The 57,671-nt window shown below is 65.9% G+C and carries 43 protein-coding genes and 1 tRNA gene (1 of these 44 cut by a window edge); 17 read left to right on the top strand and 27 right to left on the bottom strand.

Annotation, left to right across the window (positions count from 1 at the left end; genetic code table 11):
• Positions 1–3,467, bottom strand: partial view of an ATP-dependent RNA helicase HrpA gene (hrpA, locus tag RZV17_RS14915; protein ID WP_355604577.1) — the 5' portion only. Its footprint begins 649 nt before the window's first position; 3,467 of the gene's 4,116 nt are visible here — the first part of the coding sequence; its start codon is at positions 3,465–3,467; its stop codon lies beyond the left edge, outside the window.
• A gap of 103 nt (positions 3,468–3,570) precedes the next feature.
• On the opposite strand from hrpA, the gene RZV17_RS14920 reads away from it, so the two are divergent.
• From RZV17_RS14920 to RZV17_RS14935, 4 genes are all read left to right on the top strand, one after another.
• On the top strand, positions 3,571–4,119 hold the full coding sequence (locus RZV17_RS14920; RefSeq protein ID WP_039410975.1) for a Dps family protein: 549 nt from the start codon (positions 3,571–3,573) through the stop codon (positions 4,117–4,119).
• Positions 4,120–4,639: 520 nt separating this feature from the next.
• A complete protein-coding gene (gene recQ / locus RZV17_RS14925) occupies positions 4,640–6,436 on the top strand; it encodes a DNA helicase RecQ (RefSeq protein WP_355604580.1) in 1,797 nt (598 codons plus the stop codon).
• Positions 6,437–6,588: 152 nt separating this feature from the next.
• Positions 6,589–7,071, top strand: a complete 483-nt coding sequence (locus tag RZV17_RS14930; RefSeq protein ID WP_166744624.1) for a hypothetical protein — start codon at positions 6,589–6,591, stop codon at positions 7,069–7,071.
• Positions 7,072–7,149: 78 nt separating this feature from the next.
• Positions 7,150–7,554 (top strand): response regulator, encoded by a 405-nt coding sequence (locus tag RZV17_RS14935; protein ID WP_039410969.1) that lies wholly within the window; start codon positions 7,150–7,152, stop codon positions 7,552–7,554.
• A 1,277-nt stretch (positions 7,555–8,831) separates the two neighbouring features.
• Here the strand turns inward: RZV17_RS14935 and RZV17_RS14940 are convergent.
• Positions 8,832–9,542 carry an rRNA pseudouridine synthase gene (locus RZV17_RS14940; RefSeq protein ID WP_047695278.1) on the bottom strand — a complete coding sequence of 237 codons (711 nt, stop codon included), beginning with the start codon at positions 9,540–9,542 and terminating at the stop codon, positions 8,832–8,834.
• Between the two features lie 196 nt (positions 9,543–9,738).
• Here RZV17_RS14940 and RZV17_RS14945 point away from each other — a divergent pair, with 196 nt between their 5' ends.
• A complete protein-coding gene (locus RZV17_RS14945; RefSeq protein ID WP_039410964.1) occupies positions 9,739–9,945 on the top strand; it encodes a hypothetical protein in 207 nt (68 codons plus the stop codon).
• A gap of 469 nt (positions 9,946–10,414) precedes the next feature.
• Positions 10,415–12,583: a methyl-accepting chemotaxis protein gene (locus RZV17_RS14950; RefSeq protein ID WP_355604586.1), complete on the top strand. Its 2,169-nt coding sequence runs from the start codon at positions 10,415–10,417 to the stop codon at positions 12,581–12,583.
• A gap of 249 nt (positions 12,584–12,832) precedes the next feature.
• Here the strand turns inward: RZV17_RS14950 and RZV17_RS14955 are convergent, their stop codons facing one another.
• Positions 12,833–13,195 (bottom strand): response regulator, encoded by a 363-nt coding sequence (locus RZV17_RS14955; protein WP_047695280.1) that lies wholly within the window; start codon positions 13,193–13,195, stop codon positions 12,833–12,835.
• Positions 13,192–14,199, bottom strand: coding sequence for a sensor histidine kinase (locus tag RZV17_RS14960; protein ID WP_104579876.1), 1,008 nt, complete (start codon positions 14,197–14,199; stop codon positions 13,192–13,194). The genes RZV17_RS14955 and RZV17_RS14960 overlap by 4 nt, the downstream gene beginning before the upstream one ends.
• Before the next feature lie 799 nt (positions 14,200–14,998).
• Here RZV17_RS14960 and RZV17_RS14965 point away from each other — a divergent pair.
• Positions 14,999–15,268: a hypothetical protein gene (locus tag RZV17_RS14965; RefSeq protein WP_233548929.1), complete on the top strand. Its 270-nt coding sequence runs from the start codon at positions 14,999–15,001 to the stop codon at positions 15,266–15,268.
• Between the two features lie 281 nt (positions 15,269–15,549).
• On the opposite strand, the gene RZV17_RS14970 is transcribed toward RZV17_RS14965, so the two are convergent.
• On the bottom strand, positions 15,550–16,239 hold the full coding sequence (locus RZV17_RS14970; protein WP_199680052.1) for a TetR/AcrR family transcriptional regulator: 690 nt from the start codon (positions 16,237–16,239) through the stop codon (positions 15,550–15,552).
• Between the two features lie 256 nt (positions 16,240–16,495).
• Here RZV17_RS14970 and RZV17_RS14975 point away from each other — a divergent pair, with 256 nt between their 5' ends.
• Positions 16,496–17,389 (top strand): NAD(P)/FAD-dependent oxidoreductase, encoded by an 894-nt coding sequence (locus RZV17_RS14975; protein ID WP_355604591.1) that lies wholly within the window; start codon positions 16,496–16,498, stop codon positions 17,387–17,389.
• 287 nt (positions 17,390–17,676) lie between these two features.
• Here the strand turns inward: RZV17_RS14975 and RZV17_RS14980 are convergent.
• From RZV17_RS14980 to aspS, 18 genes are all read right to left on the bottom strand, one after another.
• Positions 17,677–17,752, bottom strand: a tRNA-Lys gene (locus tag RZV17_RS14980).
• A gap of 46 nt (positions 17,753–17,798) precedes the next feature.
• The gene (gene queC, locus RZV17_RS14985; protein ID WP_104579879.1) at positions 17,799–18,473 is read right to left on the bottom strand and encodes a 7-cyano-7-deazaguanine synthase QueC; all 675 of its coding nucleotides are present in this window, start codon (positions 18,471–18,473) and stop codon (positions 17,799–17,801) included.
• Between the two features lie 426 nt (positions 18,474–18,899).
• On the bottom strand, positions 18,900–19,583 hold the full coding sequence (gene queE / locus RZV17_RS14990; protein ID WP_047695285.1) for a 7-carboxy-7-deazaguanine synthase QueE: 684 nt from the start codon (positions 19,581–19,583) through the stop codon (positions 18,900–18,902).
• Positions 19,584–19,625: 42 nt separating this feature from the next.
• Complete coding sequence (ybgF, locus tag RZV17_RS14995) at positions 19,626–20,444, bottom strand: tol-pal system protein YbgF (RefSeq protein ID WP_039563636.1); 819 nt, start codon at positions 20,442–20,444, stop codon at positions 19,626–19,628.
• A 6-nt stretch (positions 20,445–20,450) separates the two neighbouring features.
• Entirely contained in the window at positions 20,451–20,969 is a 519-nt protein-coding gene (gene pal / locus RZV17_RS15000; RefSeq protein WP_039415542.1) for a peptidoglycan-associated lipoprotein Pal, read from the bottom strand.
• A 57-nt stretch (positions 20,970–21,026) separates the two neighbouring features.
• Positions 21,027–22,346: a Tol-Pal system beta propeller repeat protein TolB gene (gene tolB, locus RZV17_RS15005; RefSeq protein WP_047695287.1), complete on the bottom strand. Its 1,320-nt coding sequence runs from the start codon at positions 22,344–22,346 to the stop codon at positions 21,027–21,029.
• A 268-nt stretch (positions 22,347–22,614) separates the two neighbouring features.
• Positions 22,615–23,655, bottom strand: coding sequence for a cell envelope integrity protein TolA (gene tolA, locus RZV17_RS15010; RefSeq protein ID WP_179454462.1), 1,041 nt, complete (start codon positions 23,653–23,655; stop codon positions 22,615–22,617).
• Positions 23,645–24,094 carry a protein TolR gene (gene tolR, locus RZV17_RS15015; RefSeq protein ID WP_039415386.1) on the bottom strand — a complete coding sequence of 150 codons (450 nt, stop codon included), beginning with the start codon at positions 24,092–24,094 and terminating at the stop codon, positions 23,645–23,647. The genes tolA and tolR overlap by 11 nt, the downstream gene beginning before the upstream one ends.
• Positions 24,095–24,272: 178 nt before the next feature.
• Positions 24,273–25,052, bottom strand: coding sequence for a protein TolQ (gene tolQ, locus RZV17_RS15020; protein ID WP_039415390.1), 780 nt, complete (start codon positions 25,050–25,052; stop codon positions 24,273–24,275).
• Between the two features lie 11 nt (positions 25,053–25,063).
• A complete protein-coding gene (gene ybgC, locus RZV17_RS15025; RefSeq protein ID WP_355604597.1) occupies positions 25,064–25,522 on the bottom strand; it encodes a tol-pal system-associated acyl-CoA thioesterase in 459 nt (152 codons plus the stop codon).
• A gap of 52 nt (positions 25,523–25,574) precedes the next feature.
• Positions 25,575–26,615, bottom strand: coding sequence for a Holliday junction branch migration DNA helicase RuvB (gene ruvB / locus RZV17_RS15030; protein WP_355609409.1), 1,041 nt, complete (start codon positions 26,613–26,615; stop codon positions 25,575–25,577).
• 157 nt (positions 26,616–26,772) lie between these two features.
• Positions 26,773–28,680 carry a potassium transporter Kup gene (locus tag RZV17_RS15035; RefSeq protein WP_039563631.1) on the bottom strand — a complete coding sequence of 636 codons (1,908 nt, stop codon included), beginning with the start codon at positions 28,678–28,680 and terminating at the stop codon, positions 26,773–26,775.
• Positions 28,681–28,733: 53 nt separating this feature from the next.
• Positions 28,734–29,318: a Holliday junction branch migration protein RuvA gene (ruvA, locus tag RZV17_RS15040; protein ID WP_039413813.1), complete on the bottom strand. Its 585-nt coding sequence runs from the start codon at positions 29,316–29,318 to the stop codon at positions 28,734–28,736.
• A 118-nt stretch (positions 29,319–29,436) separates the two neighbouring features.
• A complete protein-coding gene (ruvC, locus tag RZV17_RS15045) occupies positions 29,437–29,961 on the bottom strand; it encodes a crossover junction endodeoxyribonuclease RuvC (protein ID WP_355604600.1) in 525 nt (174 codons plus the stop codon).
• Positions 29,962–30,090: 129 nt separating this feature from the next.
• On the bottom strand, positions 30,091–30,819 hold the full coding sequence (locus RZV17_RS15050; protein ID WP_166749117.1) for a YebC/PmpR family DNA-binding transcriptional regulator: 729 nt from the start codon (positions 30,817–30,819) through the stop codon (positions 30,091–30,093).
• 89 nt (positions 30,820–30,908) lie between these two features.
• On the bottom strand, positions 30,909–31,580 hold the full coding sequence (locus RZV17_RS15055; RefSeq protein ID WP_355604605.1) for an alpha/beta fold hydrolase: 672 nt from the start codon (positions 31,578–31,580) through the stop codon (positions 30,909–30,911).
• A 63-nt stretch (positions 31,581–31,643) separates the two neighbouring features.
• The gene (locus RZV17_RS15060; protein ID WP_355604608.1) at positions 31,644–32,171 is read right to left on the bottom strand and encodes an N-acetyltransferase; all 528 of its coding nucleotides are present in this window, start codon (positions 32,169–32,171) and stop codon (positions 31,644–31,646) included.
• Between the two features lie 195 nt (positions 32,172–32,366).
• On the bottom strand, positions 32,367–34,133 hold the full coding sequence (aspS, locus tag RZV17_RS15065; RefSeq protein WP_355604611.1) for an aspartate--tRNA ligase: 1,767 nt from the start codon (positions 34,131–34,133) through the stop codon (positions 32,367–32,369).
• A 157-nt stretch (positions 34,134–34,290) separates the two neighbouring features.
• On the opposite strand from aspS, the gene RZV17_RS15070 reads away from it, so the two are divergent.
• Positions 34,291–35,055: a DUF3011 domain-containing protein gene (locus RZV17_RS15070; protein ID WP_047695296.1), complete on the top strand. Its 765-nt coding sequence runs from the start codon at positions 34,291–34,293 to the stop codon at positions 35,053–35,055.
• A gap of 114 nt (positions 35,056–35,169) precedes the next feature.
• On the opposite strand, the gene RZV17_RS15075 is transcribed toward RZV17_RS15070, so the two are convergent.
• A complete protein-coding gene (locus tag RZV17_RS15075) occupies positions 35,170–35,481 on the bottom strand; it encodes an FmdB family zinc ribbon protein (protein ID WP_039413797.1) in 312 nt (103 codons plus the stop codon).
• A 421-nt stretch (positions 35,482–35,902) separates the two neighbouring features.
• Between RZV17_RS15075 and RZV17_RS15080 the strand changes: the two genes are divergently transcribed.
• The 3 genes from RZV17_RS15080 to RZV17_RS15090 all read left to right on the top strand — a co-directional run bounded on the left by RZV17_RS15080 (position 35,903) and on the right by RZV17_RS15090 (position 43,165).
• A complete protein-coding gene (locus RZV17_RS15080) occupies positions 35,903–37,147 on the top strand; it encodes an MFS transporter (RefSeq protein ID WP_355604615.1) in 1,245 nt (414 codons plus the stop codon).
• Between the two features lie 1,100 nt (positions 37,148–38,247).
• Positions 38,248–40,662 carry a TonB-dependent receptor domain-containing protein gene (locus RZV17_RS15085; protein ID WP_355604618.1) on the top strand — a complete coding sequence of 805 codons (2,415 nt, stop codon included), beginning with the start codon at positions 38,248–38,250 and terminating at the stop codon, positions 40,660–40,662.
• A 337-nt stretch (positions 40,663–40,999) separates the two neighbouring features.
• Positions 41,000–43,165 (top strand): phosphocholine-specific phospholipase C, encoded by a 2,166-nt coding sequence (locus RZV17_RS15090; RefSeq protein WP_355604621.1) that lies wholly within the window; start codon positions 41,000–41,002, stop codon positions 43,163–43,165.
• Between the two features lie 135 nt (positions 43,166–43,300).
• Here RZV17_RS15090 and bla read toward each other — a convergent pair whose 3' ends face one another.
• Complete coding sequence (gene bla, locus RZV17_RS15095; RefSeq protein WP_355604624.1) at positions 43,301–44,194, bottom strand: class A beta-lactamase; 894 nt, start codon at positions 44,192–44,194, stop codon at positions 43,301–43,303.
• 100 nt (positions 44,195–44,294) lie between these two features.
• Between bla and ampR the strand changes: the two genes are divergently transcribed.
• Positions 44,295–45,167 carry a LysR family transcriptional regulator AmpR gene (gene ampR, locus RZV17_RS15100; protein WP_104579890.1) on the top strand — a complete coding sequence of 291 codons (873 nt, stop codon included), beginning with the start codon at positions 44,295–44,297 and terminating at the stop codon, positions 45,165–45,167.
• 455 nt (positions 45,168–45,622) lie between these two features.
• Here the strand turns inward: ampR and RZV17_RS15105 are convergent, their stop codons facing one another.
• Positions 45,623–47,542: an ABC-F family ATP-binding cassette domain-containing protein gene (locus tag RZV17_RS15105; protein WP_123137306.1), complete on the bottom strand. Its 1,920-nt coding sequence runs from the start codon at positions 47,540–47,542 to the stop codon at positions 45,623–45,625.
• Positions 47,543–47,723: 181 nt separating this feature from the next.
• Here RZV17_RS15105 and RZV17_RS15110 point away from each other — a divergent pair, with 181 nt between their 5' ends.
• The 4 genes from RZV17_RS15110 to RZV17_RS15125 all read left to right on the top strand — a co-directional run bounded on the left by RZV17_RS15110 (position 47,724) and on the right by RZV17_RS15125 (position 56,316).
• On the top strand, positions 47,724–50,105 hold the full coding sequence (locus tag RZV17_RS15110) for a TonB-dependent receptor (protein ID WP_184374847.1): 2,382 nt from the start codon (positions 47,724–47,726) through the stop codon (positions 50,103–50,105).
• A 405-nt stretch (positions 50,106–50,510) separates the two neighbouring features.
• The gene (locus RZV17_RS15115; RefSeq protein ID WP_355604630.1) at positions 50,511–50,936 is read left to right on the top strand and encodes a VOC family protein; all 426 of its coding nucleotides are present in this window, start codon (positions 50,511–50,513) and stop codon (positions 50,934–50,936) included.
• Positions 50,937–51,210: 274 nt separating this feature from the next.
• Positions 51,211–53,598: a TonB-dependent receptor gene (locus RZV17_RS15120; RefSeq protein WP_355604633.1), complete on the top strand. Its 2,388-nt coding sequence runs from the start codon at positions 51,211–51,213 to the stop codon at positions 53,596–53,598.
• A gap of 318 nt (positions 53,599–53,916) precedes the next feature.
• The gene (locus RZV17_RS15125; RefSeq protein ID WP_355604636.1) at positions 53,917–56,316 is read left to right on the top strand and encodes a TonB-dependent receptor; all 2,400 of its coding nucleotides are present in this window, start codon (positions 53,917–53,919) and stop codon (positions 56,314–56,316) included.
• Positions 56,317–56,458: 142 nt separating this feature from the next.
• Here the strand turns inward: RZV17_RS15125 and RZV17_RS15130 are convergent, their stop codons facing one another.
• On the bottom strand, positions 56,459–57,652 hold the full coding sequence (locus RZV17_RS15130; protein ID WP_355604639.1) for a cytochrome P450: 1,194 nt from the start codon (positions 57,650–57,652) through the stop codon (positions 56,459–56,461).
• Positions 57,653–57,671: the final 19 nt, after the last annotated feature.

Raw genomic sequence — 57,671 nt, forward strand, 5'->3', positions numbered from 1 at the left:
ATCTTGTCGGCGAGCGCAATTTCCAGCAGACGCCGCACCCCGCGCGGATGCGCGCGCGCCGCCTCGTTGCGATCGGCGAAGATGCGTAGCGCCGCGTTGTCGCCCTGATCCACCAACGCCGGATAGGCCGGCACACCGGCCTCGCCGGCCACCTGCTCGGGGATCGCGGCGGCCGGGAAATCGCGCAGACCTTCGGCGGCCAGGGCACGCCCGGCCCGCGCGGCAAATGCCTGGCCGGCGCGCTCGCCGAAGCGCGCGCGCAACCCGTCCAGATCGCGCGATTCGGTGAGCACCTTGCCGTCGTCGTCGCGCAGGCGCAGGTTCATCAGCAGATGCGTGTCCAGCGACTCCTCATCGAAATCCAGCGCCGCCACCTGCACACCGGTGGCCTTGGACAGAAACCGCGCCAGCTCGCCGCGGATGTCGTCGGCCGAGGGCAGGCTGTAGGCCTCGTAGAACGCACGCCCGAAGTCCGGTGCCGGCACAAAATTGCGCCGCAACGCCTTGGGCAGGCTGCGGATCAGCGCCGACGCCTTGTCGGCCACGAAGCCCGGTGCCAGCCACGACAGGCGCGCCGGGTCCAGCGCGTTGAGCAGGTGCAGCGGCACCTCCAGGGTGACACCGTCATCGACGGCACCCGGCTCGAAGCGGTAGTGCAACGGCAGCCGCGCATCGCCAAGCGGGAAATACTTCGGAAAGCGGTCCGCCTCGCTGCCTTCGCCCGGCAGCAGGTCGTTCAAGCTCCAATGCAGGCTGCGGCGCTTGTCCGGCGGCAGGGTCTTCCACCACGCATCCAGCCCGCTGGCCGAATGCAGCTCGGCCGGGATGCGATCCAGATACCAGCGCGCCTGCCAGCCTTCGTCGGCCATGATGCCGGCACGCCGCAGCTTTGCTTCTTCTTCGCGTGCCTGCTCCAGCACCTTGAGGTTGTCGGCGACGAAGGCCGCGCGCGTGTTGATCTCGCCGGTCACCAGGCCCTGGCGCACGAACAACTCGTGTGCGCCGGCCGGGTCGATCTTGCCGTAGTGCACCGGCTTCTTCGATGCCAGTACCAGGCCGAACAGGCTGATCTGTTCGGAAGCGACCACCTGCCCCTGGGCGCGCGACCAATGCGCATCGAAGTGCTTGCGCGCCAGCAGGTGCCCCAGTTCGGCGATGGCCCAGTCCGGCTCGATCGCCGCGTTGGTCATGCCCCAGACCTTTTGGGTGTCCAGCAGCGTGGCCGCCAGGATCCACGGTGGCGGCTTGCGCGCCAGGGCCGAGCCGGGGAACGGCACGAACCGCCGCTGCCGGGCCGCCAGAAAGTCGCCCTTTTCGGTGCGGTGGCCGATCTGCGTGGGCAGGCCGGCCAGCAGCGCGCGATGCAGCGATTGATAGGCGGCCGCGCGTTCGCGCTCGCTGGTGCGTGCCGACACCTCGGCCGCGTCGGCCTGCCGGCCTGCCGCCGCGGGCGTGCGCTGCAGCGCCGGCGCGGTGGGATCGGGCTTGCCTTCGCGCGCCAGGCGCGCGGCGCGATGCAGTTGCCCGCGCGTGGGCCGGTTGGCGTTGTGGCCGTCTTCGCGTGCCGGCGCACTGGCACCGGCCAGCAGCGGCGCCAGCACCGCAGTGGCCGGCTCTTCGTTCCAGCCGAGCTCCTCGCACAGCAGCCGCAACTGACGATGCAGCTCGCGCCACTCGCGCATGCGCAGGAAGCCGAGGAAATGCCGGCCGCACCAGTCGCGCAACTTGGATTGGGTGAGATCTTCGTGCACCTGCCGGTACGCTTCCCACAGGCGCAGGATGCCGACGAATTCCGAACGCGCATCGGCAAACAGCGCATGCGCGTTGTCGGCGGCCTCGCGCGCTTCGGGCGGGCGCTCGCGCGGGTCCTGGATGCCCAGGAAGGAGGCGATGATGATCATCTCGCGCAGGCACCCATGCTGCTGCGCGGCCACCAGCATGCGCGCCAGCTTGACGTCCACCGGCAGGCGCGCCATCTGCCGGCCGATGGCGGTCAGACGGCGTTCGGCATCGATCGCACCCAGTTCCAGCAACTGCTGCCAGCCATCGGCCACCGCACGTTCGTCCGGCGCTTCCAGAAACGGAAAGTCTTCGATCCGCCCCAGCCCCAACTGCAACATGCGCAGGATCACGCCCGACAACGAAGAACGCCGGATCTCCGGGTCGGTGAACGCCGGGCGCGCAGCAAAGTCGGCTTCGGCATACAGCCGGTAGCAGATGCCCTCGGCGATGCGTCCGCAGCGGCCCATGCGCTGGTTGGCGCTGGCCTGCGAGATCGGCTCGATGTGCAGGCGGTCCAGCTTCTGGCGCGGGCTGTAGCGTTTGACCCGCGCAAACCCCGGGTCTACCACATAGCGGATGCGCGGTACCGTCAACGAGGTCTCGGCCACGTTGGTGGCCAGCACCAGGCGCCGCCGCGGGCCGGGGTTGAAGACGCGGTCCTGGTCGGCCGCCGACAACCGCGCATACAGCGGCACCACTTCGGTGTCGCGGTATTTGCGCCGCTCCAGCGAATGATGCGCATCGCGGATCTCGCGCTCGCCCGGCAGGAACATCAGCACATCGCCACGCGGGTCGATGCGGGTGATTTCATCGATGGCCGCCACGATCGCATCGTTGACCGTGCGTTCGCCGTCGCGCCCGTTGCCGTCGTCCTCCTCACCGCTCGCCTCGCCCTCCAACGGGCGGTAGCGCACTTCCACCGGAAAGGTGCGCCCTTCCACGCTGATCACCGGCGCATTGTTGAAGTGCTGGGCGAAGCGCTCTGTATCGATGGTGGCCGAGGTGACGATCAGCTTCAGATCGGGGCGCTTGCTCAGCAATTGCTTGAGATAGCCCAGCAGGAAATCGATGTTGAGGCTGCGCTCGTGCGCCTCGTCCACGATGATGGTGTCGTAGGACGACAGCCAACGGTCGCTGGCGATTTCAGCCAGCAGGATGCCGTCGGTCATGAACTTGATGCGCGACTGCTCGCTCACCCGGTCGGTGAAGCGCACCTGGAAACCCACCGTGGTGCCCAATGGGGTCTTCAACTCGTCGGCCACGCGTGCCGCCACCGCACGCGCGGCAATCCGGCGCGGCTGGGTACAGCCGATCATGCCGGCCGCGCCGCGCCCGGCCGCCAGACACAGCTTGGGCAACTGGGTGGTCTTGCCCGAGCCGGTCTCGCCGGCAATGACCACCACCTGGTGGTCGCGGATCAGCGCAATGATGCGTTCGGCCTCGCGCGCAATCGGCAGCTGCTCGTCCAGCGTGATGGCGGGCAGTTGCTCGGCGCGCGCCTGGCGCTGCGCCTGCGATGCCGCCAGGGCTTGCTCGAACGCCTCGCGCACCTGCACATTGCCGGGCTTGCCCTGCCAGCGCGACCATAGGCCCAGCAGACGGCCACGGTCGCGGCTCATCGCGCCATCCACGGCACGGCGGCGCTCGCGCAAGGTATTGGCAAGGTCGGTATCGATAGCGCTCATTGATCGGAAAATGTGAAAGATTGAATGACGTTTGATCCTTTAGCCTGTCTATTGTGACGCCATAACTGTTCTGTCAGACACCAACCCTCAGAGGGACCATCCCATGTCCAAGAAAAAGAACGCCAACAAGCCCGTCATCGTCAACGATGCCCTGCCGGTTGCAGCCGCCTCGGCGCCGCATATCGATATCGGGATCAAGGACACCGATCGCAAGCAGATCTCCGACGGTCTGGCCCGCTACATGGCTGACGCCTTCACCCTGTACCTGAAGACCCACAACTTCCACTGGAATGTCACCGGGTCGATGTTCAACTCGCTGCACACCATGTTCGAGACCCAGTACACCGAGCAGTGGGGCGCGCTGGACGAAGTGGCCGAGCGCATCCGCGCCCTGGGCTACAACGCGCCGGGCTCGTATCGCGAATTCGTCGCGCTGACCTCGATCCCGGAAGAACCGGGCCTGAGCGACAGCGCCGACTGGCGCGAAATGGTGCGCCAGCTGGTCAGCGGCAACGAAGCGGTCTGCCGCACCGCACGCAAGGTGCTGGGCACCGCCGACGACGCCGGCGACGATCCGACCGTGGACCTGCTGACCCAGCGCCTGCAGACCCACGAAAAGTACGCCTGGATGCTGCGCTCGCTGCTGCAGTAAACCCTTGGGGCTTCGCCCCTTCGGGTTTGCCCAAGGTTTCGCTGTTGCGAGACCTTGGGCCCCTGCTCAACTGCCTGCCACACCCCGCGCCTCCGGCGCGCCCCCTGACTCAGGGGGCGCAGCCATCTCCGTTTCGCGGACATGTCCCCCAACATTTGCGTTGCAAACATTGGGCCCCGCTACGCATCTCCACACCCCGCGCCTTCGGCGCGCCCCCCTGACTCAGGGGGCTATTGGTGTTAGGTTCACGACGAGAGCGCATGGTGTACAGGCCCTGCAGGACGCAGCGGTCTTCTGCCACACCCGCTGCATCGATTACCGGAAATTGAGCCGCTGTCCCAGCGGGAGCGGCGTTGGGGTGAGGGTACGGAGCGAAGCCTCATGGCGCTTACTCCGCACAAGACTTCACACACTGCCGGCCATCCCCGTAGCCGCATCACGGCAATCCCTGATGCCGCTTCGCGCAATCCCGCACAGCATCGCACCAACCAGGGCTTGACCCGCACGGTATCCTAAGCGGATGTCTTCCCCCGCTCACGAACTGCTCAGCCGCGTCTTCGGTTACGACGACTTCCGCGGCCCGCAGCAGGCCATTGTCGAACACGTCGCTGCCGGCAACGACGCCCTGGTGCTGATGCCCACCGGCGGCGGCAAGTCGCTGTGCTACCAGGTGCCGGCACTGCTGCGCGATGGCATCGGCATCGTGGTCTCGCCGCTGATCGCGCTGATGCAGGATCAGGTCGAAGCCCTGCGCCAGCTCGGCGTGCGCGCCGAGTTCCTCAACTCCACGCTGGATGCAGAAAACGCGCAGCGGGTAGAGCGCGCCTTGTTGTCTGGCGATCTGGACCTGCTCTACGTCGCACCCGAGCGCCTGCTGACCCAGCGCTTCCTGTCCCTGCTGGAACGCAGCCGCATCGCGCTGTTCGCCATCGACGAAGCGCACTGCGTATCGCAGTGGGGCCACGATTTCCGCCCCGAATACCGCCAGCTCACCGTGCTGCACGAGCGCTGGCCGCACATCCCGCGCATGGCGCTGACCGCCACCGCCGACCCGCCCACCCAGCGCGAAATCGCCGAGCGCCTGGATCTGGTGGACGCTCGCCACTTCGTCAGTTCCTTCGACCGCCCCAACATTCGCTACACGGTGGTGCAGAAGGACAACGCGCGCAAGCAGCTGCAGGAATTCCTGGGCCGGCATCGTGGCGCGGCCGGCATCGTGTATGCGATGTCGCGGCGCAAGGTGGAAGAAACCGCACAGCAACTGTGCGCGCAAGGCTTCAATGCACTGCCCTATCACGCAGGCCTGCCGGCAGAGGTGCGTGCAGAAAACCAGCGCCGCTTCCTGCGCGAGGACGGCATCATCATGGCCGCCACGATCGCGTTCGGCATGGGCATCGACAAGCCGGACGTGCGCTTCGTGGCGCACGTGGACCTACCCAAATCGCTGGAAGGCTACTACCAGGAAACCGGCCGCGCCGGCCGCGATGGCGACCCCGCCGAGGCCTGGCTCTGTTACGGCCTGGGCGATGTGGTGCTGCTCAAGCAGATGATCGAACAGGGCGAAGCGGCCGAGGAGCGCAAGCGCCTGGAGCGCGCCAAGCTCGACCACCTGCTGGGCTATTGCGAATCCATGCAATGCCGCCGCCAGGTGCTGCTGGCCGGCTTCGGCGAGACCTACCCCAAGCCCTGCGGCAACTGCGACAACTGCCTGACGCCCGCCGCCGCCTGGGACGCCACGGTGGCCTCGCAGAAAGCGCTCAGCTGCGTGTATCGCAGCGGCCAGCGCTTCGGCGTGGGCCATCTGATCGACATCCTGCGCGGCAGCGAGAACGAGCGCATCAAGCAGCTCGGCCATGACCAGCTGAGCACGTATGGCATTGGCCGCGATCTGGACGAACGCACCTGGCGCGGCGTGTTCCGCCAACTGGTGGCGGCCAGCCTGCTGGAGGTCGACAGCGAAGGCCATGGCGGCCTGCGCCTGACCGATGCCAGCCGTCAGGTGCTCAAGGGCGAGCGTCAGGTGATGATGCGGCGCGAGAACCCGGCCGCCGGGCGCGAGCGCAGCGCGCAGCGCACCGGCCTGCCGGTGCAACCGCAGGACCTGGTGCTGTTCAATGCCCTGCGCGGCCTGCGCGCAGAACTGGCCAAGGAGCAGAACGTGCCGGCCTTCGTGATCTTCCACGACAGCACCCTGCGCAATATCGCCGAACAACGGCCTACCAGCATCGACGCACTGTCGCGCGTCGGCGGTATCGGCGGCGGCAAACTGGCGCGTTATGGGGCGCAACTGATCGAGATCGTGCGCGAGCAGGGTTGATGCAACAGCGTGCGTCATCGCGGTGGCGGCGCCGGCGCCGGCGCCGGCGCAAAAAATCCACGGAATCGACAGCGCGCATTCAATCGGCCGTTGCTAGTTTCACAAGGCGATCCAGCACGCGCTGTCAGTCCCTCTTGATGAGAGTCCACCCGATGAAACGCAGCCTGCTTCTCCTGGCCATTCTGTTTGCTGCCGGCAGCGCGCTCGCCCAGACTGGCGACGGCAGCGCCGAGCCCGCCAGCGCGCGGTCGCTGGACCTGAGCATTCCGCAGGCCCCGGTGCAGTATCGGTCCGACCCGGAATACAGCACCGACCCGCCGGGCACCTACTACGGCGACAAGAGCGGGCCACGGCCTGCTCTGGCGCGCCCGAGTGCGGCATCGATCGCCGCCGAACGCGCCGAGCAATGCCAGGGCAAGCTGCATGGCGCTGTGGAGACCGGCATGGGCTACTCCAGTCGCGGCGGCAACAGCAACTGGCAGGCCGCCAATCTGAATTCCTGCAAGACCTATTACGACGACGACGGCAAGGCGCACCAGATCGGCGTCAGCATCAGCGTCGGGCGCGGCGAAGGCCCGGTCTTCGGCCCACGTTACGCCCCCGGCGGTTATGGTCCGGGCCCGTTCGGCTGGTAACCATACGGCTCCGTTTGCGTTGACGAGGGGTTCACTGCCGCATCGCTGAGAATGTGGCTTGCCTTACGAGACGCGCTCATGTCACAGAACAAGGAACGGCCGGTTGTATTCGTTGTCGAGGACGGCGACGGCACCCGACAACTCAGCTGCCTTGTCCTGGAAAGCTATGGCTTTACCTGCCGCAGTGCCGGCTCGGTCGAGGAAGCGCTGACCCTGATCGAAAGCGACCCGCGCGTGGACGTGCTGTTTTCGGACATCCATTTTCCCGGTGGCCTAACCGGTGTGGATCTGGCGCTGAAGACGGCGCATGCACCGTACAACCTGCCCGTGCTGCTGACGTCCGGCCTGGCGGTGGAATATGTCGAAGAGATCCTGCCCGACGGCGTGGCCTTCCTCGAAAAGCCCTACACCCCCGAGCAATTGTTGACCGCGATCCGAAGCGTGATGGCCAAGCGCCGCGTGCTGGCGACGCCAAGCGCCTGACGCGTCCGGCCCGGCTGGACCGCGGCCCGCGCTTCCGGCATGACACCTCAACGTCGCGCGATGCGGCGGCGACCGGATTGAGCACGACACGCCGTGCCAGGGCTGCGTGGGCCACTGCAGCTCGCCGATGACAGCTTCACTGCGGCCTGCCATGGCGCCGCACTGTACAGGTCGATTGCTACGGACTCTGCCGCACTTCGATCCTGCAATGACCTGCAACGGTTACGCCCGGAGGCCGACATGGCCAGGGAAATCCATCGTAGGGATCGCCCCGATAGGCTGTCGGCGCCTTCCCGATTTACGTGACGCAGCTCGCATTTAAACTGCAGCGACCGGACGCGAGGCCTGTTGGGCCGCTCAACTCGCGAGGCGCCGAGCACGCCCCTGCCGGGACACTGCCATGGCAGTGCCAGCGCCATGTCGTGTTTCTTGCACCGGCGCCAGGCAACGCATGTCTGTCGCCACGTGAGCGACGCACTGGCAGTCCCCATGCCCCGCCAATGCAGGCAGCGTGCGGACGCGGTCGCTACCGCGCGCTTGATCCGGCGAGCATGCTGCTCCCTCGACTCATCTCTTGATCGTCTGTCGGACAGGCCGATCGCATCGATCCGCCGACCTGTCGCGCCGTGTACAGCGCAGCGACGCCTCACGCAGGCGATCCGAGCGGATCTGCGCAGCTGCTGGACGATCGGCGCCGACGCGCCACGCGCGACGCAGGCAATGGGTCATCCCGCATGCGTGATTGCATGCAGCACTCCGTCGCCTATGGACGGATGGCCTCGATGGAGTGCGTCCAGCCCTGCCACTGCGTCGCGCCAACGCAGCGCGTCGATCTGCACCTGCAGCGTATTTCACGCTATCAAGCAGGCCGCTCGCTAGGCTAACGCCAGTGCAGTGCTTCGCTGCAGACGACTTTCAGGAGATCCTCATGGGCGACAATTCGTTTCTATCACCGGCTTTCGTCATCCTGGTGATCGGCATCATCGCCGTCGTGTTCTGGCTGGTGACCCGCGCCAAGAAAAAGCGCAACAAGAAGTAAGCGTTCGGACACCGGCCCGCAACGCATGCCGCCGTGCATGCAACGCGCGGCCGGTCAGGCGCCGGTCGACAGCAGTCGGCCTTGGTCTGGCCACTTCCAACACGGCAGCAGCGTCGCGGTTAGTGGCGACAACTCGCCTGCCGGCACGGCCGGCCTGTTGAAGCCGGCAACACTGCCGGGGCAGCGGACAGCGTCAACGCCGTCTGCGCACACCAGACGCAACCTACGCCGCGCTTGCTCAAAAGCGCTCGCCTGCCGGCAGATAGCGCCACTGGCCGATGGCCAGCTTGCCCAACGAAACACGACCCACGCGCAGGCGGCGGATGCTCACCACCTCCAGCCCCACCTCGCCGCACATGAAACGCAGCTGGCCGGGCTGCACGTGCTTGATGGCAAAGCGCAGCCGCTCTTCGTTCTGCCAGCTCACCTTGCACGGCGGCAGGGTCCGTTGCTGATAGACCAACCCCTGCGCCAGCCTGGCCATGCCGTAGGGACGCAAGGCGCCACGCACTTCCACCAGGAATTCCTGCTCGATCGCGCTGGCATCGGCACTCAGCCTGCGCAGCACGCGCCCGTCCTGGGTCAGCACCAGCAGGCCGCTTGCCTCGTCTTCCAGCGGCAACGGCGTAGTGAGGCGCAGGAAGTGGCGCCTGAGCACGCGCGTCGTGGAGTGGTCCAGCTCGCTGCGCGACTGCGGGCTCGCCAAGGCCACCGCGGCGTCGGCGGGCATGCCGGCCGGCTTGTGCAGCAACAAGGTGGCAGGCTCCGCCGGTGCCAGCACAGCGTCGGCGGCCAAGGTCACCTGCTCCGCCGTCGCCAACGCCTGCGGCTCTTCGACCACCACGCCATCCACACTGACCCAGCCGCCTTCGATGTACTGCTGCGCCTCGCCACGCGAGCAGCCGTAGCGCGCAGCCACGCATTTGTCGAGACGGATCGGATCGGACATCGGGCGAGCTCAGCATCAGGGCACGGCAGTGTACGTGCTGGCTCTGCGGATGCGTGAGGCACCGGCCTGCAGCGCCCGCCATGGCAATGGCGAAGCCGCTCATGTACCGCCCTTGCCTGCCTGCCGCGTACGCCGGTGCATGCTTCTTCCATGCACGCCAAAATGGGAAACTCGGCGCTCACACAGGAGATCGCAGATGTTCATCCAGTTCGGCACCACCCGGGTCCGCCTCAACCATATTTCCGTCATCAGCGATCCGTTCAACGCAGGCGAGAACTTCGGCTCGTACTGCCACTCGGTGCGGGTCGGCCTGATCTCCGGCGAAGAGGTCTTTGCACGTTTCAACAGCGAAGCCGGTGCACAGCAGCTCCACGCCGACGTGTTGAAGGCGCTGGAAGGCTGACCTGCCGGCACCACACCGCATCGCGCGCGCCGGCGGGCGCTGCAGATCAGCGCCAGCATCGCGCTGCATGGAGCTGAGGTTTTCGTCCTGTCGCAGCAGGGCCGCACGCTGCTCGGTGAAATGCGTTCGCCCGCTGTCCTGACGCGCGTTGTGCAATGCGGTGCCGTCTGATGCTGTTGTCGCCCGTGGGTGCGGCAAAACCGCTGTTCTGGGCCACCAGCAAACTGTCCATCGTTCTGCAGTTGGCACGCTACGGCCCATGCAAACACATCGAACGCGCCTGCCGGATCAGGAGCTGTCAGGGCTAGCTGGACAGCTGTCGGGGAATGTCTTGCGCGGGGTGAATCCGCTCTAACTATTTTCAGAACGGAAGCTTTAGCTCGTCCAGATTCTGCCGCTAGCTGGGCAAGACGCCAGAGCGGACGCACCCCGCATCCGCCAGGCGAAGCTGCACTACCTGGATGTGGAAATGAACGATTATCTGCAACGCCTCAACGTCGGCCGTCGCCTGGGCGCGGCCTTCGGCATCCTGATCCTGCTCTCTGGCCTGCTCGTGGCCGCCGGCCTGATCACCATGTCCAACGCCCGCTATGAGCTGGACACCATCGTCAACAACAACATGGAGCGGATCCGACTTTCTTCCGACATGCTCGATGCCAATACCAATGTGGCGATCGGTCTGCGCGACATCGTGATGGTCTCCGGCGAGGCGGCCAATCGCCGCGCCATGCAGATGATCGAAGACAATCGCACGCGCTACCGCCAGGCCCACGATGCGTTGGCGGCCATGCCCAGCAACGCTCGGGAAAAGGATGCGCTCAAGCTGGTGCAGGACAAGCGCGACGTCTCGGTCAAATTCAACAACCAGATCCTGGACTACGGCATCCACGACCAGAATCAGCAGGCACAGGCGCTGTTGCAGGGCGCTGCCGCCACCGCAATGAACGAACAGCAGGCGGCCATTGGTGCCAATGCCGCACTGGAACGACGCCTCAGCAAGGATGCCTATGCAGTGGCGGTCGCATCGATGCATCGTGGCAAGGTCATCCTGGCAAGCGGCGGCATCGCGGCGCTGGTCATCAGCACCTTGCTGGCATGGCTGATCACCCGCAGCCTCACCAGGCCACTGAGCCAGGCCACCCGCACTGCCGAAGCCATCGCTGCCGGCAACCTGCACAACGACGTCCACACCACCGCCAACGATGAAACCGGCCGTCTGCTGCAGGCGATGGACAAGATGCAGCTGCAGCTGCGCAACCTGATCACCGCCCAGACTGACATGGCCAGGCGCCATGACGCCGGCCAGATTAGCTTCCGCATCGATGCCAGCGCATTTCCAGGCGACTACGGCCGCATGGCCAACGACACCAACCTGCTGGTTGCCTCGCACGTCGCCGTGCAGACCGACCTGGCACGCATTATGGGCCGCTACGCGGTGGGCGAGCTGTCAGAAGACATGCAGCCCTTGCCGGGCGAAAAAGCGCTGTTCAGCGACACCATGTCGCAGGTCAAACTCAACCTGTCGGCCATGAATCACGAGATCAAGCATCTGGCGCAGGCCGCGGCCAATGGCGACTTCAGCGCGCGCGGCGATGTCGAGCGTTTCCAGTTCGACTTCCGCATCATGGTCGAAAGCCTCAACCACCTGATGTCCACCGCAGACGGCAACCTGCAGTCCTTGTCGTCGCTGCTGCAGGCAATCGCCGCCGGCGACCTCACTGCACGCATGAGTGGCGAATTCCGCGGCGTCTTCGCGCAGATGCGTGACGATGCCAATGCCACCGCCAGCCAGCTGGCGCAGATCGTCGGCAACATCCAGCAATCGGCGGTGTCGATCAATGCAGCGGCCAGCGAGATCGCGGCGGGCAACCAGGATCTTTCGCAACGCACCGAGCAGCAGGCCGCCAACCTGGAAGAAACCGCTGCCTCGATGGAAGAGCTGACCTCCACGGTCAGACAGAACGCCGAGAGCGCGCGCCAGGCCAACCAGCTGGCCATCGGCGCCGCACGCGTGGCCTCGCAGGGCGGCGATGTGGTGGGCAAGGTCGTCGAGACCATGAGCGGCATCGAAGCCTCGTCCAAGAAGATTTCCGACATCATTTCCGTCATCGACGGCATCGCGTTCCAGACCAACATCCTGGCGTTGAACGCTGCGGTGGAAGCCGCACGTGCGGGTGAGCAAGGCCGCGGCTTTGCGGTGGTGGCATCGGAAGTCCGCACGCTGGCGCAGCGCTCCTCCGGTGCGGCCAAGCAGATCAAGGATCTGATCGACGATTCGGTGCAGCGCGTGGCCAAAGGCTCGGCGCTGGTGCACAGCGCCGGCAAGACTATGGGCGATGTCGTCGCAAGCGTGCAACGCGTGACCGACATCATGGGCGAAATTTCCGCAGCCTCGCAGGAACAGTCTGCCGGCATCGAGCAGGTCAACCAGACCATCACCCACATGGACGAAACCACGCAGCAAAATGCGGCGCTGGTGGAAGAAGCCACTGCCGCCGCACGCGCCATGGAAGAACAGGCCGTCCAGCTCACCGATGCGGTGGCCATCTTCCGGATCGAAACAGCCGCAATACGGCAGGCCGACCCGCGCGCAGCCACACCGGTCGCGCAGCTGTTGAGCAAGGTCCGCAGCGCCTAGCGCCGCCGCGCTACGTTGGCTTGCAGCGATGTCGGCGCTGGCCGACATCGCTGCAAGCTGCGGGCGTCGACAACACACCTGTGTCCAAGCGCCTTTCCGTCTGCACTCGGCGCGTGATCGGGGGCAAACGCAGCTGCCAGCGGTGATGCGCGCGCTGGGAATGGGCTCACGCGCCCGGCGCCTGAGTCGCTCTGATTCTCTACCGGGTCAGTGCGCGCACGGTCTTGACGTGCGTGCACGGCAACCCGATCACCCGACTTTGATGCCCTGCTCCAGCAGCGACAACGCCTGTTGCAGGTCACGGAACTGGAACGGCTTCTGCAGCCCATGCCGGTGCCGGAACTTCTCCGGGATTCCGCTCTGCGCATAGCCGGTCACGAAGATATACGGCACGCCGCGCGCATCCAGTTCTTCTGCGATGGGAAACGACAGCGTTCCGCCCAGGTTGACGTCCAGCACCGCCAGATCCAGGTGGCCTTGCTGCACGACCGCCAGTGCCGTATCGACGTCACCGACGGTCGCTGCGACTTCGTAGCCCAGCTCGGCCAGACAATCTTCCAGCAGCATCGCAACCAGCGATTCGTCTTCGACCAGCAACACGCGCATGGTCACGGCTGCACCTCGGCAAGCTCGACCGGCAATGGGATCGATACGCGGAAGCACACGCCGGCAGGGTCGAACGACAGATCCACTTCGCCCTTGAGATCATGCTTCAAGCCGCGCTCCAACAGCCGCGAGCCGAAGCCCTTGCGCGTCGGCGGTTGCACACGCGGCCCGCCGGACTCCTGCCAGACCAGCTCAAGCAGCGCCTGTCCATCGCGGACGTGGCGCTCCCACACGATCCGCACCGCACCTTCGGACGAGGACAGCGCACCGTACTTCAGCGCATTGGTGCACAGCTCGTGCAGCGCCATCGACAAGGCCAGTGCGCGCCGCGGATCGAGACGGCAGGACTCGCCCTGCAGGGTGAAGCGCTGGCTGTCGCGCGATTCGTAGAGCGTCGCCGCATCGCGGGTGAGCTCCAGGATATCGGCGCTGACCCAGTTTTCCCGCGTCAGCGTATCGTGCGCACGCGACAGCGCCAGCAGGCGCGCATCGATCTTCTCCTGCGCATCGGCCAGGCTGTCGGCATTGTTGAATGACTGCCGCGCCAGCGACTGCACCATCACCAGCGAATTCTTGACCCGGTGGTTGAGCTCGTTGATCAACAGCTGCAGGTGTTGCTCGTGCTGTTTGTGTTCGGTGATGTCGCGCGTGGCGCCGGCAATGGCCTCCACTTCCCCGTCGGGCCCGAAGACCGGCGTAAAGATGTAATCGTAGATCCGCAATCCCTTGACCGTATGCGGAAATGGCACTTCACCACGCAGCGGCTGGCCGGTTGCGATGACGCGCTCGATTTCTTCGTCGTGCATCGCGGCATGCCAGGGCTCATACCCGATCTCCAGGCAGGTCTTTCCACATGCCTCTTCCCAGCGCATGCCCCACATCGTCAGCAATGCCTGATTGGCGTAGACGAAACGGTGCTGGGTGTCGAACACATATAAAAGGTCCGGCGTTGCCTGCAACAAGGCCTCGTAGATACGAGACTTTGCGGCGTCTTCCTGGTGCTCGGCCATTTACGTCGTGGTCCTGAAGTTGGACGGCACAATAATGCGATTGCCGTGAACGCACGATCATGCCTATATCGGCATCAGAATGGGCCAAAGCGCCAGGCCTTATCCTGACTAATATGCTTTTATAGTTATACCAATGCGGTTCGCTCTGAATGAAGCGGACTCAACAAATTGGTATGGTCCACGCTACGCGGCATCTGTGCACGACTCCTTGTAGCGACATGACGCCTTGTCGCACCGTGCGCGCAACCTCGCTTAGCCATCGACGCCAGATACGCGGCATACACACGTTTGACCCAGCATTGGGAGCCAACGCGGCGCCGGTTCATCGACGTGACCCGATCCACGCCGGGAGGGCTCCGGGCGGTCACTCAACCTGACGACTTACCAACCGCATCCGCCCGCTTCATCGAATGCAATTACCGGGGCTAGCCTGTTTTTTTTCTGCCTCAAACAAATCCTCGCGACAGATAGGGTGTTGCGATATGCGAATCAGCGACGCGCCGTTTTTCGCTACATCGTTGCGCCAGATAATCGCATCGCAGGCATGCAGCCTTCAGCGTGAGATGTCGATTTGGCTTGGCCAGCGACCGGCTAATCCGCAGTTTTATCGCTCTGCCGACGCCAAAGCAGCCGTCCTCTGAATGCCCGAATAACCCATTATCCAAGGCAAAGCCATCGTCATATGAGCGACTTGTCCGCGCCGTAGCCTCGCGCCCGGATTCAGTGTCTCCACCCACTCAGCAGGGTCGCCCAGATGAAAACATGCGCGTGTTCGTCCAGAAACTTCTTCCAGAACGCCATGCTGTTCGGCGCCCTGATGTCCGCTACGTTGGCCACCGCGGCCTCTGCGACGTCGTTGCATGCCGTTTCCCGTACCGATCAGATGAGGTCATTCAAAACCGGCGGGCCGAGCAGATCCGAAGTCTTCGATCAACAATGGGCAGAAGGCGCAGCGCAATGCCGTGAGTCCTTTCCGCAAACCACATCGGTGCAGCTGGGCCGGGTCGACAGCCGCGCGATCAATGCAAGAACGTTCCAGGTCACCGGAAAGTGGATCTGCAGGGGTTGATCGCTCGGCAGTCGGTGGCCCTGCCCGTCGAGCTGATGCATGCCCTGGTGATGCAATCGCCCCCGGCGCTTGTGCTGTGCCTGCAGACGCGGCGCAGCGCAGCCGCCGCCGCGTAGCCGTCCAGTGAGTGTCAGCGCGCGTGGGGCCGCGGTGCATCGAATCACATGACCTGCAAGCACGGCTCCATCCGTAATCGCCGTCGGCGCCACGCGTGCCGCGACCGTGGCCAGCGTTTTCCGTCTCATGATGAAGCGCCATGCATCCATCGGCGGCACGATGCTCTACCCGACAGGATCACTGCGCCCTCGCACGGCGGCAGGCTGGTCGCGCGTATCGCCGTTGCCGCCATGCGCGGCGATAAACATGGCCACGGCCGACCGGCAATAGCTGTGGATTTCGGTAGCGTCCTGCGCCTTTGCCTCATCAAAACGCGCGATCATCAAAAGATCGGATCCTTTGATGAGCGCCGCAAACAAGCGGGCAGACCGGGCAGGATCGGGCACGTGCAGGGCCGCCTTCGCGTGCAGCTGCCGCAACAGCGTCTCGATGCTGGCAATGATATGGCCGGCGCCGGCGGCGTAATGCAGCTTGCTCAATTCCCGTTGATTGGTCTTGTCCGCCATGACCATGGCTTCGACACCGCGCACGTCCGCACGCATCAATGTGCGAAGCAACAATGATCCCGCCGCCACGAGCTGATCCTCGGCTGAGCCGTCGGTGCATTCAAGCAGCCCCTGAGGTACGAGCTGATGGCAGCGCGCGGCGATGGCAGCGCTGAACAGCGCTTCCTTGTTCTCGAAGTGCCGATAGATGCTCAGCTTGGATATCTTCGCGCGCTGGGCCACCTTGTCCAAGGTCGCCGCTTCGAAACCCAATTCCATGAAGAGGTCGAACGCCGCGTCGGCAATCGTCTGGCCGAGCGCCGCATTGGCGGGTCGGCCACGCCGGGGCTGAGCGCTGTTGTTCGCCACAATTGAGTCCTTGACAGTATCCGAATTCCGTAATTAGGATACCACGCAGTTTCTTAAATCTGGACGTCTTACGCTGGATCGATGCTGTCCTCGAAGTCGCTACCGAACCTTCTTGCGGCATCAAAGGCGACCTCGTCAAGGGTATCGGCGGACGTCTCTGCCCGGATCACCAGGTCTTGCCATCGCTGTCTGGGCAAGCAGCAGCCAACGATCATCTGCCAACTCACTTCCCTCCCGCTGCAACTCGGAACTCTCTATGGATGACGTCATCATCATCGGCGGCAGCTTCGCCGGGCTCGCCGCCGCGCTGCAGCTGGGTCGTGCCCGCCGGGCGGTCACGGTGTTGGATACCGGCCTGCAGCGCAACCGCTTCGCCGGCCACTCGCATGGCCTGCTCGGCCACGATCACAAGCCGCCGTCGGACATCCTGGCGGAAGCACGCAAACAGCTGGAGCGCTATCCCACGATCAGGCTGGTCAATGCCCGCGCCGACAGCATCTCCGGCGCCATCGACGATTTCTCCGTGCGTGTTGATGAGGAAGGCCGTCTCACCGCGCGCCGCCTGATCCTGAGCTATGGCGTCGCCGATCAGATGCCGGATATTCCGGGTTTTGCTGAAGGCTGGGGCAAGTCCATCGTGCCCTGCCCCTATTGCGATGGCTATGAAGTCGCCGACAGGCATTGGGGCCTTATCTGGTCCGGCCCGCAGTCGCTGAATCATGTCCGCCTCTACCGCGACTGGACTGACACGCTGACGGTCTTCGCCGATGGTCACGACATTCCAGCCGAGGTCCGGGCGGACCTGGCGCGCCGCAAGCGACCTGTCGTCGATGGCCGGATCACCGAGATCGCTCATCATGGGGGCCACAACGCTATCGTCAACGTCGATACCGGCGCTGTCGTCCCGGTCGACATCCTGTTCGCGCATCCGCGCAACACGCCGTCCGCGAGCCTGCATGAGCCACTCGGGCTGGACACGGTCACGACCCCGCTAGGCGTCGCCATCAAGGTCGACGAGCGCCGCGAAACCAGTACGCCCGGCATCTACGCCGCTGGCGATCTTGCAAATCCCGCGATGGCCTCGGTCACCCTGGCAGTCGCGCATGGCGCGACAGCGGGCATCTCTGCCCAGCAGTCGGTGCTGGTGTAAGCCCGAGCCCTGGCACGTGCGCCATCCACGCAACACGCGTCCTGCAGTCGCGCAGCGCGACGCGGCTTTCAGTTTCTCGAACAAAGACAAGGATCAAACTGAGGCGCAGCTTGATCGGGGACTTCGATGCCGCATCGGCCTTCGCAACGTGTGCCAGTGGCAGAGCCACCCCGGCGCAACGAGTGGCCATGGCGTTGCTCCACTCGCTTCGTCGCGGAGCCCTTGCGGCAAGATTTCGCGGGACACAAAAAAGGCGCCCAAGGCGCCTTTCAAGCTGGTGATCCGATTGGTGGGCCGTGATGGATTCGAACCATCGACCAAAAGATTAAAAGTCTTCTGCTCTACCGACTGAGCTAACGGCCCATTACCCGACTGTGCGTCGGGGTGCGCATTCTACCCTACACCGGCGTCAAGACGAAATCGCGTAGTGCGTGGGATCCTGAACTCCCGCGTCGGCGAAGCCGGCTGCGCGCAGGCGGCAGGCGTCGCAGTGGCCGCAGGCACGTCCGTCGGCATCGGCGCGGTAGCAGGACACGGTCAGCCCGAAATCCACGCCCAGGCGCACGCCTTCGCGCACGATGTCGGCCTTGCTGAGGAACTGCAGCGGGGCGTGGACGCGCAAGCCTGCACCTTCCACACCGGCCTTGGTGGCCAGATTGGCGAGCACTTCGAAGGCGCGGACGAACTCGGGCCGGCAGTCCGGATAGCCGGAGTAGTCCACGGCATTGACGCCGCAGAACAGGTCGTTGGCACCCACCACTTCGGCCCAGCCAAGCGCCAGCGACAGCATGATGGTGTTGCGTGCGGGCACGTAGGTGACCGGAATCCCCTCGCCGCCTGCATCGGGCACCTCGATGTCGTCGGTCAGCGCCGAGCCGCCGATGCTGCGCAGGTCCACATCGACCACCTTGTGCGCCGCCACGCCCTGCGCCGCCGCCACCCGCGCGGCCGCATCCAGCTCGGAGGTATGGCGCTGACCGTAGCGCACGCTCAGCGCGTAGACGGCAAAGCCCTGCTCCTGCGCGAGCGCAATGACGGCGGCAGAATCCATGCCTCCGGACAACAACACGACAGCTTTTTTCATGACCAATCAGACGATGACAACAGAAAGGGAAGGCTAGCAGGCTCGGTCCGCGGTGGGTTAACGCAGCCGATGGCGCCGACGACATTTGACCGTCTGGTCGATGACGCGGCCCCATCCCGTCGCACCATCCAGACGCGTCGAGTCGACGGGTAGCGACAACTTACCGCGCGATCCCGCGCGCAGGCAGCAGTGCAGCGGCATCGAGAGGCAACGCCATGTCCAGCTGCCAGAAGCCTCGGTAGACGACGCGCCGATCCAGCAAGCGCCGCGACGACGCGGTAGATGCTGTCTGCCACCCGCAAAGAACAGACCTGCACACACCCTGATCCATGGAGGTCATGCGGACTCGATCATCCGGACCCAAGAACCATGTGAACGGTGACGGTCAGGAACCGACGCTCCCGACCCTCGCCGCGTGATAGGGCATCAGCGCCCCGGCTCGTCGTTCCAGAGAATCTTGTGCAACTGCATCTGGAAGCGCACCGGCACCCGATCGGCCACGATCCAGTCGGCCAGCTGGCGTGGCGTCACCTCGCTCTTGCTGGGCGAAAACCACACCGTGCAGCGGCGATCCAGCGCATGGGCCGCCACGATCTCGCGCGACCAGTCGTAGTCGGCGCGGCTGCAGATCACGAACTTGATCTGGTCGCGTGCAGTCAGTAAGGCCAGGTTGTCCCAGCGGTTGCGATGCGCCTCACCGGATGCCGGCGTCTTGATGTCGACCACCCGCGAAACGCGCGCATCGACCTCGGACACATCCAGCGCACCGGAGGTTTCCAGCGAGACATCAAAGCCGGCATCGCAAAGCTTCTGCAGCAGCACCAGGCAGCGCTTCTGCGCCAGCGGCTCGCCGCCGGTGACGCAGACGTGGCGAACGCCGTGGCTTGCAACGTCGGCAACGATCGCGTCGATGTCATGCCACTGCCCGCCATGGAAGGCGTAGGCCGTGTCGCAATACTGGCAGCGCAACGGACAGCCGGTCAGGCGTACGAACACGGTCGGCCAGCCGGCCGTCTCGGCTTCGCCCTGCAGGGACAGGAAGATTTCGGTGATCTTCAATCGCGGCAATGGCGATTGGACGATCTCGCTGGGGACGGCGGCGGCGTTCATGGGCAAGGTATGCGCCGCGCCAACCGGCGACGACGCGCGGGCTCAGCGCAGCTGCTGGCCGAGACGGATGGATTGCAGACGTTCCTGCGCGACGCGCGCGGCATCGGAACCGGGATACTGCGCGACGACCTGCTGCAAGGTCTGTTGGGCTTCGTTGTTCTTGCCTTCGCCATATTGCGACAGGCCGAGCTTCAACAGACCGCCGGCGGCCTTGTCATGCGTGGGATAGCGGCTGACGAGATCGCGAAACTGCGCCTCGGCCAGCTGGAAATTGCGGGTGGCGTAGTAACTCTCACCCAGCCAATACAAGGCATTGGGGGTGTAGACGCCATTGGGGTAGAGCTCCAGGAAGCTCAGGAACAGCTGCGACGCATCGTCGTACTTGCCGTTCTTCAGTGCATCGAACGCCACGTTATAGGCCGTGCGCTCGTCATTGCTGACGGCCAGGGTGCCTGGGTCGCCATGCACGCTCGGCGGCTTCTCGGAGGTAGCCGCCGTTGCAGGCCGCGCGGCCGGAGCCGGGGCTGGGGTGACGCTGCCGGTGGCAGGAGGCAGCGGGGGCGTTGCGCCACCTGCACCTTCCAGCCGGTTCAGACGTCCGTCCAGGTCCAGATACTGGTCCTTGGACTGCTGCTTGAGTTGCTCGTTGTCGTGCTGCAGCTGTTCAACGGTCGCGCGCAACGCCTGCAGGTCGGAACGCGCCTGCTGCAGCTGATTGAGCAGATCGTTGTTGGCCTGACTGTTGGCCTGCTGCTGCTCGAGCACCGCCACACGATCAGCGAGACTTGCTCGCTGGGCGTGAGCCGGCGCGGCGACCACAAGGGCCGCCGCGACGAACAGGGATGTCACTCGAAAGCGCATCGCTTCTTACTGAGCCGTGTACACGATTTCGACGCGACGGTTCTGCGACCAGCAGCTTTCGCTGGTTTCGGTGCAGACGGGACGCTCTTCACCGTAGCTGACGACGGTCAGCTGGCTGGCCGAACCACCGGCAGCCTGCAGTGCGGAGGACACGGCATTGCCGCGGCGCTCGCCCAGGCCCATGTTGTACTCGCGCGAACCGCGCTCGTCGGCATTGCCCTGCAGGGTGATGCGCGAGGAAGGACGGTCACGCAGGTACTTGGCGTGGCACGCCATGATGGCCTGGAATTCCGGCTTCAGGGAGTCCTGATCCAGATCGAAGTAGACAACGCGCTGACGCAGGCAGGCATCGGTATCCAGGTCGCCCGGGCCGTACAGGCCAGAGGTGGCCGGGCCGGTCGGAACGGAGGAACCAGCGGTGGTGTCGGTCGGAGCAGGCGGAGTTTCCTTCACCTTCTTCGAGCAACCAGCCAGCACGGCAACGGACAACAGGGAGACAAGCAAGACGCGGGTGGACTTGTTCATGGGATACCTATGGAGGCTCTGGGCCAATGAGTGGTTTAACGCAGCGAAATATTAACATTAATGCGCGGTTCGGTAAGGCCCCCAAGCAGGTTCTCTCACATCACCGTCGGCCAGAACCAGGCGCTGGCGGACCCGAGCGTCGGCGGACACCGCATAAAGGACGCCACGCCCCCCCTCACGTGCCGCATACAACACCATGCTGGCGTTCGGCGCAAAGCTCGGCGACTCGTCCAGCGACCCCGGCGAGAGCGTGCTCCAGCTGGGCGAACCCAGGCTGCGGTCCATCATGGCGATGCGGTAGCTGTTGCCGCTGCCCTGCGCCACGGCGATCTTCTTGCCGTCGAACGACACGCTGGCAGTCGCGTTGTAGTTGCCCTGGAAGGTCACGCGGTTGGCGCTGCCGCCGCTGGCGGCCACCTGGTAGATCTGCGGGCGACCGCCGCGATCGGAGGTGAAATAGATGCTGCCGCCATCCGGCGCCCAGGTCGGCTCGGTGTCGATGCCGAAGTGGTTGGTCAGCTGGGTCAGCTGCTTGCTGCCCAGATCCATCACATAGATCTCAGGGTTGCCACTGCGCGACAGGGCCAGCGCCAGGCGGCGGCCGTCGGGTGAGAACGCCGGCGCGCCGTTGATGCCGCGGAAGCTGGACACCAGCTCACGGGCGCCGGTGGCAATGTCCTGCAGATAGATCGACGAATTGCCGCGCTCGAAGCTCACGTACGCAAGCTTCTTGCCGTCCGGGCTCCAGTTCGGCGACAGCAGCGGTTCGGCCGAACGCACGATGGTCTGCGGGTTGTAGCCGTCCGAATCGGCCACCATCAGCGCATAGCGCATGGCGCCACCCTTGCCGCTGGCGGTGACGTAGGCGATGCGGGTCCAGAACGCGCCGCGCACGCCGGTGATCTTTTCGTAGATCGCATCGGCCATCTGGTGCGAAACATCGCGCATCGCGTTGGCGCGCGCGGTCATCGCCAGGCCGAGCAGGCGCTCGCCCTTGGCCACGTCGAACAGTTCGTATTCGACGCGATACGCGCCCTCGCCTGCGTCCATCACGCGGCCGACGACGATGTAGTTCTGCTTGAGGGTGCGCCAGGTCGGGAACTGCACCTCGGTCCCGCGGGTCGGCTTTTCGACGATCTGCGCGGCCGGCAAGGTGCGGAACTGGCCGGAGCGATCCAGGTCGGCACCGACCACGGCGGACACGTCGGTCTGCGGCGCGGCGCCGGAGCCCTGATACGGCATGGGGATGACCGCGATCGGCGTGGCCGAGGCGCTACCGCCCACGATGTCGATGGTAAGACCCTGCTGCTGCGCGAGCGCGCTCAGCGGCAACAACAGGGCGGTCAGGGCAGCTAGCCAACGCAGCGGTTTTTTCATGGACGGCTCGGATCGGGCAGGAAAAGTGGGCAAGGGATACCAATCAGCGAGTGAACATACTCGCAATCGTGAACGAGACAACGTGAAAATGGAGCGATTGATCGTGTAGCAAATTGGATGGCACTGCCGGCCAATCGCCGGTGCGCAGCGACTGCGCCACTGCCTGGTGGCGGCGGCCGTCACGCGTACACCAGCTCCGACGGCCCTGCCCTCGTCGCCGGGCTGCAGCGCGCGCAGGCAGCCGCGGCCCGGCCAGTACCGACGCCGGTTACTGGTCCTGCGCGGTGAACACGAAGGTCAGATTGCGCTGGAACACCGATTCGAAACCACGGTACGGCAGCGGCTGCGCACTCAATACCGCGGCTTCGATCGAACGCTGGCCGGCCTCGTCATACGGGCAACCCGGCGCGACCTTGGCTTCCATCACGCTGCCACCGGGCAACTGGCGGATGTTGATGGTGCACTTCTGACCCGGCGGCACCGACGGCGGGCGCACCCACTGGGCCAGCACCTTCTGCTGGATCGCGGCGGCGTACTTGGCCGACAGATCGGTACTGGTGCCGCCCTGCCCCGCGGTCGGCTGCGCGCTGGTCGCCGCGGCCGCTGACGCCTGCTGGGCGCGCGCAGCAGCCACCTGCCGCAGCTTCTGTTCTGCCAGTGCCGCTTCCTTGGTGGCCTGCTCGCGCTGCCGGCGGATGTCGGCAATCTTCTTTTCGCGCTCGGCATTGGCGGCCGCCTGCTGCGCGGCGGCCTGCTTCTTCTTGGCGTCGGCCTCTTCCTGCTGCTTGGCCAGGCGCAATTTCTGCTCGGCCTCTTCCTGGCGCTTGCGCTCGGTCAGGTCGATCTGCTCCTGGCGGCGCTTGGCTTCCTGCTCCTGCTTGGCCTTTTCGGCGGAAATGGCCAATGCGTCGACCTTCTCCTGATCCACCTTGTCCGGCTGGGCCACGCGTTCCTGCGCCTGCGCCTGCTGCGGCGTGGGCGCATCCTGCGGGCGCGGCTCGGGGATCGGCTGCGGTGGCGGCACGGTGTCTTCCGGCGCGGGCTCGGGCAATGGGGCCGGCGGAGGCGGTGCTTCCACTGGCGTGGCCTTCAGCGCCTGGCGCGCGACGCGCGCCTCCGCGGCGGAGACATCCAGCGAAGCTTCCATGCTGGGGTCGCCCGCGGCCGGCTCGACCGAGCGTTCGGGCGACCACAGCCAGCCGGCGATGAACACCAGCGCGACCAGGATGTGCACGACCAGGGCCAGCATGACCGGTCGCAGCCAGCCATCCTCGCGCGTGCCTTGGGTCGGGAGTGCGTCAGCGTGCATCGCTGCCTGCAGTGCCGCCGGAGTCGGAGATCAGGCCGACCTTCTCGACCTTGGCCTGCTTGAGCACGTCGATGGCGTCCATGATCTTCTGGTATGGCGCGGCGCGATCGCCGGCCACGACCACGCGCGCGTCCTTGTCCTGCGCCACGATGGCGGCCAGCTGCGCCTGCAGGGCAGCGACGTCCATCGCCTGCGGCTTGCCCTTGGGCAGCTGCAACGCCAGCTGGCCATCGGCGGCGACCACCACCACGATCGGGTCCTGCTTGCTCTCCAGCGCTTTGGCGCGCGAGCTCGGCAGGCTGACGTCGGTACTCAGGGTCAACAGCGGTGCGGTCACCATGAAGATGATCAGCAGCACCAGCATCACGTCGATGTACGGCACGACGTTGATGTCGGATTTGAGCTTGCGCTTCTTACGGCGGGAAATACCGGAGATCATCGCGAAACGTTCCTAATTAATCCCTCGCACATGCATGTGCGATCTGTCGCGAGTGGCTCGCCTGCGCTGGCCGATGCGCACGTCCGTGCGCTGGCTTGCGCGCGGCGGGCTCCACCCACCGCGGCGCGGCGCCCATGGCCCGATGCGCGAACCGTCACAGGCTTGCAAGGAGCACGCATTACTCGTCCGCGCCGGCCTGGCGCTGCAGGATGGAGCTGAACTCGTCGGCGAAGGTCTCGTAGCGCACCGACAGCCGTTCCACGCGCGTGGTGAAGCGGTTATAGGCCCACACGGCTGGGATCGCCACGAACAGGCCGATGGCGGTGGCGAACAGGGCTTCGGAGATGCCCGGTGCCACCGCTGCGATACCGGCCTGCTCGCCACTGCTGACCATGTCGTGCATGGTCACCATGATGCCGAACACGGTGCCGACCAGGCCGACGTAGGGCGCGGTGGAACCGATGTTGGCCAACAGTTCGAGATTGCGCTCGAGCTGGTCGACCTCACGGGTGAAGGCGGTACGCATGGCGCGCTGTGCGCCTTCCAGCTGCACGCGTGCGTCCAGGCGGCGGCGGTCGCGCAACCGCGAGAACTCGCGGAAGCCGCTCTCGAACATCGATTCCAGGCCACCAACAGTGCGGTTGCGATCGGTCGCCGACGCGTACAGCTTGGCCAGATCGGCGCCGGACCAGAAGCGGTTTTCAAATTCGTCGGCCTCGCGGTTGGCCTGCTTGAACGCGCGCGCCTTGCGAAAAATGATGACCCAGCTGATGAACGAGCCGATCAACAGCAACAGCACGATGATCTTCACCGGGATACTGGCCCGCAGGATCAGATCCACGTAGTTGATGCTGCTGTTGTGCGCCGCCGTGGCGGTTTGCGCCGCGGCCGCGGTGACGTCCTGCGGTAGTGCTTCCACTACCGTGTCCTGCAGGGCCAGGAGCAATGCAATCGACATCCGTTCGTTCCTCAGTAATCGGATTCTGTGGTTTCTAGAGCTTTCAACACGTCGTATACCGCATCGTCCATGCCGCGCGGGCGGAAGTCGCTGGCAGCGAGTGCGGCAATCCGCACCTCGGCCGTCAGCAGCACTTCGCCTTCGCGGCGGACCGACTGCGCAAACTGCAGGCTGGCCCGTCTGCATTTCAACAGCACCGCCGACACTGACAGCGCGTCGTCGAGCCGGGCCGGCTTGAGGAAATCCAGTTGCATCGAGCGGACCGCAAACACCAGACCGTGGTCCTGGCGCATCAGGTCCTGCCCGTAACCGGCCGCGCGCATCCACTCGGTGCGCGCACGTTCCAGGAAGGCGACGTAGCGCGCGTGGTAGACCACCCCGCCGGCGTCGGTATCTTCCCAGTAGACGCGTGTCGGCCAACTGAATACAAGCGGGGATTGGGGAGTTGGGAATCGTGATTCGGTGGTCATGGGCACGGAATGTCGGTCGGGACGGCCCGGGCGGGCGACCAATGGAGCACCGTCAAAACAGCTCTCCCGGTTCGCCGATGCTTGCGGCGCGGTCGCGTGGCGGCTTCAGGCCCAGATGCAGGTAAGCCTTGGTGGTGACCATGCGGCCGCGCGCGGTGCGGATCAGGAAGCCCTGCTGGATCAGGTAGGGCTCGATCACGTCTTCCAACGTGCCGCGCTCTTCCGACAGCGAGGCGGCCAGCGATTCCACGCCCACCGGGCCGCCATCGAAATGCTCGACGATGGTGCGCAGCATGCGGCGGTCGAGCTCATCGAAGCCTTCCGGGTCCACTTTCAGCATCTGCATGGCGGCCTGCGCCACTGGCAGATCGATGTGGCCGGCCGCCTTGACCTGGGCGTAGTCGCGCACCCGGCGCAGCAGGCGGTTGGCAATCCGCGGGGTGCCGCGGGCGCGGCGCGCGATTTCGGCAGCGCCCTCGGGTGTGCAGTCGATGCCCAGGATCGCGGCCGAGCGGATCACGATGCGGGTCAGCTCCTGGGGCGAATAAAACTCCAGGCGTTGCACGATGCCGAAGCGGTCGCGCAGCGGCGCGGTCAGCAGGCCGGCACGCGTGGTGGCGCCGATCAGGGTAAACGGCGGCAGGTCGATCTTGATCGAGCGCGCAGCCGGGCCGTCGCCGATCATGATGTCGATCTGGAAATCTTCCATCGCCGGATACAGCACTTCCTCCACCACCGGCGACAGGCGATGGATCTCGTCGATGAACAACACGTCGTGCGGCTGCAGGTTGGTCAGCAGCGCCGCTAGATCGCCGGCCTTCTCGATCACCGGGCCGGATGTCACCCGCAGGCTCACGCCGAGCTCATTGGCGATCACATGGCTGAGCGTGGTCTTGCCGAGCCCGGGCGGGCCGAAGATCAGCACATGGTCCATGGCCTCGCCGCGCGCCTTGGCCGCCTGGATGTAGATCTCCATCTGCTCGCGCACCGGCTGCTGACCGAGATAGTCGGCCAGGCGCTTGGGACGGATGCTCGCATCGGCGGCTTCGTCCTCGCGGGTGGAGCTGCTGGCGATGATGCGCTGGTCCATCAGCAGGACCCGGGACCGGGGACCGGGGACCCGGCAAGCGCATGGCGTGCGATTGCGGGCGGGGCAGCGGAGGACAGGAAAGAAATCATGATCCGGCAATTGTAGAAGACTGCAGCCCGCTTTTACCGGGTCCCCGGCCCCGGGTCCCGGGTCCCGGCATTTAAATCTCCACCTGCGCGCCGAGCTCCACCAGGCGATTGCCCGGAATGCGGAAGAAGCCGGTCGCCGGCGCGGCATTGCGATGCATCAGCGCGAACAGCTTGTCGCGCCAGATCGGCATGCCGCGGTTGGCGCTGGCCACGATGGTCTCGCGGCTGGCGAAGAAGGTGGTGTCCATCGGATCGAAATGGATACCACCCTGGTCGCAGGAGCGCATCAGCGCCAGCGGCACGTCGGGCGTCTCCATGAAGCCGAAGCGCACGTAGACGCGGTAGAACTCGTCGCCGATCGATTCGATCTGCAGGCGCTTGTCCACCGGCGCATACGGAATCGGCAGGGTATCGACGTTGAGGAAGATGTTGCGCTCGTGCAGCACCTTGTTGTGCTTGAGGTTATGCATGAGTGCATGCGGCACCACCATCGGGTCGGCAGTCAGGAACACCGCCATGCCCGGCACGCGCGCCGGCGGGGCCAGCATCAGGCCCGGCAGGAAGCTGTCGATGCGGATACCGTCCTTGCGGATTTCCTCGCGCAGCAGTGCGCGGCCGCGACGCCAGGTACGCATCAGGGTGAACACCACGATGCCCAGCGCGAGCGGGAACCAAGCACCCTGCAGCAGCTTGGCGCCGTTGGCGATCACGAAGGCCAGTTCGATGATGAAGAACACCACGCACAGGGGCAGCACCCAGTTGCGCCAGCGCGGCCACAGCGCGCGGGCGACCAGGGCCAGCAACAGGGTGTCGATCAGCATGGTCATCGACACCGAGATGCCGTAGGCCACCGCCAGGTTGGTGGAGCTGCGGAAGATCAGCACCAGCGCGATCACCATCACCATCAGCAGCCAGTTGATGCCGGGTACGTAGATCTGGCCGATGGTGTCGCGCGAGGTGTGCTTGATCAGCATGCGCGGGATGTAACCCAGCTGCATGGCCTGACGGGCCACCGAATAGGCGCCGGTGATCACCGCCTGCGAGGCGATCACCGCCGCCAGCGTGGCCAGGATGATCATCGGGTACAACGCCCAGCCAGGCACCGCCTCGAAGAACGGGTTCTTCAGCGCGGACGGGTGATTGAGCACCAGCGCACCCTGGCCCAGGTAATTGAGCAGCAGCATCGGCAGCACGAAGAAATACCAGCCGTGGCGGATCGGCTTTGCGCCGAAGTGCCCCATGTCCGCGTACAGCGCCTCGCCGCCGGTCACCGCCAGCACCACCGCGCCCAGGATGAACACCCCGTGCCAGCCGTGCTCGATGAAGAAGCGGATCGCCCACCACGGGTTGAAGGCCTTCATCACCTCCGGTGCATCGACGATGTTCCAGGCGCCGATCGCGCCCAGCGACAAAAACCACAGGCAGGTGATCGGGCCGAACACCTTGCCCACGGTCTCGGTGCCGAAACGCTGCACCATGAACACGATCAGCAGCACCACCACGGTGATCGGCACGATGAAGGGATGCAGGCTGGGCGCGGCGATTTCCAGGCCTTCCACCGCGCCCATCACCGAGATGGCCGGGGTGATCACGCCGTCACCGAAGAACAGCGAGGCGCCGAAGATGCCGAGAATGCCCACCACATACGCCGAACGCGAGCCCTGCTTGAGGGTGCGCTGGGTCAGCGCCATCAACGCCATGATGCCGCCCTCGCCCTCGTTGTCGGCGCGCATGATGATGGTGACGTACTTGAGCGTCACAGTGATCATCAGTGCCCAGAACGCCAGCGACAGCACCCCCAGCACCGTGTCGTGGTCGCTGCTCAGCCCGTAGTGCGGCGAAAACGCCTCCTTCAGGGTGTACAGCGGGCTGGTGCCGATATCGCCGAACACGACGCCAATGGCGCCGATGACCAAGGCCATATGGCTGTTGGCGGGCGCGTGGCCATGGCCCGCTGCAGGAGTGGAGGTCTGTGACATGAGTGGGCAGGGTATCGCCGAAGGGCGTGAAGAATGGGAAAGGTCGAGGCCGCTTAACGCAGCGCGGCCTGCAGGGCCTTGCGGATGACCATGGCGACGTCGTCGCCTTCTGCCCCGGCCTCGCGCGCCATGCGTGTGGCCTCGGCCGGCTTGTAACCCAGCTGCTGCAAGGCCACCGTGGCCTCGGACACCGCATCCGGGCCGAGCTGGCCGGTGATCGGCGCACCGCTGCTGAAGTCGGCGGCGCGGTCGCGCAGCTCCACCACCATGCGCTCGGCGGTCTTCTTACCGATGCCGGGGATGCGCGTGAGCGCGGTGATGTCGCCGCTGGTGATCAGGCGGGCGAACTCGTCTACGCTGACGCCGGACAGCACTGCCAGCGCGATCTTGGCACCGATGCCGGTGACCTTCTGCACGTCGCGGAACAGCCGCCGCTCGCCTTCGCGCAGGAAGCCGTACAGCGCCACGCTGTCTTCCTTCTGCGCGTAATGGGTAAACAGGATGACGTCGCGACCGACGTCGGGCAGGTCGTAGAAGGTGCTCATCGGCGCCTCCAGCTCGTAGCCCACTCCACCCACGTCGATCACCAGCCACGGCGGCTGCTTATAGGCCAGGATCCCGCGCAGACGGCCGATCACGCGGCACCGCCTTGGCGGTGCCGGGAATGGGGAATCGGGAATGGGGAATCGAAACAGCGTGCGCTGCTCTGGACCATGCACTTGCAATTCCCGATTCCCGATTCCCGATTCCCGATTCTCATCTTTTGCGGCTCCAGGCCTGTTGCGTATTGACGCCCAGACGTTGCGCGGAGGCGCGGACGTGGGCGTGAGTGATGGCGACCGCCAGTGCGTCGGCGGCGTCGGGCTGCAGCTTGCCTTTCAGGTTGAGCATGATGCCGACCATGTGCTGCACCTGCACCTTGTCCGCGCCGCCCTTGCCGACCAGCGCCAGCTTGATTTCGGTGGCAGCGTACTCGTGCACCGGCAGGTCGCGCATGACGACCGCGCAGATCGCCGCGCCACGTGCATGGCCGAGCTTGAGCGCCGAATCGGCGCTCTTGCCCATGAACACCTTCTCGATCGCTACCTCGTCCGGCCGGTAGGTCTCGATCAGCTCGCCCAGCCCGTGCAGCAGGCGCTTGAGCCGCTGCGCAAAGTCGCCCTCGCCCAGCAACACCAGCGGCGCGTGGTGCACATGCCGGCTGCGACCGCCTTCGTCGATATCGATGATGCCGATGCCGGTGCGCTGCGAGCCGGGATCGATGCCCAGGATGCGGGTCATCTAGAGGCCGGGATTGGGGAGTCGGGAATCGGGAATGGGTAAAGCGGCCTACTGGCGTGCTCGACATTGCCGAGCGATGCAGGATGCTGCTGTTTCGATTCCCGATTCTCCATTCCCGATTCCCGGCGCTTACGCGCCGAGCGCCGCTTGGTCGACGTTCGAATAGACGTCCTGGACGTCGTCCAGGTCTTCGAGCATGTCGAGCAGCTTGCGGACCTGCAGCGCGGTATCGCCGTCCACGGCGATGTCGTTGTCGGCGCGGAAGGTGATTTCGGCATGCGCCGGTTCCAGCCCGGCAGCGACCAGTGCGTCCTTGACCTGGGCAAAGGCGTCCGGGGCGGTCAGCACGTCGATGGCGCCGTCTTCCGGGTACACCACCACATCGTCGGCGCCGGCCTCGATGGCGGCGTCGGTGAGGGTGTCCTCGTCGGTGCCGGCGGCAAAGCTCAGCACGCCCAGGCGCTTGAACATGAAGGCCACCGAGCCGTCGGTGCCCATGTTGCCGCCGCACTTGCTGAAGGCGTGGCGCACGTCGGCCACGGTGCGCACGCGGTTGTCGGTCAGGCAGTCCACGATCACCGCCACGCCGCCGGGGGCATAGCCCTCGTAGCGCACTTCTTCGTATTCCACCCCTTCCAGCTCGCCGGTGGACTTCTTGATGGCGCGCTCGATCACGTCCTTGGACATGTTCGCCGACAGGCCCTTGTCCATGGCGGTTCGCAGGCGCGGATTGTTGGACGGGTCGCCGCCGCCGGCGCGTGCGGCCACGCTGATCTCGCGGATGATCTTGGTGAACATCTTGCCGCGTTTGGCGTCGGAGGCGTTCTTGCGGCCTTCGATCGAGGGGCCTCTACCCATGGGTGGTTCCAGACTGGCTTGGATGACAGGGCGCGGATTTTACCTGATTGCTCGCCCGCACCGGGGCGCCGACATGCGCCAGCGGATGTTCAAGGCGCAAAGTGGCCGTTGCGCAGGAAGGCCAGGGCTTGCCGGGCCGCCTCGGGCGAGCGCAACAAGCCGCTGTGGCTGGCCTGCACCACGCAATGGTCGCGCAGGCCGGGCAGGCGGGTTTCGGCCAGCGCAACGGTGCCGTCGGAGCCGGCGTCCAGGGGCGCCAGCCAGCGGCCGACGCCGCGTGGCACGCAGCCGGCCACCTGGCCGATCTCGGCCGACCCGTCCCAACGGGTGAACCCGTGCTGCAACAGCGCGGCGCTGCGGCCCATGGCCCATACGCCGCCACGCCGGGCCAGGCTGCGCGCGGCGGCACTGCCGCGCAGCGGCGAGCCAAGACAGACCACTCGACGCACCGGCAGATCGGGCGCGTCCTGCAACGCCTGCAGGGCCACCAGGCCGCCGAGGCTATGGCAGATCAACAGTTGTGCACGGCTGGCGCGCAGCCGCGCGATCAATTGCGGCACTGCCTGCGCCGGACCGCCGAATACGCTGGCATAGCCGAACACTGCAGGCGCCAGTCCCTCGCTCCGCAGCCGCCGGGCCAGCGGCAGCAGCCAGTGCGCGGTGTTCCAGATGCCGTGGACCAGCAGCACGTCGGCGGTGGTCGCCGGCTCGCGCGAGGCGCGCCTGGCTGCACCTGGAAATGCAGCGGCCGCGCCGGGCATCAGCGCGATTGCCTGCAGGTGGCGCGCAATCGCCGGGCAAGTGCGGACGGTGCCGGCATGCCGTCAATCGGCCGCGATCAGCGGCCTGCGACGCAGGATGTGTTCGCGATCGACAACTTTGCCCACCGGGAAGTCGTACTCGCCCACTTTCTCGAAACCGTAGCGCGCATAGAACCGCTGCGCGCCGAAGTTCTCCGACCACACGCCGATCCACAGGGTGCGCGGGCCGTCGCGCTCCAGCCACTCCAGTGCGGTTTCGAACAGCCGGCTGCCCCAACCGCTGTTCTGGTAGTCCTTCAGCAGATACAGCCGCTTGAGCTCTCCATCGGCTGGGCGTACGTCTGCGTGCGGCAGCCCGCAGGGGCCGGCGGCAGCATGACCAACCAACAGGTTGTCCATCTCCAGCAACCAGATCGCGTAGTCCGGATGCCCCAGCACGATGCGCGCGCGCTCGACCGCATACGTTTCTTCGAGAAAACCACGCAGGTCTTCTTCTGGATACAGATGCCCGAAGGTTTCGGTAAAGGTCTGTGCGGCCAACAGCGACAGCGCTTCGGCATCGTCCGGTGTGGCGCGGCGGATGCGGGTCATGCGGGCCTCTCGTACCGGATGGGACGTGGCAGCTTCTCGCATGCGGCGGCGCTGCTGCAAGTGGAGAATCGGGAATCGGCAAATGCGGCGCCTGAGCGCGGCGCACGGATGGGTCGCCACTACTTCGCCAAGGTCGTTGGCGCCTGGCAGGGCAAACACGGCCACGCGCGAGGCGTGGCCGTGCTTGCGCGCAGGTCAGGCCTGCTTGGGGCGCACCTGCACGTGCACCTCGGCCAGCTGTTCGGCGGCGATCGGCGACGGGGCGTCGGTCATCAGGTCCTGTGCGCCCGTGGTCTTGGGGAACGGGATCACGTCGCGGATGGATTCGGTGCCGGCCATCAGCGCAGCGATGCGGTCGATGCCGAAGGCGATGCCGCCGTGCGGCGGGGCGCCGTAGTTCAGGGCATCCAGCAGGAAGCCGAACTTGGCGCGCGCTTCTTCGGCGCCGATGCCGAGCAGCTCGAACACTGCGCTCTGCATGTCCGGGCGATGGATACGGATCGAGCCGCCGCCGATTTCATTGCCGTTGAGCACCATGTCGTAGCCACGCGACACCGCGGTGCGGGCATTGGCGCGCAGGTCGGCGATATCGTCCACCGCCGGCGCGGTGAAGGGGTGATGCAAGGCGACGTAACGCTGCGCCTCGTCGTCCCATTCGAACATCGGGAAATCGGTGACCCACAGCGGCGCCCAGCCATCGGCGACCAGGTTGAACTCCTTGCCGGCCTTCAGGCGCAGCGCGCCCATGAAATCGGACACCTTGTTGTAGCCGCCGGCGCCGAAGAACACGATGTCGCCATTGCCGACGCCGACGTGCTTGAGCAGCGCGGCGAAGGCGTCTTCGGAGAAGAACTTGGCGATCGGCGAGCTGACCTCGCCGGTCTCCGAGAGCTTGATGTAGGCCAGGCCCTTGGCACCGTACTTGGCGGCATGCGCGGCGTATTCGTCGATCTGCTTGCGCGACAGCGCTGCGCCACCGGGGATGCGCAGCGCGGCAACGCGACCGTCGGCATCATTGGCGGCGGCGGTGAACACCGGGAATTCGCTGGACTTGACCAGCTCGGCCACATCGACCAATTCCAGATCGATGCGCAGGTCCGGCTTGTCCGAGCCATAGCGACGCATCGCCTCGGCCCAGGTCATGCGCGGGAACTGCGCGGCCAGCTCGACGTCCACCACTTCCTTGAAGATGGCGCGGATCATGTCCTCGACGAAATCCTGCACGTCGCGTTCGCGCACGAAAGCGAACTCCATGTCGAGCTGGGTGAATTCCAGCTGGCGATCGGCGCGCAGCGCTTCGTCGCGGAAGCAGCGTGCGATCTGGTAGTAGCGGTCGAAGCCGGCCACCATCAGGATCTGCTTGAACAGCTGCGGGCTCTGCGGCAATGCGTAGAACTCGCCCGGATGCATGCGCGCCGGCACCAGGAAGTCGCGCGCGCCTTCCGGAGTGGCCTTGGTCAGGATCGGGGTTTCGATGTCCTGGAAATCGCGCGCATCCAGGTGCCGGCGCAGCGCCTGCACCAGCTTGATGCGGGTGCGCTGCATGCGCTGCATTTCCGGACGGCGCAGGTCCAGATAGCGATACTTCAGGCGGGTGTCTTCGCCGGGGTTCTCGTGCGCGTGGAACGGCAGCGGCGCGGCCTTGTTGAGGATGCTGATGCGCGTGGCGCTCACTTCCACCTTGCCGGTGCGCAGCTTGTCGTTGACCGCATGCCGCGCGCGCACCACACCTTCGACCTGCAGCACGTCCTCGTAGCCGAGGCTGGCGGCCACCTTGAACAGCTCTGCGCTGACGTCGTCGCCAGCCACCGGCTCCACCGTCACCTGCACGATGCCTTCGTGGTCGCGCAGGTCGATGAAGCACACCCCGCCCAGATTGCGGGCCACGTCGGTCCAGCCGGCGAGAGTGACGGTTTGGCCGATCATGGTCTCGTCGACCAGGCCGCAGAAGTGGGTACGCATCGAAAGCTCCGCTGAAAACCCGACGCAGGACAGCGCCGGAAAGCCGGATATTCTGGGGCCGGCGGGCGGCAGGAGCAAATGCGGCGGCGGTCACCGGCGCTTAAGTCGGTGCCCGGCTGAATAGGCGCCACGCCCCTCCCGCACCAAGGACGCCACGATGCTGCGCACCGCCCTGCTGATCTCCGGCTTCAGCCTCCTCGCCTTCGGTGGCGCGCTGGCCAGCCGTCCCGCCGCCGCGCAGGACCGTGGCTGGAACGGCCAGACCGTCACCTGTTCCAGCAACGACAACCGCCGCCGCGAATGCGACACCCCGTTCCGTGGCCGCGCGGCGCTGGTGGAAAACATTTCCGGCACGCGCTGCATCGAAGGGCGCAACTGGGGCAGCGACCGCGGCCGGATCTGGGTGGACAACGGCTGTCGCGGCCGCTTTGCCGAGGCCCGCGGCGGCTGGGGCGGTGGTGGCTGGAATGGTGGCGACGATCGCCCCGGTAACGCCGCAGCCGGCACGGTGCGCTGCGAGAGCCGCGACCAGCGCCAGGCGGTCTGCAATACCGGTTGGCGGCGCGCAATGATCGTGCGCCAGCTCTCCGGCACCCCCTGCGTGGAGGGACGCAACTGGCATCAGGAACAAGGCCGCATCTGGGTGGACGACGGCTGCCGGGCCGATTTTGCGCAGGCCCGTGGCGGCGGCTGGGACCGGGATGACCGCGGCGGCGGCCCTCGCGGCGATTACTCGGTGACCTGCAACAGCGACGACCGCCGCCTGCGCACCTGCAAGTGGGACGCGGACGCCGGCCGCCCGATGCTGACCCGCCAGCTGTCGGACACGCGCTGCGAGGAAGGCCGCACCTGGGGCTACGACTCGCGCCGCTCGACGGTCTGGGTCAACGATGGCTGCCGCGCGCGGTTCGATGCCCGCTGAGGGTTGAACGGGGGCCGTTGCAGGCGGGAATCCACAGGTCGGTCCGGCGTGGACCGGCCTGTGTCGTTTTCGTCGCGCAAGTCGTGCAGGTGTCGCCGCCTGGCAGGGTCGCCGTCACGCCGCGCCGGATGCCGGCTTCGCCGCTGCTGCGGCCGGTGCAGCTGCTGGCTTGCTGTCGCCGGCCGCGGCAGGCTTGGCCTCGCCGCCTGCGCTGCTGTCGGTGAGGTTCTTCTTCTTTTCGCCGGCCGACTTGAAATCGGTCTCGTACCAGCCGCTGCCGGACAACCGGAACGACGGCGCGGTGACCTGGCGCTTGATGGTGGCCGCGGCGCAGGCCGGGCAGCTTTGCGGATCGGGGTCGGCCATCTTCTGCAGGCGGTCGAACGAATGGCCACAGGTGGTGCACTGGAACGCGTAGATGGGCATGGCAGAAGATGAGGAAGACGATGCAGGGGCGCAGATTCTAGACGGATGCGGGTGCGTCGGCGCAATGGCCAACCAGTGCGCGCGAAGATGGGGCCTGATGCGTTGGCACGTCACTGCGTGATGGGCGGAGACGCCGGCGACGCGGTGCGATGCCGCAGTGGCCAGCCGGTTGAGACAGCACGCCGGCAAGTACGACAGCCGCCACGCGATCATCCGGTCCGACTGCTCCGTGGCAACACAGGCATCGCGTGCGCGGGTCGCCCATCCGCACCCACATGCGATGCAGTTCGTGGACATGCGCCGGTGCGGGCGACCGTCGCTGCAGGCTGCGCGCGGCGAGATCCGGACCGAGCCGCACTGCCCGGGCTGCTACACTCGAACACGTGATCGACGCGCCTTTCCCCCCACGAGGGCCGCATCCATGCTGCGGCTGACTGCCTTATTGCTCGGCGTTGCCCTGCTGCTGACCGGCAGTGGGCTGCTTGGCACCTTGCTCGCCGTGCGCGGTGGCCAGGCCGGCTTCGATGCGCGTGCGCTGGGCCTGATCATGTCCGGCTACTTCGCCGGTTTCTTCCTCGGCACCTTCTTCGCGCCGCCGTTGATCCGCCGCATCGGACATATCCGTGCATTCGCGTTCTACGCATCGCTTGCGGCGATTGCGGTGCTGCTGCATCCGATCTGGCTCGATCCCTGGGGCTGGGGCGTGTTGCGCCTGGTCACCGGCGCGGCGCTGGTCGGCCTGTACACCGTGATCGAAAGCTGGCTCAACGCCGAGCCGGATGCGCGTCGGCGCAGCCGGGTATTTTCGGTGTACATGGCGATCAATCTATCGGCGCTGGCGCTGGGCCAGATCCTGCTCAGCATCGGCGATGCGGGCGCACCGGCGATGTTTACGCTGACGGCGATCCTGATCTGCGCGGCGGTGATGCCGGTGATGACCACGCGGCTGATCCCGCCCGAGGTACCGCATGTCTCGCGCCTGCGACTGAAAACACTGTACGCCTTGGCGCCGGTGGCGACGGTTGCTGCCGGCCTTTCCGGACTGGCGATGGGTGCGTTCTGGGGTCTGTTGCCGGTGTACGCCAGCCGCATCGGGCTGGATGCCGACGGCGTGGCGATGTTCATGCTCGCTGCCATCGTGGGCGGTGCGGTGCTGCAGTGGCCGATCGGGCGCATCAGCGACGGGCATGACCGGCGCATCGGCCTGGTCACGGTGAGCGTACTGGCCGCCGGTATCGCCATCGCTGCCGCCATGCCGATGGTGCAGACGCAGACCACCGTGTTGTTCGTGCTGTTTTTCGTTTACGGCGGGTTGGCGTTTTCGCTGTACCCGTTTGCGGTTGCGCACATGCTCGATTACCTGCCACGCGAGGACCTGCTCTCCGGTTGCAGCAGCCTGCTGCTGGTACACGGTGTGGGTGCGGCGATCGGCCCGGCGCTGGCCGGCGGTGCAATGCAGAAGTTCGGCCCGGCGGCCTTGCCGGTGTATTTCGCGGTGATGCTGCTGGCGCTGGCCGGATTCACGCTGTCGCGGCTGCTGCGCTTCACCCGCCGCCGCACCCATCCCATCTCCTTCCGCCCGATGCTGCGTACCACGCCATCGGCGCTGGAGCTGATGCCGGAAACGCAGCAGGCCGAAGCATCGCCGCACATCAAGGGCGGCTGACACAGCTCTTCGCTGTCGTTATCTGCAGTGCGAGTGAGCTGTCCTTTGCTGCATGATCCTTGCCTGGTCACCAGCGCGAGACGTGCCCGCAAGGCAGAGCAGTTGGTAGACGACCTGGTGGTAGATCAGCAGTGGAGCACTCGATCTGCTGCTTGATTGCAGGGCTCTTGCCCCGCCCACCATCGCAGGACACGCCGCAAGTACGTCCATGTAGGCGCTGGCGCGGCATCCATGCCGCTCGAGGTCCAGCGACGGCGGGCGGGCAAGGACCAGTCGAGACGGTCGGTGCGCATGGATATGAACCAGCGACGAGCAGGCTGGTGATGCGGTGACCTTTGCTTTCCAACAAAACCACCAACCAACTATCTGGCGTGGTGCCCTCGCCGATTGCGGGACCGTGTGGCGGCATGGATGCCGCTACCGAGCCTACAAGGACGTACTTGCGGCGTGTCCCGCGAGCGGTGAGGGCACCGCGCCCTCGACCAGACTTGAAGATAACAAAGCGCTCGCAATACGCACGATGCAGTCGTTGCTAACTGATTGCTCAATACTGGTAGATCAGGGGGAAAGCGGATCATCTGCGCCATTGCTGCAGGGCCCTTGCCCGCCCACCATCGCAGGACACGCTGCAAGTACGTCCATGTAGCTCCGCGGCGGCATCCATGCCGCCAAGGGTCCCGCGACGGTGGGCGGGCAAGGACCAGTTGCGATGGTCGGCGCGCAAGGTTTTCAACAAGCGACAGGCAACCAGCAACCTAGTGGCGCGGCGCCCTCAGTTCTTGAACAAAACCACCAACCAACTGCCTGGCATGGTGTCCTCACCGAGCCGGCGCTGACGGATTCATCGCGTGTCCCGCGCGCGGTGAATCCGCCGCGCGCTCGCCCGGCTCGGCTTTGAACAGACCTCCGACGACAGATGACGTCGTCTCGTATCGGAGATCTCACCGGAAGGCTGGAAACACCAGCGTCCACTAGACATCATCCTGTCGCTGCGACTCGACGCATCGCTATGCGTGATCGCAGCCCCATCCGTAGCGCGGTCATCATCACGCAACGCAAGCGCGGCAGTCTTTGAACACCCCCCCGCTTGCTGGATTGCAATGGATTCGACGTCCTCCTCGCGCGTGCGCCACCCGGCCACGCTTGCGTTACTGCTGGTTCCACTCGCCGTGCCCGCTTATGCGCAGCAAGCTCCTGACGGCGCAACGTCAGGCCGGGTTGCGAGCGACGCACCGACCGGCACTGGCGAGCAAGTGTCCACGTTGGATCAGGTGCAGGTGGTCGGCCAGGCGATGACGTATTCCAAGACCTCCGTCAGCAAGGAAATGCTGGACCGCCAGTTCGTGCTGGGCAGCGTCAACGATGCGCTCAACGAACTGCCTGGCGTGGTGGTGACCGAGGCCGATGCATTCGGCTCGTCGGATTGGGGCACCCAGATCAGCATGCGTGGCTTCGTCAGCAATCGCGATACCCAACAGATCGGCACCACCATCGACGGCGTGCCCAATGGCGGCTCGGCCTATGGCGGCGGCTCCAAGGCCAATCGCTTCATCGACATGCCGGATCTGGAAACGGTGGAAGTGAGCCAGGGCACCGCCGACATCGCATCGCGCTCGAACGAAGCGCTGGGCGGCACCTTGAATTACCTCACCGGCGAACCGCTGGACACCCAGCGTGTGCGAGTGATCGGCGGCATCGGCGACAACCAGGCACGCAAGTATTACGCCCGTTACGACACCGGGCTGCTAGGCGGCACTACGCGCGCCTGGATCAGCGGCTCGTCGGCGCGTAACGACGACTGGATCGACGGTAGCGGCCACACCAGCCGCGATCACCTGGCCGGCAAATTCGTCAGCGCATTGAACAAGTGGACGCTCAGCGGCTACGCGTCCTACGACGATGCCGACGAATCCGAATACACCAGCGTGACACCCGAACAGTTCGCACGCGACCCCGAGCACGATCTGTTGACCGGCACGCTCACCGGCATTCCGTATCTGGACCAGAACTACCGCTCCGGCTCGCGCGCGTTACGCAAGAACACCTTCGGTTACCTGCGCGGCGCCTTCGATGGCGGCAACGGCTTCAAGACCACATTGACCGGCTACGCGCACCGCATGCAAGGCCGTGGCGACTGGATTCCGCCGTATCTGGTGGACGTCACCAACGACGGCGCCGGCGCAGTGGAATCCGAGGCGCGCGGTGGCAACACCGTGTATGCCGGCAGCGACCTGGGCAAGCTGTATTACCTCACCCCCGGCGGTGCGGCCGCGACGATGCTGGCCGGTTGCGCCGGCAGCGATGCGGTGCCGGCCGAATCCAATCCGGCCTGCTACCCGGCCGGCTCGGTCCCCGTGCAGTCGTACCGCCATAGCCACTACGACAACCACCGCGCCGGCGCGATGGCCGATGTGGAATGGCGTGCCGATCTCGGCGCCATCGACAACACCGTGCGCGCCGGTGCCTGGCTGGAGCGTTACGACCGAAGCGTCACCCGCGACTGGCATCGCCTGCTCAACGTCGGCACCAACATCAGCTTCGATCATCAGCCGTACTGGGTGCAGTTCAAGGACAACTACCAGACCGACGAACAGATGTACTACGTGGAAGATGTGATGCGCTACGGCGCCTTCGCCTGGCGCGTGGGCGTGAAGCAGTTCTTCCTGGACCAGAGCCGCGACCGCCGCATCGGCGAGGCGCAGCATGTAGAATCGGATGCGCATTCGGACCCGCTGCTGTCGGCCGGCCTGACCTGGACCACGCCGCTGCAGGGCCTGGAAGCCTTTGCCGGTTACTCGCAGAATTTTGCCGCCATCCCCTCCGGGGTGCTGGGCGAAACCGACCCGATCGCACTGAGCCGGGTCAAACCGGAAACCGCCGACAACGTCGAACTTGGCCTGCGCATCAGCCGCTGGCCGCTGACCGGCAGCGTGACCTTGTACGACATCCGTTTCGACAACCGCATCGTGTATGTGCCGGCCAACTTCGTCAGCGGTATCGACTACCTGGGCGAAACCGATGGCGTGTACGAAAACTTCGGCGGCGTGCATGCGCGCGGCGTGGAAGCGGCGCTGGGCTACGGCTGGGACAACGGTTGGCGCATCAATGGTGCCTACACCTACAACAAGGCCGATTATCTGGGCAGCGGCGATGCCGCGCGCGATACCGCACTGGAGATCACCCCCGGTGCGCAGGTGATCGGCCAGCCGCGCAACACCTTGGTGATGTCGGCCGACTGGCGCGGCCAGGCCTGGCGCTTCGGCGTCTCCGGACGCTACCTGGGCAAGCGCTATCTGGACGCTTCCAACCGCGCCGCGCTCGATGGCGTGACGACCTTCAATGCGAACCTGGGGGTGGAGCTGTCGCAGCTATCGTCGCAGCTCACCGGCCTGCAGCTGGCACTCAATGTCAGCAACCTCACCGACAAACGCTACCTGGAAGGCGTGGACGGCAGCGACAGCGCGTTCATCGCGGCGCCGCGCACGGTCGGTTTGACGCTGACGCTGGATCTGTAACGGCGGATCGACCGGTGCGTGGTGCACGGGCGCTGCTGCTGACTTACGCTAGTCCGAGATTTTTAGGTGCGGGTACTGCGCCCCCATCCGCCCTTCGGGCACCTTCCCCCGCAGGCGGTGGAAGGCAGCGTTTCCCTTCTCCCGCTGGCGGGAGAAGGTGGCGCGTAGCGCCGGATGAGGGCGGGGCCGGCGGGGCTTAGACACCGGGGGTCCAGAAAGCCTGTGCCTACGCCTGCAACTAGCTGCTTATGCCGACCGTGCCCCATCCGCCCTTCGGGCACCTTCCCCCGCAGGCGGTGGAAGGGGCTCGTGAGGGTTCAGCCAATCAGGTGACACGATGATCGATCTTCCCCGCCGCCGCGTTCTGCAGACCGGGCTGAGCGCCGGCACGACGGCACTGCTACCCAGCATCGGGCGCGCCGCAGCCATCGCGCCCGATCGCCGCAGCGGCACGCTGAAAGATCTGCAGCACGTGGTGATCCTGATGCAGGAAAACCGCGCGTTCGATCACTACTTCGGTGCCCTGCCCGGCGTGCGCGGGTTCGGCGACCGCTTTCCGATTCCGGCGCCGCCGTTGCCGGGCGCTCCAGCGCGGACGGTGTGGCTACAACCCAGCGAGGACGGCAAGCAATGGCTGACGCCGTTTGCACTGGACACCGCCGCGCAGTTCGGCTTCATGCGCGTCAAGGGCACACCGCACAGCTGGCCGGATGCACACCAGGCCTGGGACCATGGCCGGCTCGGACATTGGGCCGCCGCCAAGCACGACCATGCGCTGGGCTATTACGGGCGCGCGGATATTCCCTTCCAGTACGCGCTTGCCGATGCCTTCACCATTTGCGATGCGTACCACGCTTCGATCCAGACCGGCACCAATTCCAACCGCGTGTTCCTGTGGACCGGCGGCAACGATCCGCAGGCGCGCGCAGGCGGCCCGGTGATCGGGAATTCGCACGACAACTTTCCGGAACTGGGCGGCTTTGCCGAGCCGTATCGCTGGGCCACCTATGTCGAACATTTGCAGCGCGCGGGTGTGTCCTGGCAGATCTACCAGGACATGGCCGACAACTTCACCGACAACCCGTTGGCCGGCTTCGACGCGTTCCGGCAGGCGTACCGCAACAGCCCTGGTCACGACGCGCAGTTGCGTGCGCGTGGCATCAGCACGCGTGGTGTGCAGCAGCTACGCGCAGACGTGTTGGGCGGCCGGCTGCCGTCGGTGAGCTTTGTCATCGCCGATGCGGCCGGCAGCGAGCACCCCGATCCGTCCAGCCCCGCCCAGGGCGCGGCCTACACCGCAGGCGTGCTGGATGCACTCACCGCCGATCCGGCGGTATGGAGCCGCACGGCCTTGCTGCTGATGTTCGATGAGAACGACGGCTTTTTCGACCATATGCCCCCGCCCGCACCGCCGTCGCCGGATCCGCGTGCCGCCGGTGGATTTGCCGGCGCATCCAGCATCGCCACCGACGACGACTACCACCGTCACCCGGCGCCAGGCGAACAGAAGGTGGATCTGCCCGAGCTGCGCGGGCGCCCGTACGGGCTGGGGCCGCGCGTGCCGATGTATGTGATCTCGCCATGGAGCCGTGGTGGCTGGGTGGACTCGCAGGTGTACGACCACACCTCGGTGCTGCGTTTGCTGGAACGCCGCTTCGGCGTGCCCGCAGCGGAGATCACGCCGTGGCGGCGTGCGGTGTGTGGCGATCTGACCAACGCGTTCGATTTCCGCAGCGCCGATGCACGCCCGTTCGCCGCGGCGCTGCCCGATGTGGGCGATGCCGCAACGCGTGCAGCGGCCCTGCGCGAGCACACGCTGCCACCACTCCCGGCCACCTTGCAGCCGCCCGCGCAGCCATTCGGCCTGCGCCGTTCGCGCGCCGTACCGTATCGCCCGAACGTGCAACTGGCACATGCACAAGAGCGCGGCGAGGTGCGGCTACGCATGGGCAACAGCGGTGCAACGGTGGTACTGCAAGTCTACGACCCCTACGACCTGGCGGCGGTGCCGCGCCGCTACACAGTGGGCACCGGCGCCATCCTGGAAGGCGACTGGACCACCTACGATGGTCGCTACGATCTGTGGCTGATCGGCCCGAACGGATTCCATCGTCACTATCGCGGCGACCTGAGCGCCCCGTTGCTGATGACCGAGATCAGCCAAGATCCGGACGACGCCACATCCGTGTTGCTATCGCTGCGCAATGGCGGCAGCACTGCCGTGCAGGTGGAGCTGCAACCAGGCGCGTATGCAGCCGCGCAGCCGCACGAGCGCCTCAGCATTGCACCCGGCGCGACCGAGCAGCGCCGGTGGAAAGCGGCAGCAACCGGCGGCTGGTACGACCTGTGGGTGCACCACGACGGCGCGGCGCAGCGCCTGGCAGGTCGCATCGAAACCGGCGCCGACAGCGTCAGCGATCCCGCCATGGGTGGACCGGCGCGGTTGCAGCAGGAAAGACCTGTCGCGATCGATGCGCTGGGCCGAGTGGCCGTGCCAGGTTGAATGTTGCCGCTGGCCAGCGGCAACCATCGCTCCGCATCACCGCTGCTGCGTGGAGGAACGTCGCAACCTCCCTCGCCGCAATCGTGCCTGCCGAATCGACATGCGCCGCCATCGCCACGTGTCGCTTCGGCAGGCTCACCTTCCAAACCATTCCCGCACCGCGACCGCGACTGCCTTCAGCGCCGCATCGCGTGCAGCAGCGTCGACCTTGGCTCCGTTCAAGTATGTCGTCAGCAGCAGCGGCGGCTGGCCCTTCGGCGGCCAGAGGATGGCGATGTCGTTGCGGGTATCGGTGCCGTTGCTACCGGTCTTGTCGCCGATCTTCCAGTCGGCCGTGAGCCCCGCGCGCAGGCAATCGTCGCCGGTGCGGTTGTCGATCATCCAGTCGGTCAGCTGCTTGCGCGAGGCAGGCTGCAGCGCATCGCCAAGCAGTAGCGTGCGCAGCGTGGACGCCATCGCAGCAGGCGTGGTGGTGTCGCGCGGCTCGCCGGGGGCGAACCCGTTCATCTCCGGTTCGTAGCGGTCGCTGCGGGTCTTGGCATCGCCGATGCTGCGCAGGAAAGCGGTCAATCCGGCCGGGTCGCCGACCAGCGGGAACAACAGGTTGGCGGCCGGGTTGTCGCTGTGGATCATCGTGGCCCGGCACAGTTCGCCGACACTCAGCGTGCCGCCGACATGGCGCTTGGTGACCGGCGCATGCTCAAGCATGTCCGAGGCACGAATCTTGACCGGTTGCGCCAGCGTGAGCTTACCCTCATCCACCCGCTGCAGCACCGCCGCAGCCAATACAAATTTGAAGGTACTGCACATCGGGAAGCGCTCGTTCTCGCGCTGCCCGAGGCGCCAGCCGGGGGCGCTGCCGAGCAGGCTGATGCCCAGGCGACCACCGGTGCCACGTTCGATGTCCGCCCACTGTGCCCGCAGCATGTCGTCCACATTCACCGCCGGACTGAGCGCCAGTGCGGGTCTGGACGCCGCAAACAGCATGCCCGCGCCGGTTGCGTACAAGAACTCTCGCCGATTCAACATGCGTCTACCTCCTTGAGGGAGCCCGCAGTATCGATGCGCATGGCGCAGCCGACCATCGCGATGTTTCGATCCCAGGCATGAATTGAACTAATCTCTCCCGATGCCCCGCCCCCGCCTCCCGCTCAATGCCCTGCGCGCGTTCGAAGCCGCCGCCCGCCATCAAAACCTGACCCGTGCGGCGAACGAGCTGTGCGTGAGCCAGGCCGCGCTCAGCCACCAGATCAAGGCGCTGGAGCAACAGCTGGGCACCAGCCTGTTCCACCGCCTGCCACGCGGGGTGGCGCTGACCGACGAGGGCGCGGCGCTGGCGCCGGTGCTGGGCGAGGCCTTCGACCGCATCGCCGCCACCCTGGAGCGCTTCGCCGATGGGCGCTATCGCGAGGTGCTCAGCGTGGGCGTGGTAGGCACCTTCGCCACCGGCTGGCTGCTGCCGCGATTGCCGACCTTTCATGCCGCGCATCCGGATATCGAATTGCGCCTGTCCACCCACAACAACCGGGTCGATCTGGCCGGCGAAGGGCTGGATCTGGCGATCCGTTTCGGCGATGGCGACTGGCAGGGCCAGATCGCGCATGCGCTGATGGAGGCACCGTTTGCGCCGGTATGCGCGCCCAGCATGGCGCGCGGCCTGCACACGCCGGCCGATCTGGCGCGGGCGCCGTTACTGCGCTCGTATCGGCTGGATGAGTGGCCGCAGTGGTTTCGTGCCGCGGGAGCGGCGAGCGTGCCCGCGCGTGGGGCGATGTTCGATTCGTCGTTGACGTTGGCCAGCGCTGCGGCGGCCGGCGCCGGTGTGGCGTTGTTGCCATTGCCGATGTTTCGCCAGGACCTGGATGCCGGGCGCCTGGTCTGCCCGTTCCCGATCACGATCGATGCGGGACGCTATTGGCTGACGCGGCTACGTTCGCGGCCTGAGAGTGAGGCGGGGAGGAGGTTGCTTGCGTGGTTGCTGGTGGAGCAAAGGCTGGGGTGACGTTGGATGCGTGGTGTGTTGACTGCGTGCGTATGCTCGACACAGCCTTGACCGTATGCGATGGCTGGGCCGCACCTTATCTGGCCCCTCCATCAAGATGGCTGTCTTCCGCCGTACCCTCACCCTAACCCTTCTCCCGCAGGGAGAGGGGCTTTTCATCACCAGAGCTGCGGCTTGCGCCCTTCTCCCGCCGGGACATTGTCCTCCTTCGTGGGGGACAAGGTGGCGCGTAGCGCCGGATGAGGGTGCGGGCGCGAAGCGCAACGCATTCCGCGGCGACTGCCCTACCCACCTGGGCTCCAGAAACACCCGATGAGCAGCACACATGCTCGGTCCAGACACTGCTCCGTCGACGCATGATGCAGAACATCAAAGCCGTGCACCGCGGAAACCACCTACGGCAAGCGCGAATCGATCAGCACGATCAACACGCAGCAGCATCATCTCGTCCCGCCTTACGCGCCGTCGATCAGCTCCATCCACGCCGCTTCGGCGGCGGCCAGCTGCTGGGCAGTTGTTTCGCGGTCGCGCCCCAGCACCGCCATCTTGTCGCTGTCGGCATAGTTGCCCGGGTTGGCAAGCTCACGATCCAGCGCGGCCAGCGCCGCCTCCAGCTCGCCGACGCGCTTTTCGGCGCTGGCCAGCTTGTGCGGGTTGACGGCCTTCTTCGGCGGCAACGGCTTGGTCGGCGGTGGCGGGGTCGGTGCCGCTTCGGCCATCTTCTGCTTGGTGCCCTGCGCCGCCGGGCGGCTACGCAGCCATGCGGCGTATTCGTCCAGATCGCCGGCGAATGGCTCGACCACGCCATCGGCCACGCGCCAGAAACTGTCGCAGACCAGGCCGATCAGATGGCGGTCGTGCGAGACCATCACGATGGCGCCTTCGAAGTCGCTCAACGCTTCTGCCAGCGCCTCGCGCATTTCCAGGTCCAAGTGGTTGGTCGGTTCGTCCAGCAACAGCACGTTGGGCTGCTGCCAGGCGATCAGCGCTAGCGCCAGACGCGCGCGCTCGCCGCCGGAGAAACCATCCACCACCTCGAACGCGCGGTCGCCGGCGAAATTCCATTTACCCAGGAAATCGCGGAACGCCTGGTTGGAACCATCCGGCGACAGGTCGCGGAAGTGGTCCATCGGCGACTGGCCTTCATGCAGCGACTCCACCGTGTGCTGGGCGAAGTAACCGATACGCAGGTCCGGATGCGCGCTGCGCTCTCCCGCCAACGGCGCCAACTCGCCCACCAACGTCTTGACCAGCGTCGACTTACCCGCGCCATTGGGCCCCAGCAACCCGATGCGGTCGCCCGCCTCCAGGCCGAAGCCGACGTCGTGCAGGATGACCGTGGCAGCGTCGCCCCCATCCGCCCGTCGGGCCCCTTCCCCCGCACGCGGGGGAAGGGAGGTCGGAGCCGGATAGCCGGCCTGTACATGATTCAAGCGGATCAACGAAAACGGCAGCCGATTGGGCTGCGCGAACTGGATGCGGAACTCGCGCTCGGCGCGCACCGCTTCGGTACCGGCCATCTTGGCCAAACGCTTCATGCGGCTCTGCGCCTGGGTGGCCTTGCTGGCCTGCGCCTTGAAGCGGTCGATGAAGCTCTGCAGATGCGCGCGTTCTGCCTGTTCCTTGTCGTGGGCGATCTGCTGCTGGCGCAGGTGTTCGATGCGCTGGCGTTCGAAATCGGTATAGCCGCCGACATACAGCTTGGCGGTGCCGCCGTGCAGGTGCAGGGTGTGGGTGGCGACGTTGTCGAGGAACTCGCGGTCATGCGAAATCAGCAACAAGGTGCCCGGATACTTGAGCAGCCATTGCTCCAGCCACAGCACCGCGTCCATGTCCAGGTGGTTGGTGGGTTCGTCGAGCAGCAGCAGGTCGCTGGGCATCATCAGCGCACGCGCCAGATTCAGCCGCACGCGCCAGCCGCCGGAGAACGACGAGACCGCGCGGTGGTGCGTATCGGCCGGGAAGCCCAGGCCATGCAGCAACTTGCCGGCACGCGCCTCGGCGTCGTACGCGCCGAGCTCGGCCATCTTCTGGTGCGCGTTGGCCACCGCTTCCCAGTCTTCGCGCGCGGTCGCGTCGGCCTCTTCCTGCAGCACCGCGGACACCTCGATATCGCCGCCGAGCACGAACGACAGCGCCGGGTCGGGCAATGACGGGGTTTCCTGCGAAACGCTGGCGGTGCGCACCTTGCCGGGCAGGTCCACGTCGCCCTTGTCGGCCTCCAGCTCGCCCTTCACCGCGGCGAACAGGCTCGACTTACCGGTGCCGTTCCGGCCCACCACGCCGACGCGGTAGCCGGCATGCATGGTCAGGTCGACGTTGGACAACAGCAGACGCTCGCCGCGTCGCATGGAGAAGTTGCGCAGGGAAATCATTGATGGACAGTCCGATAGAACGAAAAGGAATGAGCAGATGAGCAGCATTCCTGCGACGCCATTCTAGCGTTAACGAATAATTAGCGCCTTCAGGTAGGCCGCCGCCGTCTTCGCCCGCTCGCGACCACCCCCTGCCTAGCCTTTAGCGGCCGCACACGGCCCCACAGTTTTCGGAGTTGTCATGACCATCCCCCTTTCCTCGCTTGCGACCGCCGTGGTCGCTGCACTGCTTGCCGCGCCGGCCCTGGCGCAGGACGCCGCCGCCCCGGCAACCGCCAACACCCTGGACACGGTGATCGTCACCGGCACCCGCGTGTCCGACCGCACCGTGGCCGAGTCGCAGTCGCCGATCGACATCATCAGCGCCGAGTCGCTGCAGGCCACCGGCACCCCGGAACTGGCCACCGCGCTGGCGCGTGCCCTGCCCTCGCTGAACTTCCCGCGCCCGGCGCTGAGCGACGGCACCAGCGCGATCCGGCCGGCGCAGCTGCGTGGCCTGTCGCCGGACCAGGTGCTGGTGCTGGTCAACGGCAAGCGCCGCCACACCTCCTCGCTGCTCAACCTCAACGGCACCATCGGCCGCGGCGCCGCGGCGGTGGATCTGAACACCATCCCGGTGGCGGCGATCGCGCGGGTGGAAGTGCTTCGCGACGGCGCCTCGGCGCAGTACGGCTCCGACGCCATCGCCGGCGTGGTCAACATCGTGCTCAAGGGCGCGGAAAAGGGCGGCAGCCTGCAGGCCGGTTTCGGCCAGTATTCGGCTGGCGACGGCAACAACTACGAGCTGTCCGGCGACACCGGCGTGGCCTACGGCGGCGACCGCGGCTGGCTGCATGTGGCGGCCCAGCTCAACCAGCAGGATCCCACCGACCGCGCACGCGGTTATGCCGGCGCGCCCAGCGTCTCGCAGCCGGCCGTGGGCCAGAAGGCGTTCAAGATCGGCGACCCGGACGTCAATGCCCAGGCCGCCTCGCTCAACACCGAGTACCAGTTCAGCGACAGCATCACCGGCTATGCATTTGCCACCGCCAGCAACCGCGACATCACCTCATTCGCGTTCTTCCGCGCGCCGGGCAGTTCGCAGAACCTGCTGTCGATCTACCCGCAGGGCTTTTTGCCGGAGATCCAGAGCTACGCCAAGGACCGCTCGCTGGTGGCCGGTGTGCGCGGCTCCACCGCCAGCGGATGGGATTGGGACGCCAGCTACAACTATGGCTACAACCGCATCGATTTCCACACCCGCAATACGCTCAACGTGAGCCTGGGGCCGACCTCGCCCACCTCGTTCTACGACGGCGCGTTGGAGACCACGCAGAACATCGTCAACCTGGACATCAAGCGCGGCTTCGACTGGGGCCTGGCCTATCCGGTGACGGTGGCCTTCGGTGCCGAATACCGCAACGAAAAGTGGAACCAGTCGCCGGGCGAAGTGGGCTCGTATTTCCAGGCGGGCACGTTGGCCGGTGGCGCGCAGGGCTTCGGCGGCTTCGCGCCGAGTGTGTCGGGCCAGTACTCGCGCAACAGCTATGCGCTGTATGCCGATATCGAAGCCGATTTCACCGACAAGTTCTCTGCCGGCCTGGCCGGGCGCTACGAGGACTACGACGACTTCGGCAGCCAGGCCTCGGGCAAGTTGTCGGGCCGCTATGCGTTCACCGACAAGATCGCCTTGCGCGGCACGGTGTCGTCGGGCTTCCGTGCACCGTCGCTGGCGCAGCAGTATTTCCAGTCCACCAGCACAACCTTCCTGGCCGGCAACCCGAACCCGTTCGAGATCCGCACCTTCCCGGCCGACAGTAACGTGGCGCGTGCCTTCGGTGCCGAGCCGCTGGATGCCGAGACCTCGCTGTCCTACAGCCTGGGCCTGGTGCTGCAGCCCACCGATGCGCTCTACCTCACCGTGGATGCGTACCAGATCGATGTGGACGACCGCATCGTACTGTCGTCCAACCTTACCGGTGCCGGCGTGCGCAGCCTGCTGGAAGCGCAGGGCATCTTCGGCATCAACGGCGGGCGTTACTTCACCAACGCGGTGGACACGCGCACGCGTGGCGTGGACGTGGTGGGCAGCTATCGCTGGCAGCTTGCAGCCAGCAGCGTGGACCTGACCGCCGGCTACAACTACTCGGAAACCGAGGTGCGCAGCGTGGCGGCCAACCCGGCGGCGTTGTCGGCCAACGGGTTGAGCCTGGAGCGTATCGACCGCACCGAACGTGGCCGTATCGAAGAAGGCTTCCCGCGCGACAAGTTCCTGATCAACGGCAGTTGGAACTCCGAGCACTGGACGCTGGCGCTGGGCGCGACGCGCTATGGCAAATACAGCACCCGCCCGGCGGCGGCGATCAATGACCAGACCTTCGGTGCCAAGTGGGTGCTGGATGCCTCGGCCAGCTACAAGGTCGACCGCTGGACGCTGACGCTGGGCGCGGACAACCTGCTGGACGAATACCCGGACGAGAACAACTTCGCCAACTCCACCAGCGGGCAGTTTCCGTACAGCAACCTGTCGCCGTTCGGCTTCAACGGTGCGTACGTGTACGGGCGCATCAACTACCGTTGGTAAGCGATGCGCACAGGCAGCGGCAAGCGCCGCTGCCGTCGCGAGGTGCGGCAACGACGGCCTGCACTGCGCGTGGCGCAGCGGATCTGGCAACGCCAGCCACGCCTTGCGATGCGGGCAGACTGACGCATTTGCTGGCGTCAGCGCTGCAGCTTCGCCGTTGTCGTTCGACCACACGCCCCGGCCATGTCCGGGGCGTGTGCGTTCAGGCCATTGCGACACACGCGTCAGCGGCTACAGGCGCCGGCTGAGGGCTGCATCGCACGAGCAGACGTGCACACGGCGCTTCCGTTAGCACGCGGCACCGCGCCGCCGCCCCGCCCCGTCCGCATACCAGCCGGAACGATGACGGCGCCTGCGCCTGCGCCGTGGTATGAGCGGTGTTCCTGTCATTGCCGGAGCATGCAGATGGACGCATCGAACGTGTGTCGCGGTCGCTTGATCGATCACCTGCATCTGGTGGTGCAGGACCTGCCGGCAAGCCGACGTTTCTATCAGGCCGTGCTCGATGCGCTCGGCGTCCCGATCGGCGGCGAGGGCGATGGGTATTTCTGGGCCGACGAACTGTTCGTTTCCGACCGGCACACCGTCGCGCAAGGCGTCCTGACCGGCCGCCACCATCTGGCCTTCCAGGCCCGCGACATCGCCATGGTGCACGCCTTCCATCAGGCCGCACTCGCCCACGGCGGCCGCGATAACGGCGCGCCGGGCGTGCGCCCCTATCACCCGAACTATTACGCGGCGTTTGCGCTCGATCCCGATGGCAACAACATCGAAGCGGTCTTCCATGGGCCTGCGCAACGCAGTGCCGAGATGGCGCAAATCACGTTCTGATGCAGAACTTTCATATCTGTTATCGATGTCCATGATGGTGCAAGCAAACCCGCGGGGCAGTAGGTCCGGTGCAAGCGATGCATCACCGTGGTGCAAGCTGGCACCGTTTTCATACGCATATTTCCGATGACGGTTGCACGCGCAACGTAACCAAAATTTGACATGCGGTTACACGTGGTTAATGGTTGGGAACGCACCGCAGCTGCCGCCACGGACGCGGCCTGGGAGGGGGCCCACTGCGCTGCATCCGTTCCCCACTCGGAGTTGTCACCGCATGAATTGCAAGTCCAGTCCACTCGCAGTCGCTGTCGTTGTCGCCTTGTCGTTTTCCGCTTCAACCGCAGCCGCGCAGTCACAGGCTCCTGCGCAGAAAACCCTCGACACGCTGATCGTGACAGGCACCCGTGTGGCCGACCGCACCGTGGCCGAATCGGCATCGCCGATCGACATCATCTCGCCACAGGCACTGGAATCGACCGGCACCACCGAGTTGGCAACCGCGCTGTCACGCGCGATCCCCTCGCTGAATTTCCCGCGCCCGGCCATCTCCGACGGTTCTGACGCAGTGCGTCCTGCACAGCTGCGCGGCCTGTCGCCGGATCAGGTCCTGGTGCTGGTCAACGGCAAGCGCTATCACAGCACGGCGCTGATCAACCTCAACGACACCCAGGGGCGCGGCTCTTCGCCGGCCGACCTCAACACCATTCCGATCGCGGCGGTGGAGCGCATCGAAGTGCTGCGCGATGGCGCGTCGGCGCAATACGGGTCGGACGCGATTGCCGGCGTGATCAATGTCGTGCTCAAGGGCAGCGGCGAAGGCGGCAGCGTCAATGGCCGCTACGGCAAGTACAGCGCCGGCGACGGCGAGCAGTATCAGCTCTCCGGCGACGCCGGTTTCAGCTTCGCCGGCACCGGCAAGGTGCACCTGGCCGCGCAGGCCGGGCATTCGGACCAGACCAACCGCGCGCTGCCGTTCGGCGGCCGCGTGGAGCAGCGCTACGGCGATCCGGAGATCGACCAGGGCGCCATCTCGTTCAACGGCGAATACAGCCCCACCGATTACCTGACCTTCTACTCGTTCGGCATGGTGAGCCGCCGCGAAGTGCTGTCCAACGGCTACTTCCGCTTTGCCGGCGACAACCGCAACCGCCCGGAAATCTATCCGGACGGCTTCCTGCCGCAGATCTACAACGTCAGCAAGGACGTGTCGTGGGTGGGCGGTTTGAAGACCTCCACCGAAGGCGGTTTGAACATCGATCTGAGCTACAACTACGGCCAGAACAATCTCACCTTCGATGTGCGCAACAGCTTGAACAACAGCCTGGGGCTGGCCAGCCCGACCGACTTCCACGCCGGCACGCTGGAAGTAACCCAAAACGTGCTCAATGCCGATTTCACCAAGACCCTGGACTGGGGCCTGGCCTATCCGGTCACGCTGGCGTTCGGTGCCGAATGGCGCGGCGAGAAGTTCAATCAGTCGCCGGGCGATGCGGCCTCCTCGGCCAATGGCGGCATTCCGTCTGCAAGCGGCGCGCTGATTCCCGGCGCGCAGGTGTTCCCCGGCTTCAAGCTCTCCGATGCCGGTTACTACAACCGCAACAGCCACTCGGCCTACGTGGATCTGGAAGCGGATCTGACCGACAAGTTCTCCGCCGGCCTGGCTGGGCGCTACGAGAAGTACAGCGACTTCGGCGACACCGCCACCGGCAAGCTGTCGTTGCGTTACGCGTTCACCGACAAGGTGGCATTGCGTGCTACCGCGTCGACCGGCTTCCGCGCACCGTCGCTGCAGCAGCAGAACTTCCAGTCGATCGCCACGCAGTTCCTCAACGTGGCGCAGCCCAACGGCACGGTCACCGCGATCCCGTTCGAGATCGGCACCTTCCGTACCGACAACCCGGCGGCGATCGCGCTCGGCGCCGAACCGCTCAAGGCCGAAGAGTCCAAGAACTACGGTCTGGGTGTGGTATTGCAGCCGGTGGAAAATCTGTACATCACCGTCGACGCTTACCGCATCGATATCGACGACCGCATTGTGCTGTCGGAGAACCTGACCTCGATCGCCGCACGCAACTACCTGCAGGCCAACGGCTTCCCGGGCATCGGTGGCGGGCGTTACTTCACCAATGCGGTGGACACCAAGACCCAGGGCGTGGATGCGGTGGGCACCTACCGCTGGGCGCTGGATGGCGGCAGCGCGGAGCTGACCACCGGCTACAACTACAACAAGACCGAAGTCGAGCGCATCGCCGCCAACCCGGCTGCACTGGAAGCCATCGACCCGGGAGCGGTGCGCATCGGCCGCGCAGAACTGGGCCGCATCACCGAAGGCACGCCGCGCGACAAGTTCTTCCTGGGCGGCACGTGGTCGCCGGGCAACTGGTCGTTCACCGGCACCGCCACGCGCTGGGGCGAGTTCAGCACCTTCGGCACCAACGCCGGCAGCGACCAGACCTATGCGGCCAAGTGGACGCTGGACCTGGCCGCGTCCTACAAGCTGGGCGCGTGGAACTTCACCGTCGGTGGCGACAACGTGCTCAACGAATATCCCGACCGCCAGGAAGCGGGCCTGGGCACGCGCACCTACCTGCCCTACAGCAGCGCCTCGCCGTTCGGCTTCAACGGTGCGCTGGTCTACGCCAACGTGAACTACAAGTGGTAATGGGCTGCGCCGGTCGGTAGCGACCGGCGCCTGCCTTGCATGGCAACGCAGCACCATGCGTGCCAACGCCGTCGCGCGTGCGCCATGCACGTGCCGGCCATTGCGTCACACCGCAGATGGATCGCCATGTCCCGCACGGATGCGCCCGGCAAGGATGCCTGCCGCGTCACACCGGCGTTGCAGATCGCCGCCGCTGCTTCCGTCTGCGCCACTGCAACGCGCCGCTTGCAGGCAGGCCAGCCTGCGCACTCCGCTGCATTCCCCCTGCATCACACGCGTCACCGCTGTTTCCATCATCCCCTTTGAGCCTTGATTCCCATGCACACCTCCAACGCACTTTCGCTGGCGATTTCAGTCGCACTCACGGTCTGTTCGTTCGCTGCCAGTGCGCAGTCGCAATCGACCGAACCGCAGAAAACCCTGGACACCCTGATCGTCACCGGCACGCGCGTCAGCGACCGCACCGTGGCCGAATCCGAATCGCCGATCGACATCATCACCGAGCAATCGCTGCAGGCCACCGGCGCCACCGACATCGCTACCGCGCTGGGCAAATTGCTGCCCTCGCTGAACTTTCCGCGCCCGGCCATTTCCGACGGTAACGACGCCGCCCGCCCGGCCACGCTGCGCGGGCTCTCGCCCGACGCGGTACTGGTGCTGGTGGACGGCAAGCGCTATCACACCTCTTCGCTGATCAACTACAACCCGTACGTGGGCCGCGGCTCGGCGCCGGCGGATCTGAACTCGCTGCCGATGTCGGCGATTGCACGCATCGAAGTGCTGCGCGACGGCGCCTCGGCGCAGTACGGCTCCGATGCCATCGCCGGCGTGGTCAACATCGTGCTCAAGCACGGGGCCGATGCGGGCAGCAACAGCGTATCGATCAACGGCGGCCTGATGGACAAGGGCGATGGCGCGCAGAACGGTATCGACGGCTCGATCGGCCTACCGTTCGGCGGCACCGGTGGCGATAGCGCACCGGGCTGGGTGCGGCTGTCCTGGAACTACCAGAACACCATGGACACCAACCGCAGCGAGAACACCAACCGCGCCACCACCATCGCCGGTGCGGCCAACCCCGGCGGCGTGCCCTACCAGCGCCACGGCGATCCGGATTCGACCTTCTACCAGGGGCTGGCCGCCTTCGGCTACGCGTTCTCGCCGAACGTGGAGCTGTACGGCCATGTCAGCGCGAGCCGGCGCGAAGTCACTTCCAACGGTTACTACCGCGCGTTCGACAACACCAGCCGCAACGTGCAGGCGGTGTATCCGAACGGGTTCCTGCCGCAGATCTACAACCCGGTCAACGACCGCTCCGCGGTGCTGGGCCTGAAGGGCACCACCGCCAGCGAGTGGAACTGGGACGTGTCGGCCACGTACGGCAAGAACGACATGAGCTTCAACATCCTCGACAGCATCAACACCAACCTGTACTGGACCACCGGCAGCTCGCCGACCCGCTTCAATTCCGGCGGTTTCGAGACCGAGCAGGGCGTGGTCAATCTGGACATCAACAAGTCCTTCGACTGGGGCCTGGCCTATCCGGTCAATGTCGCCTTCGGTGCCGAGCATCGCCAGGACCGCTACGAGATCACCGCCGGCTCGCCGGACTCGTATTTCTTCGACCCCAACACCATCAATCCCGACACCGGCGCCCCCTACCCCGGTGGCGCGCAGGTGTTCTCCGGCCTGGAGCCGTCGGTGGCAGGCCGCTTCGGCCGTCACAGCAATGCGGTCTACGTCAACCTAGAAGCGGATCTGACCGACAAGCTCTCCGGCGGCATCGCCGGGCGCTACGAGAAGTACAGCGATGCCGGTTCCACCCGCTCGGGCAAGCTGTCGGCGCGCTATGCCTTCACCGATACGTTTGCGTTGCGCGCCACCGTCTCAAACGGCTTCCGCGCGCCGTCGCTGGCACAGCAGAACTACGCCTCGGTGGTGACCCTGATCCAGGACGGCGAGCTGGTGCAGGTGGGCACCTACCGCACCTCCGATCCGGTTGCCGTGGCGCTGGGCGCACGCCCGCTGAGCCCGGAAAAATCCTCCAACTACAGCCTGGGTGGCGTGTGGCAGCCCACCGCGGACTTCACTTCCAGCCTGGATGTCTATCAGATCCGCATCTGGGACCAGATCCTGTATTCGGACCAGCTGCAGCTGGCGCAGCCGATCGGCCAGGTGGCGGCGGTGCAGTTCTTCGTCAACGGCGCCACCAGCCGCACCCGCGGCGTGGACTGGATCAACAGCTACCAGGCCGACCTGGGCAGCTACGGCAAGCTCAATCTCAGTGCCAGCGCCAACTACAACAAGACCACCATCCTGGAGCTGTCCAACCCGAACTTCGGGCGCGCCAGCCAGGGCCTGCTCACCGATGCCACGCCGCGCACCAAGTACATGGCCGCCGCGGACTGGTCGATCGGCGGGTTTGCGCTGAACTTCAATGCCACCCGCTACGGCGCGATCAAGCGTATCAGCGACCCGGCCGATGGCAGCCAGGACCAGACCTACGACGCACGCTGGCTGCTGAATCTGGCCGCCAGCCAGACCTGGAACGCCTTCACCTTCACCGTGGGCGCGGACAACCTCACCAACCAGTACCCCACCAAGGCGCAGCTGACCACCGCCTACGACGACCGCGCCGGCGGCCTGCAGTATTCGTCGCTGTCGCCGTTCGGCTTCAATGGCCGTTACTGGTATGGCCGCGTGACCTACCGGTTCTGATCGGCGAGCGAGTCGCCTGCGCTGACCGACATGTCGGTCGGCGCAGGGGTGCAGGCATCACCGGTTGGCGGTGATGCCTGTTTGTTCGCGTCGACGCCTGCATCGGCCTACGCGCTACGAGCCGCCATGCCTTGCCATGGCATCACCAGGACGCGAGCAAGGCGTCCACGCCCCGCAGGTTGGAGCGGTCGTTCCAGGTCAGCGTGTCGAGCTGATCCAGGCGCAACGCCGGCAGATGTTCCAGCAGTGCCGCAAGCGCGGCTTCCAGTTCGATCAAGGCCAGCCGGTTGCCCAGGCAGTGGTGAATGCCGCCACCGAACGACAAGGCACGGCCCTGTTGCCGGCGGATGTCCAGCAGATGCGGGTCGGTGAACTGCACGGGATCGTGATTGGCCGCACCCAGCATCAGGTACACCATGGCGCCCTCCTGCAGGGTCACGCCATCGACTTCGAACTCCTGCAGCACCGTGCGTGTGGCCATCTGTACCGAGCTGTCGTAGCGCAGGCATTCGAGCACCGCATTGGGCATCAGGGCGGGGTTCTGCCTGAGCAATGCCAATTGGTCCGGATGCCGATGCAGGGCCACCAGCGCATTGCAGATCATGTTGGAGGTGGTTTCGTGGCCGGCGAAGAACAGCAGGATCACGTTGGAGACGATCTCGTCGTTGCTCAAGCGGCAGCCGTCCTCCTCTGCGCGGATGAAGCGCGAAATCAGGTCATCGCCGTCGGCGCTCCGGCGCTGCTCGATCACGTCCTGGAAATAACGCTCCAACTGCAGGTACGCCGCACTGGTGGCCTGCAGCTCATCGGGCGTCATCATCGGGTCGAACACCTTGGCCAGCGCGCTGGTGGCATGCCCCACCTTGGTGGCGTCGGCCGCATCGATATCCAGCATGCGGCAGATGATGCGCACCGGTAGCGGGAATGCGAACTCCTGCAGCACATCGCACTGGCCGTTGGCGTGGAAGCTGGCGATCAGTGCGGCGGCGGTGTCGCTGGCCACCTGGCGCATGGACTCGATCTGCCGCGCACTGAAGGCCTGGGTCATCAGGCCGCGCAGGCGCGTATGCGCCGGTGGATTGACCAGCAGGAACATGCGGCTCATTCCCTGGAACAACGGCATCTGCGGCGCATCGTTGCCGTAGCGCAGGCGAATGCTCTCCAGATAATCGCGGCCCACGCGTCGGTCGCTGAGCAAGCTGTCGACCACGCTGTAACGCCCGCTCATCAGCCGGCGCTCGGCCACTTCCACCAGCGGCCCCTCGTCGCGCAGGCGCGCATAGGTGGGATAAGGGTCCTGGCGAAACTGTGGGGTAGCGAGATCGCGAAGGTGCATGGCCTGGGCTCGTGGGGCC

Source organism: Xanthomonas cannabis, from assembly GCF_040616535.1.
GTDB lineage: Bacteria > Pseudomonadota > Gammaproteobacteria > Xanthomonadales > Xanthomonadaceae > Xanthomonas > Xanthomonas cannabis.

What these genes read in the sequence shown, in the direction of transcription:
- RZV17_RS14920 (WP_039410975.1), top strand. Translation starts at nt 3,571, where the DNA reads ATGTCCAAGAAAAAGAACGCCAACAAGCCCGTCATCGTCAACGATGCC.
- recQ (WP_355604580.1), top strand. Translation starts at nt 4,640, where the DNA reads ATGTCTTCCCCCGCTCACGAACTGCTCAGCCGCGTCTTCGGTTACGAC.
- RZV17_RS14930 (WP_166744624.1), top strand. Translation starts at nt 6,589, where the DNA reads ATGAAACGCAGCCTGCTTCTCCTGGCCATTCTGTTTGCTGCCGGCAGC.
- RZV17_RS14935 (WP_039410969.1), top strand. Translation starts at nt 7,150, where the DNA reads ATGTCACAGAACAAGGAACGGCCGGTTGTATTCGTTGTCGAGGACGGC.
- RZV17_RS14940 (WP_047695278.1), bottom strand. Translation starts at nt 9,542, where the DNA reads ATGTCCGATCCGATCCGTCTCGACAAATGCGTGGCTGCGCGCTACGGC.
- RZV17_RS14945 (WP_039410964.1), top strand. Translation starts at nt 9,739, where the DNA reads ATGTTCATCCAGTTCGGCACCACCCGGGTCCGCCTCAACCATATTTCC.
- RZV17_RS14950 (WP_355604586.1), top strand. Translation starts at nt 10,415, where the DNA reads ATGAACGATTATCTGCAACGCCTCAACGTCGGCCGTCGCCTGGGCGCG.
- RZV17_RS14960 (WP_104579876.1), bottom strand. Translation starts at nt 14,199, where the DNA reads ATGGCCGAGCACCAGGAAGACGCCGCAAAGTCTCGTATCTACGAGGCC.
- RZV17_RS14965 (WP_233548929.1), top strand. Translation starts at nt 14,999, where the DNA reads ATGCTGTTCGGCGCCCTGATGTCCGCTACGTTGGCCACCGCGGCCTCT.
- RZV17_RS14975 (WP_355604591.1), top strand. Translation starts at nt 16,496, where the DNA reads ATGGATGACGTCATCATCATCGGCGGCAGCTTCGCCGGGCTCGCCGCC.
- queC (WP_104579879.1), bottom strand. Translation starts at nt 18,473, where the DNA reads ATGAAAAAAGCTGTCGTGTTGTTGTCCGGAGGCATGGATTCTGCCGCC.
- queE (WP_047695285.1), bottom strand. Translation starts at nt 19,583, where the DNA reads ATGAACGCCGCCGCCGTCCCCAGCGAGATCGTCCAATCGCCATTGCCG.
- ybgF (WP_039563636.1), bottom strand. Translation starts at nt 20,444, where the DNA reads ATGCGCTTTCGAGTGACATCCCTGTTCGTCGCGGCGGCCCTTGTGGTC.
- pal (WP_039415542.1), bottom strand. Translation starts at nt 20,969, where the DNA reads ATGAACAAGTCCACCCGCGTCTTGCTTGTCTCCCTGTTGTCCGTTGCC.
- tolB (WP_047695287.1), bottom strand. Translation starts at nt 22,346, where the DNA reads ATGAAAAAACCGCTGCGTTGGCTAGCTGCCCTGACCGCCCTGTTGTTG.
- tolA (WP_179454462.1), bottom strand. Translation starts at nt 23,655, where the DNA reads ATGCACGCTGACGCACTCCCGACCCAAGGCACGCGCGAGGATGGCTGG.
- tolR (WP_039415386.1), bottom strand. Translation starts at nt 24,094, where the DNA reads ATGATCTCCGGTATTTCCCGCCGTAAGAAGCGCAAGCTCAAATCCGAC.
- tolQ (WP_039415390.1), bottom strand. Translation starts at nt 25,052, where the DNA reads ATGTCGATTGCATTGCTCCTGGCCCTGCAGGACACGGTAGTGGAAGCA.
- ybgC (WP_355604597.1), bottom strand. Translation starts at nt 25,522, where the DNA reads ATGACCACCGAATCACGATTCCCAACTCCCCAATCCCCGCTTGTATTC.
- RZV17_RS15035 (WP_039563631.1), bottom strand. Translation starts at nt 28,680, where the DNA reads ATGTCACAGACCTCCACTCCTGCAGCGGGCCATGGCCACGCGCCCGCC.
- ruvC (WP_355604600.1), bottom strand. Translation starts at nt 29,961, where the DNA reads ATGACCCGCATCCTGGGCATCGATCCCGGCTCGCAGCGCACCGGCATC.
- RZV17_RS15050 (WP_166749117.1), bottom strand. Translation starts at nt 30,819, where the DNA reads ATGGGTAGAGGCCCCTCGATCGAAGGCCGCAAGAACGCCTCCGACGCC.
- RZV17_RS15055 (WP_355604605.1), bottom strand. Translation starts at nt 31,580, where the DNA reads ATGCCCGGCGCGGCCGCTGCATTTCCAGGTGCAGCCAGGCGCGCCTCG.
- RZV17_RS15060 (WP_355604608.1), bottom strand. Translation starts at nt 32,171, where the DNA reads ATGACCCGCATCCGCCGCGCCACACCGGACGATGCCGAAGCGCTGTCG.
- aspS (WP_355604611.1), bottom strand. Translation starts at nt 34,133, where the DNA reads ATGCGTACCCACTTCTGCGGCCTGGTCGACGAGACCATGATCGGCCAA.
- RZV17_RS15070 (WP_047695296.1), top strand. Translation starts at nt 34,291, where the DNA reads ATGCTGCGCACCGCCCTGCTGATCTCCGGCTTCAGCCTCCTCGCCTTC.
- RZV17_RS15075 (WP_039413797.1), bottom strand. Translation starts at nt 35,481, where the DNA reads ATGCCCATCTACGCGTTCCAGTGCACCACCTGTGGCCATTCGTTCGAC.
- RZV17_RS15080 (WP_355604615.1), top strand. Translation starts at nt 35,903, where the DNA reads ATGCTGCGGCTGACTGCCTTATTGCTCGGCGTTGCCCTGCTGCTGACC.
- RZV17_RS15085 (WP_355604618.1), top strand. Translation starts at nt 38,248, where the DNA reads ATGGATTCGACGTCCTCCTCGCGCGTGCGCCACCCGGCCACGCTTGCG.
- RZV17_RS15090 (WP_355604621.1), top strand. Translation starts at nt 41,000, where the DNA reads ATGATCGATCTTCCCCGCCGCCGCGTTCTGCAGACCGGGCTGAGCGCC.
- bla (WP_355604624.1), bottom strand. Translation starts at nt 44,194, where the DNA reads ATGTTGAATCGGCGAGAGTTCTTGTACGCAACCGGCGCGGGCATGCTG.
- ampR (WP_104579890.1), top strand. Translation starts at nt 44,295, where the DNA reads ATGCCCCGCCCCCGCCTCCCGCTCAATGCCCTGCGCGCGTTCGAAGCC.
- RZV17_RS15105 (WP_123137306.1), bottom strand. Translation starts at nt 47,542, where the DNA reads ATGATTTCCCTGCGCAACTTCTCCATGCGACGCGGCGAGCGTCTGCTG.
- RZV17_RS15110 (WP_184374847.1), top strand. Translation starts at nt 47,724, where the DNA reads ATGACCATCCCCCTTTCCTCGCTTGCGACCGCCGTGGTCGCTGCACTG.
- RZV17_RS15115 (WP_355604630.1), top strand. Translation starts at nt 50,511, where the DNA reads ATGGACGCATCGAACGTGTGTCGCGGTCGCTTGATCGATCACCTGCAT.
- RZV17_RS15120 (WP_355604633.1), top strand. Translation starts at nt 51,211, where the DNA reads ATGAATTGCAAGTCCAGTCCACTCGCAGTCGCTGTCGTTGTCGCCTTG.
- RZV17_RS15125 (WP_355604636.1), top strand. Translation starts at nt 53,917, where the DNA reads ATGCACACCTCCAACGCACTTTCGCTGGCGATTTCAGTCGCACTCACG.
- RZV17_RS15130 (WP_355604639.1), bottom strand. Translation starts at nt 57,652, where the DNA reads ATGCACCTTCGCGATCTCGCTACCCCACAGTTTCGCCAGGACCCTTAT.